34 protein-coding genes and 1 pseudogene (1 of these 35 cut by a window edge) are annotated in these 49,927 nt (G+C 66.7%); 25 read left to right on the top strand and 10 right to left on the bottom strand.

Annotation, left to right across the window (positions count from 1 at the left end; all coding sequences use genetic code 11):
* On the top strand, window positions 1-740 hold the 3' portion of the coding sequence (gene astE / locus ACPUER_RS03085; protein WP_425130335.1) for a succinylglutamate desuccinylase. Its footprint begins 289 nt before the window's first position; 740 of the gene's 1,029 nt are visible here — the last part of the coding sequence; the start codon falls outside the window, past its left edge; its stop codon occupies window positions 738-740.
* 292 nt (window positions 741-1,032) lie between these two features.
* Window positions 1,033-1,827: an ABC transporter substrate-binding protein gene (locus tag ACPUER_RS03090; protein WP_111017476.1), complete on the top strand. Its 795-nt coding sequence runs from the start codon at window positions 1,033-1,035 to the stop codon at window positions 1,825-1,827.
* 101 nt (window positions 1,828-1,928) lie between these two features.
* On the opposite strand, the gene ACPUER_RS03095 is transcribed toward ACPUER_RS03090, so the two are convergent.
* Both ACPUER_RS03095 and cdpA read right to left on the bottom strand, forming a co-directional pair.
* The gene (locus ACPUER_RS03095; RefSeq protein WP_425130320.1) at window positions 1,929-3,431 is read right to left on the bottom strand and encodes an HDOD domain-containing protein; all 1,503 of its coding nucleotides are present in this window, start codon (window positions 3,429-3,431) and stop codon (window positions 1,929-1,931) included.
* A gap of 27 nt (window positions 3,432-3,458) precedes the next feature.
* Complete coding sequence (gene cdpA / locus ACPUER_RS03100) at window positions 3,459-5,201, bottom strand: putative bifunctional diguanylate cyclase/phosphodiesterase (protein WP_204426344.1); 1,743 nt, start codon at window positions 5,199-5,201, stop codon at window positions 3,459-3,461.
* Between the two features lie 277 nt (window positions 5,202-5,478).
* Between cdpA and ACPUER_RS03105 the strand changes: the two genes are divergently transcribed.
* The gene (locus ACPUER_RS03105; RefSeq protein WP_425130321.1) at window positions 5,479-6,027 is read left to right on the top strand and encodes a peroxiredoxin; all 549 of its coding nucleotides are present in this window, start codon (window positions 5,479-5,481) and stop codon (window positions 6,025-6,027) included.
* An 89-nt stretch (window positions 6,028-6,116) separates the two neighbouring features.
* On the opposite strand, the gene ACPUER_RS03110 is transcribed toward ACPUER_RS03105, so the two are convergent.
* Window positions 6,117-6,746 (bottom strand): SDR family oxidoreductase, encoded by a 630-nt coding sequence (locus tag ACPUER_RS03110; RefSeq protein ID WP_034183153.1) that lies wholly within the window; start codon window positions 6,744-6,746, stop codon window positions 6,117-6,119.
* Window positions 6,747-7,023: 277 nt separating this feature from the next.
* Between ACPUER_RS03110 and ACPUER_RS03115 the strand changes: the two genes are divergently transcribed.
* Window positions 7,024-8,481, top strand: coding sequence for an NYN domain-containing protein (locus ACPUER_RS03115; protein ID WP_425130322.1), 1,458 nt, complete (start codon window positions 7,024-7,026; stop codon window positions 8,479-8,481).
* A 90-nt stretch (window positions 8,482-8,571) separates the two neighbouring features.
* On the opposite strand, the gene ACPUER_RS03120 is transcribed toward ACPUER_RS03115, so the two are convergent.
* From ACPUER_RS03120 to ACPUER_RS03140, 5 genes are all read right to left on the bottom strand, one after another.
* A complete protein-coding gene (locus ACPUER_RS03120) occupies window positions 8,572-8,955 on the bottom strand; it encodes a VOC family protein (RefSeq protein ID WP_175962346.1) in 384 nt (127 codons plus the stop codon).
* Window positions 8,956-9,060: 105 nt separating this feature from the next.
* Window positions 9,061-12,366, bottom strand: a complete 3,306-nt coding sequence (locus tag ACPUER_RS03125; protein ID WP_310136877.1) for an efflux RND transporter permease subunit — start codon at window positions 12,364-12,366, stop codon at window positions 9,061-9,063.
* Window positions 12,367-12,369: 3 nt separating this feature from the next.
* Window positions 12,370-15,483, bottom strand: a complete 3,114-nt coding sequence (locus tag ACPUER_RS03130; RefSeq protein ID WP_425130323.1) for an MdtB/MuxB family multidrug efflux RND transporter permease subunit — start codon at window positions 15,481-15,483, stop codon at window positions 12,370-12,372.
* Between the two features lie 15 nt (window positions 15,484-15,498).
* A complete protein-coding gene (locus tag ACPUER_RS03135) occupies window positions 15,499-16,857 on the bottom strand; it encodes an MdtA/MuxA family multidrug efflux RND transporter periplasmic adaptor subunit (protein ID WP_175962348.1) in 1,359 nt (452 codons plus the stop codon).
* A 255-nt stretch (window positions 16,858-17,112) separates the two neighbouring features.
* The gene (locus tag ACPUER_RS03140; RefSeq protein ID WP_425130324.1) at window positions 17,113-17,937 is read right to left on the bottom strand and encodes an IclR family transcriptional regulator; all 825 of its coding nucleotides are present in this window, start codon (window positions 17,935-17,937) and stop codon (window positions 17,113-17,115) included.
* Window positions 17,938-18,892: 955 nt separating this feature from the next.
* On the opposite strand from ACPUER_RS03140, the gene ACPUER_RS03145 reads away from it, so the two are divergent.
* The 11 genes from ACPUER_RS03145 to ACPUER_RS03195 all read left to right on the top strand — a co-directional run bounded on the left by ACPUER_RS03145 (window position 18,893) and on the right by ACPUER_RS03195 (window position 38,936).
* Window positions 18,893-20,461 carry a multicopper oxidase domain-containing protein gene (locus ACPUER_RS03145; protein WP_425130325.1) on the top strand — a complete coding sequence of 523 codons (1,569 nt, stop codon included), beginning with the start codon at window positions 18,893-18,895 and terminating at the stop codon, window positions 20,459-20,461.
* A gap of 85 nt (window positions 20,462-20,546) precedes the next feature.
* Window positions 20,547-22,079 carry a multicopper oxidase family protein gene (locus ACPUER_RS03150; protein ID WP_175962450.1) on the top strand — a complete coding sequence of 511 codons (1,533 nt, stop codon included), beginning with the start codon at window positions 20,547-20,549 and terminating at the stop codon, window positions 22,077-22,079.
* Window positions 22,080-22,096: 17 nt separating this feature from the next.
* Window positions 22,097-30,421: an Ig-like domain-containing protein gene (locus tag ACPUER_RS03155; protein WP_425130326.1), complete on the top strand. Its 8,325-nt coding sequence runs from the start codon at window positions 22,097-22,099 to the stop codon at window positions 30,419-30,421.
* A 13-nt stretch (window positions 30,422-30,434) separates the two neighbouring features.
* Window positions 30,435-30,941: a hypothetical protein gene (locus tag ACPUER_RS03160; protein ID WP_175962351.1), complete on the top strand. Its 507-nt coding sequence runs from the start codon at window positions 30,435-30,437 to the stop codon at window positions 30,939-30,941.
* A 42-nt stretch (window positions 30,942-30,983) separates the two neighbouring features.
* The gene (locus tag ACPUER_RS03165; protein WP_175962352.1) at window positions 30,984-31,808 is read left to right on the top strand and encodes an outer membrane lipoprotein-sorting protein; all 825 of its coding nucleotides are present in this window, start codon (window positions 30,984-30,986) and stop codon (window positions 31,806-31,808) included.
* A gap of 45 nt (window positions 31,809-31,853) precedes the next feature.
* Complete coding sequence (locus ACPUER_RS03170) at window positions 31,854-32,690, top strand: hypothetical protein (RefSeq protein WP_175962353.1); 837 nt, start codon at window positions 31,854-31,856, stop codon at window positions 32,688-32,690.
* The gene (locus ACPUER_RS03175) at window positions 32,687-34,387 is read left to right on the top strand and encodes a c-type cytochrome (RefSeq protein ID WP_425130327.1); all 1,701 of its coding nucleotides are present in this window, start codon (window positions 32,687-32,689) and stop codon (window positions 34,385-34,387) included. Before ACPUER_RS03170 ends, ACPUER_RS03175 begins: the two co-directional genes overlap by 4 nt.
* Window positions 34,388-34,543: 156 nt before the next feature.
* Entirely contained in the window at window positions 34,544-35,929 is a 1,386-nt protein-coding gene (locus ACPUER_RS03180) for a cytochrome C (RefSeq protein WP_425130328.1), read from the top strand.
* 156 nt (window positions 35,930-36,085) lie between these two features.
* A complete protein-coding gene (locus ACPUER_RS03185) occupies window positions 36,086-36,919 on the top strand; it encodes a c-type cytochrome (protein ID WP_425130329.1) in 834 nt (277 codons plus the stop codon).
* Between the two features lie 149 nt (window positions 36,920-37,068).
* Window positions 37,069-38,292: a c-type cytochrome biogenesis protein CcsB gene (ccsB, locus tag ACPUER_RS03190; RefSeq protein ID WP_425130330.1), complete on the top strand. Its 1,224-nt coding sequence runs from the start codon at window positions 37,069-37,071 to the stop codon at window positions 38,290-38,292.
* A gap of 134 nt (window positions 38,293-38,426) precedes the next feature.
* Window positions 38,427-38,936 carry a DUF1269 domain-containing protein gene (locus ACPUER_RS03195; protein ID WP_175962358.1) on the top strand — a complete coding sequence of 170 codons (510 nt, stop codon included), beginning with the start codon at window positions 38,427-38,429 and terminating at the stop codon, window positions 38,934-38,936.
* A gap of 57 nt (window positions 38,937-38,993) precedes the next feature.
* Here ACPUER_RS03195 and ACPUER_RS03200 read toward each other — a convergent pair whose 3' ends face one another.
* Window positions 38,994-39,623, bottom strand: coding sequence for a lytic transglycosylase domain-containing protein (locus ACPUER_RS03200; protein WP_310135186.1), 630 nt, complete (start codon window positions 39,621-39,623; stop codon window positions 38,994-38,996).
* A 539-nt stretch (window positions 39,624-40,162) separates the two neighbouring features.
* Here ACPUER_RS03200 and ACPUER_RS03205 point away from each other — a divergent pair.
* Window positions 40,163-40,948, top strand: coding sequence for a response regulator (locus tag ACPUER_RS03205; RefSeq protein WP_175962453.1), 786 nt, complete (start codon window positions 40,163-40,165; stop codon window positions 40,946-40,948).
* A gap of 39 nt (window positions 40,949-40,987) precedes the next feature.
* Here ACPUER_RS03205 and ACPUER_RS03210 read toward each other — a convergent pair whose 3' ends face one another.
* Window positions 40,988-42,898, bottom strand: coding sequence for a histidine kinase (locus ACPUER_RS03210; RefSeq protein ID WP_425130331.1), 1,911 nt, complete (start codon window positions 42,896-42,898; stop codon window positions 40,988-40,990).
* Between ACPUER_RS03210 and ACPUER_RS03215 the strand changes: the two genes are divergently transcribed.
* The 9 genes and pseudogenes from ACPUER_RS03215 to ACPUER_RS03255 form a co-directional block, all read left to right on the top strand.
* Entirely contained in the window at window positions 42,897-43,418 is a 522-nt protein-coding gene (locus ACPUER_RS03215) for an SCO family protein (RefSeq protein WP_425130332.1), read from the top strand. The genes ACPUER_RS03210 and ACPUER_RS03215 overlap by 2 nt on opposite strands.
* Before the next feature lie 30 nt (window positions 43,419-43,448).
* Window positions 43,449-44,123 (top strand): response regulator, encoded by a 675-nt coding sequence (locus ACPUER_RS03220; RefSeq protein WP_244137363.1) that lies wholly within the window; start codon window positions 43,449-43,451, stop codon window positions 44,121-44,123.
* Between the two features lie 182 nt (window positions 44,124-44,305).
* Complete coding sequence (gene gspG, locus ACPUER_RS03225) at window positions 44,306-44,755, top strand: type II secretion system major pseudopilin GspG (protein ID WP_279610721.1); 450 nt, start codon at window positions 44,306-44,308, stop codon at window positions 44,753-44,755.
* A gap of 55 nt (window positions 44,756-44,810) precedes the next feature.
* The gene (locus ACPUER_RS03230) at window positions 44,811-46,013 is read left to right on the top strand and encodes a type II secretion system F family protein (protein ID WP_047900254.1); all 1,203 of its coding nucleotides are present in this window, start codon (window positions 44,811-44,813) and stop codon (window positions 46,011-46,013) included.
* Window positions 46,014-46,031: 18 nt separating this feature from the next.
* Complete coding sequence (locus ACPUER_RS03235; RefSeq protein WP_175962360.1) at window positions 46,032-47,753, top strand: GspE/PulE family protein; 1,722 nt, start codon at window positions 46,032-46,034, stop codon at window positions 47,751-47,753.
* Entirely contained in the window at window positions 47,734-48,627 is an 894-nt protein-coding gene (locus ACPUER_RS03240; protein WP_425130333.1) for a hypothetical protein, read from the top strand. The genes ACPUER_RS03235 and ACPUER_RS03240 overlap by 20 nt, the downstream gene beginning before the upstream one ends.
* The gene (locus ACPUER_RS03245) at window positions 48,624-49,154 is read left to right on the top strand and encodes a hypothetical protein (protein WP_175962362.1); all 531 of its coding nucleotides are present in this window, start codon (window positions 48,624-48,626) and stop codon (window positions 49,152-49,154) included. The genes ACPUER_RS03240 and ACPUER_RS03245 overlap by 4 nt, the downstream gene beginning before the upstream one ends.
* Complete coding sequence (locus ACPUER_RS03250) at window positions 49,151-49,717, top strand: hypothetical protein (RefSeq protein WP_425130334.1); 567 nt, start codon at window positions 49,151-49,153, stop codon at window positions 49,715-49,717. The genes ACPUER_RS03245 and ACPUER_RS03250 overlap by 4 nt, the downstream gene beginning before the upstream one ends.
* Window positions 49,714-49,927 (top strand): annotated as a pseudogene (locus ACPUER_RS03255) (hypothetical protein); the annotation flags it as partial. The gene ACPUER_RS03250 and the pseudogene ACPUER_RS03255, both read left to right, overlap by 4 nt.

Raw genomic sequence — 49,927 nt, forward strand, 5'->3', positions numbered from 1 at the left:
GCAACGTGCCGGCGATGCGTGCCGGCGAGCGTTATCTCGACGACGACCTGAACCGCCTGTTCAGCGGCCGTCACGCGCAGGTGCCCGCGAGCCGCGAAGCGCCGCGCGCCGCGCAGCTCGAAGCGGCGGCTGCCGCGTTCTTCGCGGCGGCGCCGGCGGGCGGCGTGCGCTGGCACATCGACATGCATACGGCGATCCGCGCGTCGGTGTTCGAACAGTTCGCGCTGCTGCCGCATACCGGCACGCCGCCGACGCGCACGATGGTCGAATGGCTCGGCGACGCGCGTATCGCGGCCGTGCTGCTGCATACGGCGAAGGGCAACACGTATTCGCATTTCACGGCCGAGCACTGCGGCGCGCTCGCATGCACGCTGGAACTCGGCAAGGTGCGGCCGTTCGGCCAGAACGATCTGACGCGCTTCGCGCCGGCCGACCTGGCCGTGCGTCGACTCGTATCGGGTGCGCGGAGCGACGCCGGGGCCGCGTTGCCGCGCGTATTCACCGTGATCGACCAGATCACGAAGCAGAGCGACGCGCTCGAGCTGTTCGTCGCGGCCGACGTCGCGAACTTCACCGCGTTCGCGCGCGGCACGGTGCTCGCGCAGGACGGCGACTACCGCTACACGGTGACGCACGACGAGGAACGGATCGTGTTTCCGAACCCGACCGTGAAGCCGGGCCTGCGCGCGGGTCTGCTCGTCGTCGACACGACGCGCGAGACGCTCGCGGCACTTGTCTGAGCGCGTGTCCCGACCGATTGCGCGGCCGTGAAGGCCCCGGCCCCCGGCCTTGCATATTTGCGACATCGTCTTGCAAGTTCGGCGGCCGGCGCGGCCGGCGCCGCGCACGCACCGCAGCATCCCGCGCGGACGGCCGCTTTGCCGTATCGGGCCGCGCGGATTGGTACAATCGCGGCCTTGCGGCTGTTGCGCCGCATCACGGCGCGGCATCGACATTGTCGCGGCCATCCGGCCCTGCAATGATGCAAGCGCCCGTAGTTCCGGAACATTCGAGTATCGAGGAGAGCACCTGATGAAGTTGGATTGGCGTAAAGTGGCCGCGCACGCGGTGGTGGCGGCATCGGCCGTGGCGGCAGGCAGCGCGTTTGCCGCGGATCTGAAGGAGATCCGGTTCGGCGTCGAGGCCTCGTACGCACCGTTCGAATACAAGACGCCCGACGGCAAGCTGACCGGCTTCGACATCGATATCGGCAACGCGGTGTGCGCGAAGCTGAAGACGAAGTGCGTGTGGGTCGAGAACGACTTCGACGGCCTGATCCCCGCGCTGCAGGCGCGCAAGTTCGACGCGATCAACTCGGACATGACGATCACCGACCAGCGCAAGCACGCGATCGCGTTCACCGATCCGATCTACACGATTCCGAACCAACTGATCGCGAAGCAGGGCAGCGGCCTGCTGCCGACCCCGCAATCGCTGAAGGGCAAGCGCGTCGGCGTGCTGCAGGGCACGATCCAGGAAGCGTACGCGAAGAAGAAGTGGGCGCCGGCCGGCGTCGAAGTCGTGCCGTACCAGACGCAGGACCTGGCCTATGCCGACCTGAAGTCGGGCCGTCTCGACGCGACGTTCCAGGATTCGGAAGCCGGTTCGAAGGGCTTCCTGACCAAGCCGCAGGGCCAGGGCTTCGCGTTCGCGGGCGGCACGGTCAGCGACACCGAGATCCTCGGCTCGGGCGTCGGCTTCGGCCTGCGCAAGAACGACGCGGCGCTGAAGACCGCGCTCGATCAGGCGCTGAAGGACCTGAAGGCCGACGGCACGATCGACAACCTCGCGAAGAAGTACTTCAGCGTGCCCGTGACGCTCAAATAAGCGTTTCGTTCGATCGCACGATGCAAGCAAACCGGCCGCTTATGCGGCCGGTTTGCGTTCGGGAGGCTGGAAACGACGCGGGCAGGCCGCCGCTGGCCGCGCTACGCGGGAAAGAACCGGCCCAGTTCGCGCGCGAGCTCGTTGAGCACGCTCATCTCCTGCTGCGCGATCTTGCGCGCGGGCTGCGCACCTGCCCAGTCGCCGTACAGCAGCGCGACGGTCGTCGTGCCGACCCGCACGGGCAGCAGCACGAACGCGCGCGCGTCGTCAAACGCGTCCAGATACCACGCGGGCAGGCGCTTGAGCATCTTCGGTTCCTGCGCCTGCTCGATGAAGATGCCGACCGAATTCGTGATCGCGAGATGAAACACGTCCGGCTCGAAGCGTTCGTCGAAGCGCAGCCGGCGGAGCGCCGTATCGACGCCGGGGCCGAAGCCGAGGCGCGCGGCGAACGTGCCGTCGTCGTGACGCACGAACATCACGGTGCGCGTGAACGCGAGGCCGGCCAGCAGGCTTTCCGACGCGAGCGCGAGCACCGGCGTCAGCACATGCTCGGACGGCAGCGCGCGCAGGTCCGCGAGGCCGGCTTCGAGGCATGCCTCGGGCTCGGCCTGCGCGCGCGCGATCGCATCGGCGTTCGCGCGCAGCTCGACGATCTCGCGCATCACGGTGTCGCTCGCTTCCTCGCGCGCGAGCAGCTCGGCGATCTCGACGAGCGCGTCGGACTCCATGTCGAGCTCCGTGCCGTAGTGCTGCGCGAGCGTCGCAATGCGCGCGTCGCGCTGCGGGCTCGCGGGCATCATGAGCGCGCTCGCGACCTCGGTCGAGCAGCGGCTCACCGCGCGCAGCCAGCGTACGCGGTCGGCCGGGCCGTCGTCGGCCACATGGCCCGCGTTGCGGTCGTCGTCGTATTCGTAGTCGAACGCGTCGGCATGGGCCGCGTGATCGTCGTTGGCCATCCCCGCGCGAATCACGTCGGGCAGCCGCCAGCGCGCGGCCGCTTCGAGCCCGATCTCGTCGAAGCCGACGCCGAGCACGTCGATGCACGCGGCCGCTTCGTCGCCGTTCAGTTCGGCCGTGCGCCGGCGGATCCGGTCCCATTCGCTGTCGAGATAGCAGACCACCAGCAGCTTGCCGACCTGGCGCATCAGCGTGCAGACGACGGCTTCCTCGCCGCCGCGCAGCTCGGCGTGCTCGGTCAGCTTGCGCGCGACGCAGCCGGACAGCAGCGCGCGGTTCAGTTCGAGCTTCGCGTCGATGCGTCGCGGCGTGCTGTGGTGGAAATGGTCGACGAGCTTCAGCCCGACGACGAGATGGCCGACCGCGTCGAGGCCGAGCACCATCAGCGCGCGGGTGACGGTCGTGATGTTGCCGCCGAATGCCATGTACATCGCGGAGTTCGCGAGCCGCAGCACTTTCTGCGTGAGCGCGAAATCCGACAGCACGACGCGCACGAGCGCCGTGAAGTCGAGGTCGTCGTTCTTCATCGCGGCCATCGTCGCGCGCAGCGATTCCGACAGCAGCGGGAAGTCGCCCCGTTCGTTCATCCGGGCCCACAGCTTGTCGAGCAATGCGGTGCGGGGCAGGTGTTCGGTGATTGACATACGGATCTGTCCGGTTCGCCGCGCGCGTCAGGCGGCGGCGTGCAGGTGCAGTTGCTGCGCCTCGAAGCGCCGTGCGAGTTCCTCGGACGGCAGCGCCTGGCAGACGAGCCAGCCCTGGATGTGATTGCAGCCCATCTCCGTCAGCAGTTCGCGCTGCGCCTCGGTCTCGACGCCTTCGGCGACGAGCTCGAGATCGAGCGTCTGCGCGAGGCCGACCACCGCCGACACGATCGCGCGGTCGTTGCGCGACGTCAGCAGGTTCTCGACGAAGCTGCGGTCGATCTTCAGCTTCGCAAGCGGGAAGCGCTGCAGGTACGCGAGGCTCGAATAGCCGGTGCCGAAATCGTCGATCGCGAAACGGATGCCGAGATCGGTCAGCTCCTCGAGCAGCCCCTTCGCGTGCGCGGGGTCGTGCATCAGCAGGCTTTCGGTGATTTCGAGCACGATGCGGCGCGGGTCGATGCCCGTCAGCGCGATCGCCTCGCGCACGCTCTGCGTGAAGCGCGGGTCGCGGAACTGCTGCGGCGACACGTTGACCGCCACGTACTGCAGCGCGAGCCCCTGACGGTCCCATGCGACGAGCTGCATGCACGCGGCCTTGAGCACCCAGTTACCGAGATAGTTGATCAGGCCGATCGATTCGGCGAGCGGAATGAAGGTCGCCGGCGGCACGAGGCCGTGCACCGGATGGCGCCAGCGGATCAGCGCCTCGACGCCGACCACCGCGCACGACTGGCTGTGCGTGATCGGCTGGAAATGGAGCGAAAACTCGCCGTTGCGCACGCCGTCGTACAGATCGGCTTCGAGCTTCAGCCGTTCGGCGTCGGCCGGATCGTCGACAGGCGCATGGAACGCGAGCGCGTTGCCGCCCGATGCCTTCGCCTGCGCGAGCGCGTGATCGGCGCGGCGCAGCAGCGGGCTGTGGTGCTGCGCGCGATGCGGCGCGGCACGCTCGTCCGGATAGAGCGCGATGCCGATGCTGGCGGACAAGTGCACCGTCTGCCCCTGGTACACGTAGGGTTCGCGCACCGCGGCCTGCAGCCGGCGCGCGAGCGCGTCGGCGGCATGGCTCGCCTGCGCGCGGTCCGGCGCGCCGAGCACGATCGCGAACTTGTCGCTTGCGACGCGCGCGAGCCGTTCGTTCGGCGTGACGAGTGCCTTCAGCCGCTGCGCGGTTTCGCGCAGCAGCGTGTCGCCCGCGTCGTAGCCGAGCGCGCGGTTGATCCGCTGGTAGTCGTCGAGGTCGAGCAGCAGCAGCGCCGCGCAGGTGCCGTCCTCGTCGGCGGTCTGCTGCGCGCGCATCAGCGCGGGCACGAGCGCGGACAGGTTGTCGAGCCCCGTCATCGGATCGTGGTGCATTTCGTACGTGAGGCGCGCCTCGAGCGCTCGCCACGACGACACGTCGAACGCCGCGATCGCGAAGCCGTCGACCCCGAGGTGACGGCTCTTGAACGCGCGAATCTCGACGTCGAGCGGGTAGGTCAGCGACTTGACGATGCACATCGTCGCCTTCTCGACCTGGCCCGAATGCGCGGCGCGTGCAAGCAGGCCTTCGAGCGCCGCGGTATCCTGTTCGGCGATCAGGTCGCGCAGCGTCAGCGTGTGCAGGTAGTCGCGGTGGTAGCCGATGAAGCGCAGGCTCGCGTCGGACACGTACAGAAAGCGCAGCTCGCGGTCGACATGGGCGAGGAAATCCACCGTGCCGACCGTCTGTTCCAGCCAGTTGCGCACGGAGTCGTCGCGCCGCGGCGCGCCGGCGCGCGCGGGCATCAGCGCACCGCCCGACCAGGCGAAACGGCGCAGCGTATGCAAGGCGCTGCGCCAGGAGCCCTTGCGTGACGTCTGTTTCCTGTTGGCTTCCATGTTTCTCGCTGACGTGAAGGGCTGGAACCGGTTGTCCGGAAGGAATAACGGCAGACTGTGCGGAATCTTTAACGGGCCGGGCGCGGATGGCGCTGCCGCTGGACCGGATCATGCACGTGCGTTTGACAGGCGAACGCCAACGTGGCCTACATCGAGGCTGACTTTATAAGAAATGAGGACGCAGATGAAGCGAAAACTGTTGCTGGGCGCCGCGGCGGCGCTGGTGGCCTGCCATGCGCTGATGGCACAGGCGCAACTGAAGCCGGGCGCCGCGGCGCCGGACTTCACGACGCAGGCGTCGCTGGGCGGCAAGACTTACATGTACTCGCTCGCCGACGCGCTGAAGCATGGGCCGGTCGTGCTGTATTTCTACCCGGCCGCGTTCACGAAGGGCTGCACGATCGAGGCGCATGCGTTCGCGGATGCGGTCGACCGTTACAAGGCTTATGGCGCGACGGTGATCGGCGTATCGGCAGACAATATCGACACGCTGACGAAATTCTCGGTGAGCGAGTGCCGGAGCAAGTTCCCGGTCGCGGCCGACCCGGACGCGAAGATCATCCGCGAATACGACGCGAAGCTGCCGGCGCTCGACCGCGCGAACCGCGTGTCCTACGTGATTTCGCCGGAAGGGAAGATTCTGTACGAATACACGAGCCTGTCGCCCGACAAGCACGTCGAGAACACGCTGGCCGCCGTGAAGGCGTGGGCCGACGCGCATCCGAAGCAGTAAGCGGCAGGCCCACGCGTAAGCGGCCCGTCGTGCGGGCCGCGGGCACGGGAAAACGCGCCGCCTCGCGAGGCGGCGCGCGTGGAGCCGCGTTATGCGCGCAATGCCTGCTCGATCGGCACGCCGCCGCCGACGAAGCCGACGATCTTGCGCGAGATGCCGAGCTTGATCGCCTCGATCGCGGCCCAGGCGACATCCTGGCGCGATACCGGCGGCGCCGGCTCGACGCGCTCCTCGGTCAGCGCGATCTTGCCGACGCCCGGCGTGTCCGTGAGCGGGCCGGGGCGCAGGATCACGTAGTCGACGCCGGATGCGATCACGCGCTCGTCGCCTTCGCGCTTCATCTGCGAATAGTGGCGCAGCGCGTCGGGGCTCTGCTCGGGCCAGTACGCGGACAGCGAGCTGATCACGACGAGCTTCTGCACGTTGTACGCCAGCGCATACTCGGCCGCGCGGGCGACCGCGTCGCGGTCGATCTGCTCCTCTTCGGCCGCGCCTTCCGATTCGGCCGAGCCGGCCGTATAGATCACGTGCGTGATGCCCTGGAATGCGTGCGAGAAATCGTCCGTCAGATCGGCCTCGACGACCTTCGCGCCCGGCAGCGCATAGCCGTGCCGGCGCACCAGCGCCGTGACCTCGAACTCCGGCTGCTTGAGCAGCAGATCCGCGCAGGCCTGGCCGGTGCGGCCGGTCGCGCCAATCAGCAGTACCTTCGTCGTCATGAAACCGCTCCTTGCTCGATGCGTCGTCCTCCCAGATAGGGACGGACGACCGATAACTCAAGTGTAATGTCGAATCGCGGCGGCGGCGTACAGGTAATAAGGGGCGTACCGGCGCGGGCTTCCGGTGCGGATACGCGGTCCCCGGCGACATGGCGCACGTTCGGGCGGTCATTCATTCACCCGGATTCGGGAATGACGCGCCGACCGGCTATCATGTGCGCGATGCATTTTTCGACGCTACGTCCTATAACGCGTCGGCCAACCGGTTGGAGTACACATGGCATTACCCCTGGACAACGTCAGCATGGCCGTGTTCTGCGACTTCGAGAACGTCGCGCTCGGCGTGCGCGACGCGAAGTACGAGAAATTCGACATCCAGCCCGTGCTGGAGCGCTTGCTGCTGAAGGGCAGCATCGTCGTGAAGAAGGCCTATTGCGACTGGGATCGCTACAAGGGCTTCAAGGCGTCGATGCACGAGGCGAGCTTCGAGCTGATCGAGATTCCGCACGTGCGCCAGTCGGGCAAGAATTCGGCCGACATCCGGCTCGTCGTGGACGCGCTCGATCTCTGCTACACGAAGTCGCACGTCGATACGTTCGTGATCATCAGCGGCGACTCGGACTTTTCGCCGCTCGTGTCGAAGCTGCGCGAGAACGCGAAGAAGGTGATCGGCGTCGGCGTGAAGAAATCGACGTCGGACCTGCTGGTCGCGAACTGCGACGAATTCATCTTCTACGACGATCTGGTGCGCGAGCAGCAGCGCACGCTCGCGAAGCGCGAACAACAGCAGCGCGCCGGCAACGGCGGCGCGAAGCGGCCCGACGAGCCGTCGCGCAAGCACGACATGGACGCGCGCAAGGCCGAGGCGATCGCGCTGGCGGTCGAGACGTTCGACGCGCTCGCGTCGGAGCGCGACGACGTCGGCAAGATCTGGGCGTCGGTGCTCAAGAGCGCGATCAAGCGCCGCAAGCCGGATTTCAACGAGTCGTACTACGGGTTCCGCGCGTTCGGCAACCTGCTCGACGAGGCGCAGGCGCGCGGCCTGCTCGAAGTGGGGCGCGACGACAAGTCGGGCGCGTTCGTGTCGCGGGCACGCCAGCCGGCGGCTGCGGAGCACGTCGCGGCGGGCGGTGAAGGCGCCGCCGCGCACCACGGCACGCGCGCGGCGGAGCCGGCGCGGGCCGGGCGCGAATCGCGACGTCGCGGGCAGCGGGCGGAAGCGGTCGTGCACGAAAGCGTGCAGGTCGAAGCGCAGGAGGCGGTCGTTGCCGAAGTCGCCGACGCAGCGGCGGTCGCGCCTGCCGTCACGGCCGATGCGGCCGATACGCACGGCGACGCGAAGGACGGCCGCAAGCGCGCACGCAAGAGTGCGGCGAAGAAGACCGGCGCGAAGAAAACCGCCGCCGCGAAGAGCGCCGGCCGTCACGAGGCCGGGAAGCCGGACGACGCCGCGCATGGCGCGGCGCAGCACGGTGGCGACAAGCACGCGCACGGCAGGCATGCCGACGACGCACATCGCGATGCGGGGCAGGGCGACGACCGGCACGCCGCGGTGACGCATGCCGAGCCGGCGGCCGGCGATTTCGGCGGCGAGGTTGCCGCGGCGCAGCCGTCGCATGACGCCGCGCCGGTCGAATCGGCTGCCGAAGCACCGGCCGCTGCCAAGCCGAAGAAGCCGGCCCGCAAGGCGGCGCCGCGCGCGCGACGTCCGCGCAAGACGGCGGCTACCGAGTAAATAAACCGCAGCCGGGCCGGGATCGTCCGAAACAGGACGGCACCCGGCCCGCGCAATACCGGCCGGCGCAACGCCGGCCGGCCTGCCGAGCTAACCGTTCAGCACATACGGCCGCGTCATCACTTCGAGGAAATGGCCGTCCGGATCGTCGAAATACACGCCGCGGCCGCCGTTGTGGCGGTAGATGTCGCCGGGCTGCCGCTTTGCCGGATCGGCCCAGTGCGGCAGCCCGCGCTCGCGAATGCGCGCGAACACGCGGTCGAAGCCGGCTTCGTCGGTCAGGAACGCGTAATGCTGCGCCGCGATCTCCCCCGTCTTTTCGTAAAAATCGAGCGACACGCCGTTGTCGAGCGCGACGACCAGCATCGCGCCGAACGGCGTCGGCGGCGGCAGTTCCAGAAGCTCGGTGAGGAAGCGGCTCGACGCGTGCTTGTCTCGGCACCAGACGATCGTGTGGTTCAACTGGACGTTCATGGCGTGTTCCCGTGAAGGGCGCCGCGGTGGGCATGGAAACACGATAGCCGATTGCCGCCGGTGTTCAAGCGCGGAAAGCGGCCGCCTGACGGGCGGCCGCTGCCATCATTCCCCGGCGACCGCCGGCCCGCCCGGATTCCGGCGGTTGCGCCGCTTCTCGGCCCACACGCGCAGCCGGTCCATGTACAGATAGACGACCGGCGTCGTATAGAGCGTCAGCACCTGCGACACGACCAGGCCGCCGGCGATCGCGATCCCGAGCGGCGCGCGCAGCTCGGCGCCGTCGCCGCTGCCGAGCGCGAGCGGCAGCGCGCCGAGCAGTGCCGCCATCGTCGTCATCATGATCGGGCGGAAGCGCAGCAGGCACGCCTCGTGGATCGCGTCGAACGACGACTTCCGGTTGTTGCGCGTCTGGTCGATCGCGAAATCGACCATCATGATCGCGTTCTTCTTCACGATGCCGATCAGCAGGATCACGCCGATCAGCGCGATGATGCTGAACTCGGTCTTGAACAGCAGCAGCGCGAGCAGCGCGCCGACGCCGGCCGACGGCAGCGTCGACAGGATCGTGATCGGGTGGATGTAGCTCTCGTACAGGATCCCGAGCACGATATAGACGGCCAGCAGCGCGGCGAGGATCAGGATCGGCTGGTCGTTCAACGACTGCTGGAACGCCTGCGCGGTGCCCTGGAAGCTGCCGACGATCGTCGGCGGGACGCCGACCTGCGCCATCGTCTGGTAGATCACCTGCGTCGCCTGCGACAGCGACACGCCCGGCGGCAGGTTGAACGAGATCGTCGTCGCGACGAACAGCCCCTGGTGGTTGACCGACAGCGGTGTCGTGCTCGGCCCGAACGTCGCGATCGCCGACAGCGGGATCATCGTCGACTTCGACGTCGATACCGATGCGCCCGACGACGCGCTCGACTTGCCGCTGGCCGCGATCGAGTTGAGCGCCTGGTTGCGCGCGGAATCGGACGCGATCGCCGCGGCGCTCTGTGCGGCCGTGCCGGCGCTCGACGTGCCGGCCGACGTCGCGACGTAGGTGCCGGCCGCCGCGTTGGTGGTCTGCGAGCCGTTCGCGCTGCCGCCCGACGTGCTGATCCATACCTGGTTCAGCATCGCGGGGCTCTGCCAGTATTTCGGCGCGACTTCCATCACGACGTGGTACTGGTTCAGCGGGTTGTAGATCGTCGAGACCTGGCGCTGGCCGAACGCGTCGTACAGCGTGTTGTCGATCTGTGCGGGCTTGATGCCGAACCGCGCGGCCGTCGCGCGGTCGATCGTCACCATCGCCTCGAGGCCGCCTTGCTGCTGGTCGGAGTTCACGTCGGTCAGCTCGGGGCGCTTTTGCAGCGCCTCGGTCAGGATCGGCCCCCACTTGTACAGGTCGGCGCTCGAATCGCCGAGCAGCGTGAACTGGTACTGCGCGTTGCTTTGCCGGCCGCCAACGCGGATGTCCTGCGCGGCCTGCAGGAACGTGCGCGCGCCCGCGACGTCCGCCAGCGGCGGGCGCAGTTGCTGGATCACCTGGTCGGCCGACAGCTTGCGCTCGGTGCGGTCCTTCAGCGTGACGAACATGAAGCCCGAGTTGGTCTGCGTGCCGCCGGTGAAGCCCGCGACGCTCTTCACGTTCGGATTGCTCTGCACGATCCGCATCATTTCGGAGAACTTCAGCTTCATCGCCTGGAACGACGTCGACTGGTCGGCCTGGATGCCGCCGATCATCAGCCCGGTGTCCTGCTGCGGGAAGAAGCCCTTCGGCACGACGATGTACAGGTAGACGTTCAGCCCGATCGTGGCGAACAGGGTCATCAGGATCAGCAGCGGCCGGCGCAGCGCCCACGACAGCGAGCGCTCGTAGCCGCGCTGCATGCGCGTGAAGCCGCGCTCGAGGAAGCGCGCGAAGCGGCCTTCGCTTCGCGGGTCGTGCGACTCGGGCAAGAGGCGCGCGCACATCATCGGCGTGACGGTGAGCGACACCGCGAGCGACACGGCGATCGCGAGCGACAGCGTCAGCGCGAACTCGCGGAACAGGCGCCCGACGATGCCGCCCATCAGCAGGATCGGCAGGAACACGGCGACGAGCGAGATGCTCATCGACAGCACCGTGAAACCGACCTCGCGCGCGCCGTCGAATGCGGCCTGCATCCGCGATTTGCCGTTCTCGATGTGCCGCGAGATGTTCTCGAGCACGACGATCGCATCGTCGACGACGAAGCCGGTCGCGACGATCAGCGCCATCAGCGACAGGTTGTCGATCGAGAAGCCGAGCAGGTACATCGCGCCGAACGTGCCGATGATCGAGATCGGCACCGCGACGCTCGGGATCAGCGTCGCGCGCCAGTTGCGCAGGAACAGGAACACGACCATCACGACGAGGCTGACCGCGATCAGCAGCGTGTGCTCGGTGTCCTTCAGCGACGCGCGGATCGTCGTCGACCGGTCGAGCACGGGCGTGACCGTGATGTCGGCCGGCAGCGACGCGGTGAGCTGCGGCAGCGCCGCGTGCACGCGGTCGATCGTCTCGATGATGTTCGCGCCGGGCGAGCGGTACAGGATCACGAGCACCGCTCGCTTGCCGTTCGCGAGGCCCAGGTTGCGCAGGTCCTCGACCGAATCGACGACGTCGGACAGGTCGGACAGCCGCACGGCCGAGCCGTTGCGGTACGCGACGACGAGGTCGCGGTATTGCGACGCGTCGGAGGCCTGGTCGTTCGTATAGAGCTGGTAGCGCTGCGGGCCGAATTCGATCGCGCCCTTCGGTGCGTTCGCGTTCGCGGACGCGAGCGCCGCGCGCACGTCCTCGAGGCCGATCCCGTAGTGGAACAGCGCCTGCGGTTCGAGTTCGACGCGCACGGCCGGGTTGGCGGAGCCGCTGACCGACACCTGGCCGATCCCGTCGATCTGCGACAGCGACTGCTGCAGCACCGTCGACGCCGCGTCGTACAGCTTCGCCGGCGACGAGGTTTCGGACGTGAGCGACACGACCATGATCGGCGAATCGGCCGGGTTGACCTTGCGGTAGGTCGGGTTGCTCTTCAGCGAGGCGGGCAGGTCGGCGCGCGCCGCGTTGATCGCGGCCTGCACGTCGCGCGCGGCGCCGTCGATGTCGCGGTTCAGGCCGAACTGCAGGATGATCCGCGCGTTGCCGACCGTGCTCGTCGACGTCATTTCGGACACGTCGGCGATCGAGCCGAGGTGCCGCTCGAGCGGGCTCGTCACGCTGGTCGCGACGGTCTCGGGGCTCGCGCCGGGCAGCGACGCCTGCACCGAGATGGTCGGGAAGTCGACCTGCGGCAGCGGCGACACCGGCAGCTTGATGAACGCGAACAGGCCCGCGAGCGCGACGCCGAGCGCGAGCAGCGTCGTCGCGACGGGGCGGGTGATGAAGGGGCGCGACAGGTTCATGGCTTAGGCATCCGTGCGCGTGCCGGCAGCGGGGCCGTGGCGTTCGAACCAGCCGCGCACGCGGCGCGCGAGCGAGTCGAAGCCGAGATAGATCACGGGCGTCGTGAACAGCGTCAGCACCTGCGACACGATCAGGCCGCCGGCGATCGCGATCCCGAGCGGCTGGCGCAGCTCGGAGCCCGCGCCGGAGCCGACGATCAGCGGCACCGCGCCGAGCAGCGCGGCGAGCGTCGTCATCAGGATCGGCCGGAAGCGCAGCAGGCACGCCTGGAAGATCGCCTCGCGCGGCGGCTTGCCTTCGTTGCGTTCGGCGTCGAGCGCGAAGTCGATCATCATGATCGCGTTCTTCTTCACGATGCCGATCAGCAGCACGATGCCGATGATCCCGATGATGTCGAGGTCGTGCCCGGTGATCATCAGCGCGAGCAGCGCGCCGACGCCGGCCGACGGCAGCGTCGACAGGATCGTGATCGGGTGGATGTAGCTTTCGTACAGCACGCCGAGCACGATGTACATCGTGATGATTGCCGCGAGGATCAGGAAAACCTGATTCGACAGCGATGCCTGGAACGCGAGTGCCGCGCCCTGGAAGCGCGTCTGGAACGACGCGGGCAGCGCGATGTCCTTCTCGGCGGCCTCGATCGCCTTGACGGCCTCGCCGAGCGACGCGCCGGGCGCGAGGTTGAACGAGATCGTCGTCGACGGGAACTGCGACAGGTGCGCGACCAGCAGCGGCGACGGCCGCTCGTGGAACGACGCGATCGACGACAGCGGCACCTGGCCGCCGCCGGCCGACGGCAGGTAGATGTCGTTCAGCGATTTCGCGTAGTGCTGCTCCTTCGGTTCGGACTCGAGAATCACGCGGTACTGGTTCGACTGCGTGAAGATGGTCGACACGATGCGCTGGCCGAACGCGTCGTACAGCGCGTTGTCGACGGTCGCCGGCGTGATGCCGAAGCGCGCGGCGCTCGCGCGGTCGATCTCGATGTAGACGGACTGGCCGTTGCTCTGCAGGTCGGTCGCGACGTCGGCGAGCGACGGCTCCTGCTGCAGCCGTGCGACGAGCTTCGGCACCCAGGTCGCGAACTCGTCCGAATTCGGGCTCGTCAGCATGAACTGGTACTGCGTCGGGCTGACGGTCGAGTCGATCGTCAGGTCCTGCACCGACTGCATGAACAGCGAAATGCCTGTGATGCTCGCGACGCGGTGCTGCAGGTCGCGGATGATCTGCGCCGCCGTCTCGGAGCGCTCGTCGCGCGCCTTCAGGTTGATCAGCATCCGGCCGCTGTTCAGCGTGATGTTGCTGCCGTCGACGCCGATGAACGACGTGAGGCTTTCGACGTTCGGATCCTTCAGGATCTCGGCCGCGAGCGCCTGCTGGCGTTCGGCCATCGCGCCGTACGAAATCGACTGCGGCGCCTGCGTGATCGCCTGGATCACGCCGGTGTCCTGCGCGGGGAAGAAGCCCTTCGGTATGTATACGTAAAGCAGGCCGGTCAGCACGAGCGTCAGCAGCGCGACGACGAGCGTCGAGCGCTGGCGGTTCAGCACCCATTCGAGCGCGACCGCATAGCGCGCGATCACCCAGTCGATTGTCTGGTGCACGCGCGCCTCGAAGCGATGGCTTTCCGGCGGCGGCGAATGGCGCAGCAGCTTCGCGCACATCATCGGCACGAGCGTGAGCGACACGATCGCCGAGATCACGATCGTCACAGCGAGCGTGATCGCGAATTCGTGGAACAGGCGCCCGACCACGTCGCCCATGAACAGCAGCGGGATCAGCACCGCGATCAGCGACACCGTCAGCGAGATGATCGTGAAACCGATCTGCCGCGAGCCCTTCAGCGCGGCCTCGAGCCCCGATTCGCCTTCCTCGACGTAGCGCGCGATGTTCTCGATCATCACGATCGCGTCGTCGACGACGAAGCCGGTCGCGATGGTGAGCGCCATCAGCGACAGGTTGTTAAGCGAGAAGCCGGCCAGGTACATCACCGCGAGCGTGCCGATCAGCGACAGCGGCACCGACAGGCTCGGGATGATCGTCGCGTAGACGTTCGCGAGGAACAGGTACATCACCAGCACGACCAGCCCGACCGCGAGCAGCAGCTCGAATTGCACGTCGCGCACGGCCGCGCGGATCATCGTCGTGCGGTCGGTGACGATCTGCACGTCGAGCGCGGCCGGCAGCGTTTCCTGCAGCTTCGGCAACTGCGCCTTGATCGCGTCCACCGTCTGGATCACGTTCGCGCCGGGCTGGCGCTGCACGTTCAGGATGATCGCGGGCTCCGCATTCACCCACGCGCCGAGCTTGGTGTTCTCCGAGCCGGCGACGACCGTCGCGACGTCGGTGAGCATCACCGGGCGGCCGTTCTTGTACGCGACGACGGCGCTGTTGTACTGGTCGGCGCTCGTGAGCTGGTCGTTCGCGTTGATCGTGTAGGCGCGCGTCGGGCCGTCGAAGTTGCCCTTCGGCGTGTTCACGTTCAGGTTCGAGATCGTCGTGCGCAGGTCGTCGAGGTTCATCCCGTACTGCGCGAGCGCGGTCGGGTTCGCCTGGATCCGCACGGCCGGGCGGTTGCCGCCCGACAGGCTGACGAGGCCGACGCCCGCGATCTGCGAGATCTTCATCGCGAGGCGCGTGTCGGCCAGATCCTGCACCTGCGTGAGCGGCAGCGTCTTCGACTTGACGGCGAGCGTGATCACCGGCGCGTCGGCCGGGTTGACCTTCGCGTAGATCGGCGGGGCAGGGAGGTCGGACGGCAGCAGGTTGCCGGCCGCGTTGATCGCGGCCTGCACTTCCTGCTCGGCGATGTCGAGCGGCAGGTCGAGCGAGAACTGCAGCGTGATCACCGACGCGCCGGCCGAGCTTTGCGACGACATCTGGTTCAGCGACGGCATCTGCCCGAACTGCCGTTCGAGCGGCGCGGTGACCGACGAGGTCATCACCTCCGGGCTCGCGCCCGGGTAGAAGGTCTGCACCTGGATCGTCGGGTAGTCGACCTCGGGCAGCGCGGCGAGCGGCAGGAAGCGCAGCGCGACGAGGCCGGCCAGCATGATCGCCGCCATCAGGAGGGCGGTGCCGACCGGCCGGAGAATGAAGAGGCGGGATGGATTCATCGAGCGGCCCGCGCGTTATCGGGCCGCTGCTTGCGACGCGCCGTGCTGGTGTCCGCCGCGATGGCCGCCGGCGCCCGATGCGCCCGACGCCGCGCCGGCGCCGCGCGCGCCCGACGCGCCTTTCGGCTTGTCGGCCGGGATCGAGATCTTCGCGCCTTCGCGCAGGCGGTCGGAGCCGTCGGTCACCACGCGCTCGCCGAGCGCGATGCCGCTGACGATGCTCGTGCGCTCGCCGTCGACCGGGCCGGGCTTGACCTTGCGCACCGTCACCGTGTTGTCGGGTTTCACGACGTAGACGAACTGGCCGATCGAACCCGTCAGCACCGCGGACGTCGGCACGATCGTCGCATCGCGCATCACGTCGACGAGCAGCCGCGTGTTCACGAACTGATTCGGGAACAGCATGCCTTCCTTGTTATCGAAGTTCGCGCGCAGCTTGACCGTGCCCGTGCTCGTGTCGATCTGGTTGTCGAGCGTCGCGAGCGAGCCCGTCTCGAGCGGCACCGTGTTGTTGCGGTTGTACGCGGTGACCGACAGTTTCTGGCCCGCGTTCACCTGCTTGAGGATCTGCGGCAGGTTGTCTTCCGATGTCGTGAAGATCACGCTCATCGGCTGCAGCTGCGTGATCACGACGATGCCGGTGCTGTCGCCCGGCGTCACGTAGTTGCCGGGGTCGACCTGGCGCAGGCCGACGCGGCCCGACACGGGCGCCGTGATGCGCGCATACGTAAGGTTCAGCTTCGCGGAATCGATCGCGGCCTGGTCGGTCTTCACCGCGCCTTCGTATTGCTTGACGAGCGATTTCTGCGTATCGACGGTTTGCGACGCGATCGAGTCCTGCGACAGCAGCGTCTGGTAGCGCTTCAGGTCGAGGCGCGCCGTCGCGAGCAGTGCCGAGTCGCGCGCGAACGTGCCTTCGGCGTTCTCGAGCGACACCTGGTACGGGCGCGGGTCGATCTGCGCGAGCACGTCGCCTTTCTTGACGATCTGGCCTTCCTGGAACGACACCGACTGCAGATAGCCCGACAACTGCGTCTTCACCGTCACGTTCGCGAGCGGCGTCACGGTGCCGAGCGCGGACAGCACGATCGGCATCTCGCCCTGCGTCGCGGTCGCCACCTGCACGGGCTGCGGAACGTTCGCCATCGCGGCGGGGCCGCCGCGGCCGCGATGGCCGCCGGCGCCGCTCGCGCCCTGGGCCGCGCTGCCGGCACCCGGCGTGGCCGCCGACGTGCGATTCCACGGGTGCCACCACAGCAGGCCGCCGATGACGACGACCGCGAGCGTCCCGATCATCAGCGTGCGGCGCGGGCGCCGTGCGGCGGGAGAGGCGGGATCTTTCGAAGGGGGCGTGGGATTTTGTTCGTTATCCATCGTGTTCTGTCGGGAAGACGGCGCGGCGTGCCGGGAATCGGACTGCGCTTGGCCGCGCGTGGGCGAGCGGTGCCGGGAGGGGCAACCCGGCTCGGTCCGGTGCCCACCCGACCCGCGCGGGAAAAGAGCTGTGCGCACCGCGAATGCGGCGCGACGATGGGCATGATCCTACGTGCCGTCCCCGTTACAGTCCAGTCGTCTATCTTTCAACGGGTTACGGTCGTTACAGAACGCGTCGGCACGATGACGGAACGATTACACGCTGATGCGCCGGGCCGGCGCGCCGCCGATCTCGCGGGTGATTTTCGCGATGCATTCGTGCAGTGCGGGTACGACATGTTCCCGTAGCCATTCGGGCGGACACTGGTGCGACGCACCGCCGCAATTCACCGAATAGCGCTGGCCCGACGGGCCGACGAAACCGGCCGCGACCGCATTCAGGCCCTCGCGCCATTCGCCGATCGCGATCGCGTGGCCTTCGCGCATCGCTTCGTCGAGCGCGGGATTGAGTCTTGCGGACACATGCGGCCAGTCGTCGCCCGCCGTCGTGCGCAGCGAATCGAGCAGCTGGCGCCGCTCGTCGTCCTCGAGTGCCGCGAGATACGCGCGGCCGACGGCCGTGCGGGCGATGTCCATCCGCGAGCCGATTTCGAGGCGCGTGACGAGCACGGCCGAGCGCGGCCGGATCACGTCGATCGCGACCATGTCGAGCCGGTCGCGCACCGCAAGGTGCACGGACAGCGACGTGCGTTCGGCCAGCTCGATCATGAACGGCCGCGAACGCGCGCGGATGTCGAAGTTGCGCAGGAAGCCGTGGCTCAGTTCGAGCACCGACGCGGTGAGCACGAAGCGCTCGCTGTCGGGCAACTGGAACAGGAAGCCGGCGCTGACCAGCGTCGCGGTGATGCGCGACACGGTCGGCTTCGGGATGCCGGTCAGTTCGGTCAGCTCGCGGTTGCTGACGGGCGCGTCGGCAGCCGCGATGCGGCGCAGCACGGCAAGGCCGCGGGCGAGCGCGGTGATCTCGTCGGGCGACGATTCACGGTCCCGGGACGCGGAAGAGGTTACAGTTGTCGACACGAGGGATTCTCTCTATTTCCGAAACTCGATTTCAATTTTGTTGGTATTGTAGGATGATTGTCAAAGGATGCATGTTTCGCGGGTGAACTGGTCATTGGATGAGATTTTGCGGGTTCACCCTTGGTTTATTAGGAAAATGCTCAAAGGAGCATTGCCGGAAAGTGCATAAGCCGGTGCAAATACCGCTTGACTTGTCGGGCGGAAACGGAAAGAATGTCTCACGTTTTCGAAACATCGTTTCAGGAGTTTAACCGGCAACGGTGTTTCGCGCAGTCTCTCAGGTTCTAGCACGGCCCTCGGAATGGCTAGAACTTTTTTAGCGCCACGGTCTCCGTGGCGCTTTTTTTTGCCCGTTATCCGCTGACAGTCCAGTCGGCCGGGATCGAAAGAACACCGTTCCACGGTAGCAAAGTCCGCGCCTTTCGACGCGCCCGACATTGCCGGACCCATGATTTTAATTAATTTCGGCTATCGGGACGATTTCCACAATATGCCGTCGATCTTCCCGCGCCACGCGCCGGTACGTCGGCGGGCAGCGTGGACGACCGCTGTCGTGACGCCCCTCCATGTGCCGTCGCCCGCTGCCGTGACCCGGTCCGGGCGCTTGTCGCCCGATGATCCGTCGCGCGGCACGCACGCCGATCGCAGGTCGGCCAGATAGCCCCGATCCGTCCGGATCCGCCCGCTGCGCCGACGCACGACTCCGGTCCCGCGCAAGCCCGCTAGCGCCCGCCGGGCGCGACCAGCCGGCCTCGCACCCGCCGCCGTACCGAGCATGACGCCCCCGCTCGCCGGGGCCCCCCTACGCAAAAGTAGGGGGGTGCCCCATGCCGGGCCGATGCGTCCATCTGCAGAATCCAGATACGGGTCGGTGCGATGACGTCGCCAGCCCGCGTCCGCAGCAGAGCATGACGTCCAGCGCGTATCGCTGGTTGACCCCTAGGATGGAGGTCATATGTTCAGTACCCGCGCGTATTGCAGCAGTGTGGCGGCACTGTTGCTCCTCTTGTGCGCCGCTCCTTCGTTTGCCCAGTCGTTTCGTGTTCAATGCCCGTTCACCACGCCGTCCCATCCGACCGCGCTGCCGCCCGGTGCGGCGGAACCGGCCTATACCCGGCCGTCGTTCACCGGGCAAAACTCCGCGCCGACGGGCGTCGTCAACGGCGCCATCAAGTGCCAGCAGATCTCGGGCGGAGACGGGTATGCGACGATGGCCGACGGTACGCAGACGTATCTGTTTTCCTTCGGTCCGTTGTCCGGCATTGCCGACATCCAGGCGGGCCGCCCCGGTACGGAGTTCGCGGCAGTGTTCAACACGGTCGGCGATCCGAGAACGGACCCGACCTTCAATGGCGCGGTCGGGCTCGTGCCCGATCCGGAATCCTCGCCGCCGGGCCGGTTGACCGGCCACGTGGATCCGCGTCCGATCATGGATATCGGCGTGATGAACGGCAACATGCCGGCGCCCGCTATGGCGATCGACGAGGACGACGAGTTCTTCCTGACGCTCACGAACGTCGGCATGATCATGCGCCCCGACCTGTTCGAGCAGCATACGGTGCACTTCCACGGCTATCCGAATGCATCGGCGTTTTATGACGGCGTGCCGGATGCGTCGGTGGCGATCAACATCGGCGGCAGCTTTACCTACTACTATCTCGCGCCCGATGCCGGCACCTACTTCTGGCACTGTCACATCACGCCGCCCGAGCACCTGCAAATGGGCATGGTCGGCCAGATCTTCGTGCGGCCGCGCCAGAACCGGGTACCGGCCGGCAGGTCGCTGTACAACGCGCTGGTGACGCAGCAAGGCGATCTTCGTACCCGGTGCGGCAACGACATTCTGTGCTCGACCCCGCTGCCGCCTTCGAACACCGCGCTGCATGCCAACGACAAGAGCGGCAAGCCGACGCTGTACGCGTACAACGACGGCGACGGTTCGACCGCGTATGACGTCGAGTATCCGGTGCAGATACACGGCTTCGATCCGAACTTCCATTTCGTCGGGATGACGTTCAATCCGGAACCGTTCACCGACATGAAGGACAAGTACTTCATGCTGAACGGGCGCAGCTATCCGGACACCGTGACCAGCGGCGCGATGCAGACCCCGGTGGCCGACGGCACGCCGCATTATTCCCAGCCGTTGCCGACCATCATCAATATTCCGGCCGGCGGCCGCGCGCTGCTCAGGATTTCCGACCTCGACGTCACCGAATTCCAGACGCTCGCGTCGCTCGGCGTTCCGATGCACGTGATCGGCGTCAACGCCCGGTTGCTGCGCGACATGGCTGGCAACGACCTGACTTACTACGCGAACTCGATCACGCTCGGCGGTGGCGAATCCATTGACGTGATTCTCGATGCGAGCGACACGACGAAGTACGCGCCAGGTTCCGTCTATTACCTCTACACGCCGAACCTCGATCACCTGTCGAACGACGCCGAGAACTTCGGGGGCTTGATGACGGAAGTCCGCATCTGCTCGGGCGCGTTGGACCCGGCCACGAAGTCTTGCATCTAGGAGAAATATCGTGGGTCATTTCACTCATCACATCTGGATTGCAACGCGTACTGGCGTCGGACGGCTTGTGCGGCTAGCCGTGGCGATGCTTGCCGCGTTGCTCTGCCTGCCGGTGCAGGCCGCGGCGCCGGGCATCACCGGTACGCACTTCGAACTGAGCGCGGAGGTGGGGCGCATCAGCCAGCCGGACGGCACGAGCGTCTATTCATGGGGCTATGGCTGCCGCACGGCGCCGGCAGGATTCTCGCCGGCGGGAATCACGGGCGCGAACTGCCCGAGCATGCAGATTCCCGGGCCGACACTGATCGTGAAGCAGGGCGACGTGATTACGGTGACGCTCACGAACAATCTGCCAGCAGCGGCGGGCAACACGTCGATCCTCTTTCAGGGATTCCAGGTGTGCGCGGCGGTGCTTGACCAGAATGGCGCGTGTCCCGCCGCACTCACCGGCGTGCCCGGGCTGCTCACGCGCGAAGCGACTCACGGCAACACGGTTACCTACAGCTTCGTCGCGGCGACGCCCGGCACGCACACCTACTACAGCGGCACACGGGGCGACCTGCAGATCGAAATGGGCCTCTACGGCGCGATCATCGTCTTGCCGACGTCGGCGCCGGGCGTGCTTGCCGTGCCGCAGGGGTGCCGCACTGTCGCGGCGACGCTGCCCGACGGCCAGCCGGACTACCGCAACGCGGCAGCGGCGTACAACCACGGGTCGGCGTGCTACGACCGCGAGTATCTGTTTCAGTTCTCCGAAATGGATCCGCGCATCCATACGCAGGCCGAGCAGGAGGCCGCCAAGACGTGCGCGCAGCCGACGGGCTGCATGACCGTCGCGACCGAGCCCTATCACCCCGCGTATTTCATGATCAACGGCCGCTCGATGCCGGACGACATGGATCCCAACTATTCGTTCCAGTATCCGCATCAGCCCTACAACGGCAATCCGCACATGCACCCCGGCGAATTGGTGCTGTTGCGAATCGTCGGTACGGGCCGCTGGCAGCATCCGTTCCACGAACACGGCAATCACGTCCGCGTGCTTGCGCGCGACGGGAACCTGATTCTCTCCAAGTCGGACGCGACCAAGGTCGCGGGTCCGCTGCTGTTCACCACGACCACGACGCCGGGCGAAACCATGGACGGCATCTTCTACTGGACCGGCAAGGGCCTGAACTGGGACATCTACGGACACAAGCCGGGCGACGGCAGCGTGTGCATTCCCGATGCGAACGGCTACTACACGGCAGACCCGACGGCACCGAATTACTACGAATGGTGCGCGGACCACAACAAGGCGCTCGAAGCGCATCCGTTCGGCAACGTCGGCAGCGGCGGACCGGTCACGCTGCCCGACTCGCACATCCTGACGAACGGTGCGTGGTATGGCGGCAGCCCCTATCTCGGACCGGATGCGACGATTCGCGCGACGTCGCCGACAGGCACGACGCCGCCGAGCGGCACGATCGCGAATCCACCGGGAAGCGAAGCAGGCTTTGCATTCATGTGGCATTCGCACAATGAACGCGAGATCACCACGAACAACATCTTCCCTGGCGGAATGATGATGATGATGCTCGTTGATCCACAAGCCTTCGTGATCAACGAAGGCAACTAGAGGCGGGGAGAACGGCCATGAGATTCAACCAGTTCAAGGCGGTGCTCCTCCACCTGGTCAAGGTGGGTCTCGCTGCGTCCATGCTTCTGGCAGCGAGCGAGGCATCGCTCGCCCAGAGCGTAAGCCTGACGGCGAAGGCCACGACGGCCATGATGCCCGACGGCCAGATCGTGCCGATGTGGGGCTATACGTGCTCGGCGGCCGCCGTGGCGCCGGCCACCTGCGCGGCGGCCAATCCCGGCGCCGGGGCGAACTGGTCGCCGGTGGTCGTCACCGTGCCGTCCGGCGCGTCGCTGACGATCAACCTCACGAACAGTCTGCCGGCCTCCGTGCCGACATCGCTCGTGATCGTCGGCCAGCTCGGTGGCGGTCTCGGCAAGACGGCGACGTCGACTCCCAGCCCGGTGCATCCGACGCAGACCGCGACGACCTGGCCGATCGCCGGCACCGGCAGCGGCGCAACCTTCACGCCGCCCGCGCAAGGCCCCCGGGTCCAGTCGTTCTCGACGGAGGTGGCTCACGGCGCGACAACGGCGCTGACGTGGAACAATCTGCGGCCCGGCACCTATCTGATCGAGTCGGGCTCCCATCCATCGATCCAGGGGCCGATGGGCCTCTATGGCGTACTCGTGGTGCGGACACCGGCCTCCGCGACGTCGCGGGCGCTTGCCTATCCGGGCGTCGGCTACGATGCCGACGTCCCGCTCGTGCTGAGCGAAATCGATGCGGTGCAGAACGCCGCGGTCGCTGCAGCCGTGGCGACTGCCGGCTTCAGTGAAACCAAGGTGTGGTCGGGTCTGTCGGGAGGCTGCGGGGACTCGCATTCCGCATCGTTCGGCACCTGCTATCCGCCGGTGGTGAACTACGATCCGCGTTATTACCTGATCAACGGCGTCGCCTTCGATAGCACGCATCCGAACCTGTCGTCGTTCCCCGCGAGTGCGCCCGCATCGACCGGCCAGGTGCTCCTGCGCTTCGTGAACGCGGGCCTGCGGATGCACGTGCCGTCGGTGGTCGGTGCGCAGACCGGCAATCCAGCGGTTTCCGGGTTCGCGCTCGTCGCGGAGGACGGCAATCTGCTGCCCGGCAACCCGCGCGTGCAGTCCACCGTGTTCCTGGCGGCCGGCAAGACCTACGACGTGTTGATGAACGCGCCGGGGCTGAACGCAGCCGCGCTGCCGGTGTTCGACCGGCAATTGAGCCTGTCCACCAACAACCAGCGCGACGGCGGCATGCAGGCGTATCTCAGCGTCAATAACGGCGCGCTTCCGTCGGCGGGCGGCGGCGGCCAGAATGCCGTCGCCAATCCCGACAAGTACTTCCTCGTGGCGGGCAACACGCTGACCGTGGCGGACCCGGGGAAAGGGGTGATCGCCAACGACGTCGGCGTATATGGCGTGCAGATCAGGACCAAGCCGGCAAACGGCACGGTGACGCTGAACCCGGACGGCACATTCAGCTATGTGCCGAATGCCGGCACGACTTCGGACAGCTTCGTGTATCAGGCGAACGGCAATCCGTCGATCACCGCGACGGTGACGCTGGCTGCCTGCACGCAAGCTGCCGCCTGCCTGTCCGGCCCGCCGGTCGCCCACGACGACAGCTACACGAGCAATATCGCGTCGCGGCTGCAGATCGGCGCGCCGGGCGTGCTCGGCAACGACACGGACCCCAGTGGTCTGCCGCTCACCGCGGCAGTGGTGCCGGGCAGCGTCAGCGGCGGCACCGTTACGCTGAATGCGGACGGTTCGTTCGCCGTGACGCCGAACGCGCCGCCCGTCGGCGCCGCGACCGCAGGTGTGACCTTCAAGTATACGGCGGTCAACTCGCAGAACACGCCGAGCGCCGCCGCGAACGTTGCCGTCACGTTCAAGGGCGGCAGCGGGCTCGCAGTAAAGGTGCTGGACGGGCCGAGCACGGCGCCCGGCAAGACGCCCGTGCAACTCACCGACTATCGGTGGATCATCGAGGAAGACCGCACGTTCCAGATCGATCCGGCCTGCCAGGTGAACACGACGCCGCGCCCAGCGAACTGTCCGCCGCTGCCGGTGCCGAGTCTCGGCACGAGCTTCCATTCGAGCTATATGCCGGTGGTCGCGGCGGGTTGCGTCGGTACGGTGGCTTGCGAGTCGGGGCAGACGGTGTTCGATCCTGCAACCAACACGCACGTGCCCACGGTATGCGACATCGGCGATGGTGCGTGCCGTACGAATGCAACGCAACAGGTGGCGGTCAACCCGAGCCAGGTGTCGCTCGATCCGACCAAGCACTACTACATCTCGATCCTGCCGGGCGACGCGGGCAACAGTTTCTCGAACGGCGCAGGCGCCCCGCAGCCCGTCGACCCGAACAACCCCACCGGGCCGAAGCGGCAGTTCGACATCTCGAAGGATTGCCCGTCCGGTCCGGGCGGGGCGGATTTCGCGCCGGGCACGGGCGCTTGCGGCCACACGATGGGCGGCGCGCCGATCGCACCGGCCCAGAAGAGCGTCAACGTGCTCGTGCAGGAGACGCCGTTGCAGACCGCGAAGATCTCGGTATTCGTGTTCGAGGACGATGCGCCCGTCAACGGGGAAGTGGACGTGACCGGTGGCAACGATAATTTCGGCAGTGCGCATGAGCCGGGTCTCGGCGGATTCGAGATCAAGCTGTTCGACGACGCGGGCGGCACCGGCGACGCCACCGGGCAGATGACCTACGACATGTTCAACATGCCGCTGTCGAACTCGCTGCAGGGCACCATCGATCCTGCCACGGGCCTGAACGCATGCCCGATTTCGACGACGTCGAGCGACGGCCTCGTCGGCATGATCCCGACCTGCCCGAAATACGAGTCCGACGGCAAGACGCTGTCGCCCCTCGTCGGCCAGGCGGTCATCGCGAACATGATGCCGGGCCGCTATGGCGTCGTCGCGACGGCGGGCGCCGACCGGATCGGCCGTGGCGAGGAATGGCTGCAGACCAATACGCTTGATGGGCAGAAGGCCCACGACGCGTTCATCAAGGTCGGCGGTCCGTCGTACTTCCAGGAGTTCGGGCCCGCGGGCTTCCACGTGTCGATCGGCTTCGTGAATCCGAAGATCATCAACGCACGGCTGCCGCTGGTGTGCGCCGGTGCGACGTGCAACAACTCGGTCGCCGGCCGGATCACGAACCTGCACTACAGCCGCCCGCCGAACGAGAACCTGTACAGCTCGGGCTCGCGCGACTCGCTTGGCTTCACGCAGTGCTACGTGAGCATCGGCGACACCGACGGGGAGGACATCGCCTTTACCAAGTGCAATGCCGACGGCACGTTCAAGGTCAGCGGCCTGCCCGACGGCACGTTCCGCATCACGGTCTTCGACCAATGGAACGACCAGATCGTCGACGGACTGGCGACGGCGACGCAGTTGAAGGGCGGACAGTCCAAGGACCTCGGCGACATTCCCGTGCTCCAGTGGCATACGAACCTGTATACGCGGACCTTCTTCGACCGGAACAGCGACGGCGTCTCGCAGGATAGCGAGCCGGGGCTCACGCTCGTGCCGACCAACATCCGTTTCCGTGACGGGAGCTATTCGAATTTCAACAACACGGATCTGAACGGATTCGCCGGGTTCAACGAAGTGTTCCCGCTGTTCAACTGGTATGTGGTCGAAGCCGACACGACGCGCTTTAAACAGACGGGCGTGCACGTGGTCTATGACGCGGGCGGCCCGGTCGACGGCACGACCGGTGGAGGCAACTCGAACATTGCGGCGAACTTCGCCAACACGATCGAATCGTCGACCGCGCATCTGCCGGCGAACCTGCGCGTGCCGGGCGCCAGGTATTGCAACGACGCGGACTGCAACGACCAGTCCGGCACGACCCCGTCGACCGCGCGGATCGATCCGCCATGGGTGACGACCGAAGGCTGGCAGGGCTTCTCGGGCCAGAATTCGTTCATCGAGTTCGGCAAGGCGCCGTACCTCCCGACCGAGAACGGCGGGATCAAGGGCGAGGTGATCTACGCTTCGACGAGGCCGTTCGACGACCCCGCGCTGCTCATTCACACGAGCTGGACGCCGAACATCCCGAATGTGACGGTCAATCTGTACCAGGAGGGCACGGCTGCGGACGGCACGACGACGCTCGCGCTCGTCGATACGACGAAGACGAGCAGCTGGGACGACTGGGCGCAGGGTTTCCGCTCCGACGGCATTCCGAACATGAACTGCCCGGGGCAGGAGACGAGCGACCCGTTCTTCTACACGTTGAAGGACAGCACCCAGTGGCTCGACCCGACGCATCGCGCGTTGCCTGCGAATTCGCAGTTCAAGTGCTATGACGGCATGCACGCGTTCAACCAGGTGCAGCCGGCGCCATACGACGGGATGTACCAGTTCCCGAGCGTGACGGCGCGCAGCCCGTCGACGGGCAAGCCGACGGCCACGAATTGCACGATCTGCACGCCGAACCCGTCGGGCGACGGCACGCAGATGCTGCCGACCGGGAAATATGTGGTCGAAGTGGTGGTGCCGCCGGGCTACGAGCTCGTGAAGGAGGAGGACAAGAACATCCTGATCGGCGACAACTACATTGCCCCGGTGACGCAACAGTTCGGAGGCCTCGGCAATATCTTTATCCTGCCCGATCAGGCGGCGATGAATTCGACCTTCAACCCGAACAATGCGCAGAACCCGACGTCGGACCTCGGCTCGCTGCCGCGGCACGAAGGCGACACGGGCAGTGTCGAGACGTTCTGGCCGTGCGTCGGCGCGCTGCGTATCGTGCCGGACTACATCAGCCTGTTTCCGGGCTCGAAGGAGGTCGCGCCGTTCGCGGGCGCCTCGCGGCACCTGTGCGACCGCAAGGAGGTCACGCTCACGAACGAGATGTCGGCGCTCGCGAAGTTCTGGCTGTTCAGCTCGACGCATGTCGCCGCGCACTACACCGGCTTCATGCTCGACGACTTCTCCTCAGAGTTCGATCCGTACTCGCCGCAGTTCGGCGAGAAGTTCGCGGTGCCGAACGTGCCTGTCTCGTTGAAGGACTTCGCCGGCAATGAAGTGGCGCGCACGTATTCGGATTCGTGGGGCATCTTCAACGGGCTGAACTATTCGACGTGGCAGGTCAACCCGCCGAATCCGACCGGCTACGCGCCGACGATGATGGTCGCCTGCATGAACGATCCGGACATGCCCGACCCGGCGCATCCGGGCCAGACGATCCGCGATCCGTTGTACAACCCGGCATACAGCCAGTTCTGCTACGAGATTCCGTTCATGCCCGGCCAGACCCAGTACATGGACACGCCGGTGGTGCCGGTCCAGGCGTTTGCTTCCGGCTATAACCCGCCTGACTGTGCGTACCCGGACGGCACGCCCGCGATTGCCAGCGTGACCGGCGATTCGAGCGGCGGAGGGGCGGGCCCGTGGGTCAGCGCGGTCGGTCACCAACTGACGATCAAGGCGCTCGGCGATCAGGTCGTGCCGAACCATGCGTACGACGGACCAGCCGCGACCGCGGCGCCGTTCAACCAGAAATTCGTCAAGCGCCACTACGGCTTCGGCGCGACGCAAGGCAAGGTCACGATCGGCGGCCAGGTGGCGTCGGTGCAGTCGTGGACCGACTCGGAGATCCATGTCGTCGTGACGCCGCTGATCGGCTCGAGCTGCACGGTTCAGCAACGCGGCGTGTTGACGCCGACGTCCTGCGGCGAACTTGTGGTCACGACCGCAAACGGCAAGAACACGATCGACACGGTTACCGTGACGGTGGGCGGCAAGGCGCCGACGTTCGTGAACGGCGAGAACGCGACGAACAACGCGCTGCAGACCGCGATCGACAAGGCGACCCCGGGCGACCTGATCATCGTGGGGCCAGGCACCTACAACGAAATGGTCGTGATGTGGAAGCCGGTGCGGCTGCAGGGCGTCGGCGCCCCGTCGGTGGTGATCAACGCGAACACGCATCCGTCGGGCAAGATGGACGCGTGGCGCAGGGAGGTCGACTGCCTGTTCGGCGTCGCGATGAACGGCGCAATGATCTCGGCATCGAACCCGTTCGATCCGACCGGCACGTACACCTGTCCGACGGCGATGCAGCGCAAGGTCGATCCGATCCCGTTCGAGCCGACCGTGGGGTGGGACGCGAACCTGAACGGCAACCTCGGCGAAATGCTGCTCGAGCCGACGCTGATGGGCGCCTACGAAGGCGCAGGCATCACGGTGCTCGGCAAGGGCGTGAGGGACGTGCTGGTGGGCGGCGTGCCGCAGCCCGACCCGAACTGCACCGCGAACGGGATTTGCGTGCCGCTCACGGGCCCGACCCTGTTCCAGCCGAACCCGCCGGATTGCAGGAATAACCCGAGCAACTTCCTGTGCAATCCGTCGCGCATCGACGGCATCACGGTCACGAACAGCTCGCAAGGTGGCGGCGGGATCTTCCTGCACGGCTGGAACCATCTGATGGAGGTGTCGAACAACCGTGTGTTCGCGAACGCCGGCACGCTCACGGGCGGCATCTCGGTCGGCCAGGTCGAGGTGCCGGACGGCACGATCGCGGCCGATGGCGTGACCGAGCTTCCGTTCGGCTTCAATAAAGCCGTGAACGTGCACCACAACGCGGTGACGTCGAACGCGTCGTACGGCGACGAAATCAATTCGAGCACGCCGTCGTCGGCAGGAGGCGTCGTGTTCTGCACGGGCGCCGACAACTATCACTTCAACTACAACTGGGTGTGCGGCAACCTGAGCAGCGGCGATGGCGGAGGCGTCGCGCACTTCGGGTTCAGCTACGCCGGCGATATCTCGCACAACTGGGTGCTGTTCAACCAGAGCAACAACCCGACACTGCCCACCTACGGCGGCGGCATCATCGCACAGGGCGTGCCGCCGGATGGCACCTTCTGCGAAAACGCGACGGTCGACGTGGACTGCGCACCGCAACTGTCCGACGGTATCGGGCCGCGGCTCGTGATCGACGGCAACCTGATCATGGGCAACACGGCGGAGAGCGGCAAGGGCGGCGGGTTGCGGCTGCAGCAGGTGAACGGCACGGACGTGCAGCGCAGCCCCAACAACAGGGCGAATTGGTACACGGTTCGCGTCATCAACAACATCATTGCGAACAATGTCGCGGGCTGGGGCGGCGGCGGCGTGTCGTTGCAGGACGCGGTGGGCGTGAGTTTCGTCAACAACACCGTGATCTCGAACGACGCGACGGCGTCCGCCGGCGTGCTGTTCAACACGGATGCGGCCAGCCAGGCGAACGTCGGGCCGCCGAACTGCACCACGGTCGGCGCGCAAACGACGTGCAACCCGATCACGACGTCGACGTACCAGCCGGCCGGACTCGAGACCGCGCGGCATACGGCGAACTTCATCGCCGCGTTCACCGCACCCGGCGTCGCGTGTCCGGCAGGCCAGCCGAACTGCACGACGTTCTCGAATCCGATACTGACCAACAACGTGTTCTGGCAGAACCGCACGTTCTTCATCACGGTGTCCGGATCGAATCCGAATATCCCCGGACTGCAGAACACGGTTGCGCTGAACCCGACGTTGAACCAGGCCGGGCATGCGACGGGCTATTGCGATCCGAACGCGGTCTATTGGGACATCGGCGCGTATGGCGACACGGGCCCGGGCAACCATCAGTCGGGTCTCACGCTGCACCCGCAGTACTCGATCCTGACCGATGCGGGCGACTACCCGGGCGCGAACAACAGCGGGACCAATCCGTCGGTCGTGAGCCAGTACTGCAATGGGGCGCGCGTGCCGCCGGAAGGAGGCGGAAACGGGTTCGCGGTGCCGCCCGGCATCTCGGACACGGTCCTGCCGAACCCGTTGTTCAGTCTGCTGCCGTCGGCGGTGCCAGACGAGGGCAATCAGTGGATCAACATGTCGTACGGCCCGTTGTCGCTGTTCAACATGTCGATCACGTCAGGCAGCGCCGGTTACGGGGTGCTGCTCGGCAACTACTCGCCGCGCGCGGGTTCACCCGCGATCAATAACGGGACGCAAGCGGGCGCGCCGAATCACGATTTCTTCGGGACGACACGTCCGCAACAGGGGAGGTACGACATCGGTGCGGTCGAATTCTTGCCGTCCGGGCTCGTGGCTGGTCTGCCGATCGATCCGCTGGCGCTCGGCACGTTGCTGAACGTGCCGACCGGCGGCGTGGGCGGCCTGCCGATCAATCCGCTAGGGCTCCTCGGCACGGTGCCGAACCTGCCGACCGGCGTCGTGGGCGGCCCGCCGATCAATCCGCCAGGGCGCGGCACGGTGCCGAACCTGCGGAACGTGCCAACCGGCGTCGTGGGCGGCCTGCAGATCAATCCGCCGCGGCTCGGCACGGTGCTGAATCAACCTTGAAGGGGGGAGGGCCATGAACCGTTCACGTTTGCTGCGCAGGCGAGCGGCGCTTTACGCCGTCGCCGCCTGCCTTGCCGCCGCGGCCCTCGTAGAGCCGGCCGCGGCGCAGCAGGGCGCGCCGGCGGCGCCCGGCGCCGGTGCGAAGCATTCGCCGTACCGGCCGGACCTCCCGCGGCGCGCGAGAACCTACTACATGATGACGAGGGGGATCGACAACCTGAAGGTGCACCGCATCGCATCGGACAACCTGATCCGCTTCAGCTACCGCGTGACCGATCCCGTCGCCGCGAAGCGGCTCGCCGACAAGAGCGCGACGCCCTATCTGTACGGACAGACGAGTCACGCGCTGCTGGAGGTGCCGGTGATGGACAAGGTCGGCCAGCTGCGGCAAAGCGGCGGCATCGAGGCCGGCCGGGAATACTGGATGGTGTTCTCGAACAAGGGCAACGTCGTCAAGGCCGGCGAGCGCGTGAATGTGATCATAGGATCGTTGCATATCGACGGGCTGGTGGTCGAATGACAATGCGGCCGCGATTCGCGGCGCTGGGAGAGGAGAAGACTCATGACCCGGTTTCTTTCGATAGTGATTGGGGCGGCCTCGCTGGCCGGTTTGCTCGCGTCGGCCCCCGACGCGATCGCGGCCTCGGCGGCGGGGACCGCCCAGGCCAGGGCCGCATCGGCGGGGCGCATGAGCGCTGCGCAGATCGTCGAGCGCAACGTGGCGGCGCGCGGCGGGCTGCAAGCCTGGCGCACGGTCAATACGTTGACGATGTCGGGGCTGATGGAGGCGGGCGGCACGAAGAACACCGCGCTGCCGTTCGTGATGACGATGAAGCGCCCGCACAAGAGTCGCTTCGAAGTCCGCTTCAACGCGCAGACGGCGTTCCAGGTCTATGACGGCACGCAAGGCTGGAAAGTCCGGCCGTTTCTCGGCCGTAACGAAGTCGAGCCCTATACGCCAGCCGAGGCGAAATCGGCGGCGCAGTCCGCGGAACTGGACGGGCCGCTCGTCGATTACGCGAGCAAGGGCAGCACGGTCCAGCTGCTTGGCTCGGAAACGGTGGAGGGGCATCGCGCGTACGTGCTGAAGGTGACGACGAAAGAGCGGGCGGAGCGTCGCGTGTGGATCGATGCGGCCACGTTTCTCGAACTGAAGATCGACGGCGAGCCGCGCGTGCTCGACGGCAGGACGCACAGCGTCGCCATCTTCTATCGCGATTACAGGAAGGAGAACGGCGTCGTCGTGCCGCATACGCTCGAGACCGTCGTGAGCGGCGCCAAGCAGACGCGCAAGATCACGATCACGCATGTCGCGCTGAACGAGCCGGCCGACGATGCGATGTTCGGCAAGCCGCCGCTCACCATCGCGAAGGCTGCGAGCCATTAGCCGCCAGCCACTGGTCAGGCATCCGAACGGAGGGGGGAGGAGGCCATGAGACGAATCGAATCGTGGGTGTTCGCCGGCTGCGTGACGGCGGCCTTGTGTGCGTGCGAGCAAATGCCGGGGCATGGTTTGACGGCGGAGCAGATCGTCGAGAAGAACGTTGCGGCGCGAGGCGGAATCGATGCATGGCGCAAGATCCGGACGATGGTCTGGTCCGGCCATGTGGACAGCGTGAACGCGCCTGTGCGGGACATGCCGTTCATCCTCGCGATGAAACGGCCGAACAAGACGCGCTTCGAGATCACCGTGTTCGGCCAGAAGGGCGTGCGTGCATTCGATGGCCATGAAGGCTGGAAGCTCGGCGCGAACGCAGGCGGCAGCGCGAGCGTGCGGCCTTACACGATGGACGAGCTGGTGTCCGCGCGCGACGAGCAGGTGATCGACGGGCCGCTGATCGACCATGATGCGAAGGGTGTCGGCGTGGCGCTCGACGGCGTCGACCGGATCGACGGGCGTAATGCGTATCGCCTGGCGGTGAAGCTGTCATCCGGCGCGCTACGCCATGTGTGGATCGACGCGGAGACGTTCCTGGACGCGAAGGTCGACCGCGAGGTGCGCGGGCCGCGCGGCGCGGTGACCGTCGACGTGAGCTACAGCGACTACCGGACCATCGACGGCTTGCGGATCCCGCTCAGGATCGTCACCGGAACCGCGTCGTCGCCGAACAAGGACACGCTGGTCATCGACAAGGTGTCGCTGAACCCGCCGCTCGACGATGCGATCTTCGCCAGGCCGGCCTCGACGGACCGGCGCCGTCCGGTTTCGATCGATGCCGATGTGACGCCGCCGCAGTCGCGCACCAGCCAGCTGACGACACGGCCATGAGCGGCATCCGGGGGCGACTGCGCGCCCTCGCGGCGGCGCGCCAGCCGGCCTTGCGCCGGCGGCTGGCGCGGTGGGTGGTGCTGGCGGTGTTGTGCGCAAGCGCGGGCCACGCGATCGGCGACGAGGCCGCGGTGCCCGTCGTGCCGGCGGACGCGGGAGAAGCGATCTTCCAGCGCGGCATCCTCGGTTCGGGCGCACCGCTCGAAGCGGTGCATCAGGACGGCGTGCGCCTGCAAGGCGCGGCCGCCGCCTGCATCAATTGCCATCGGCGCAGCGGGCTGGGCTCGAAGGAGGGCAACAACACCATCCCGCCGATCACGTGGCGCTACCTGGTGCATCCGCGCGCGCAGACCGCCGAGGATCTCGACATCCCGTACGTTCCCGGCATGCGCACCGACCGCGAGCCGTACACGGAAGAACGGCTCGCGCGCGCCGTGCGCGACGGGATCGACCCGGAAGGCAGGCAGTTCGGCAGGCTGATGCCGCAATACGCGCTCGGTGACGCCGACATGGCCGCGCTGACCGGCTATCTGAAGCGTCTCGATCGCCGCAAGCCGTCGGGCGTGACGGACACGGTGCTGCATTTCGCGACGATCGTCACGCCGGACGCGGACCCGGTGAAGCGGGCGGGCATGCTCGACGTCCTGCAGCACTACTTCGCCGACAAGAACGCGTTTCCATTCGGCACGACGCCGCCGCTGCGTTCCACGCGAAAAATGATGTTCATGGTCAATCGTCGCTGGGAACTGCATGTGTGGGAACTGAAGGGGCCGCCGGACACGTGGCGGGCGCAATTGACGCAGTTTCTTTCCCGGCAGCCGGTGCTGGCCGTGGTGTCGGGGCTCGGCGGCAGGAACTGGGCGCCTGTCCACGACTTCTGCGAGGCGGAGGCCGTGCCTTGCCTCTTTCCGAACGTCGAGGTGCCGGTCGAAACCGACCGCGATTTCTACTCCGTGTACTTCTCGCGCGGCGTGCTGCTCGAGTCGGACCTGATCGCGACGCGCATCCTGGACGAAGCCGGTGCGCGGTCGGCGCCGCAAGCGGTGAAGACGGTCTGGCAGGTCTATCGCGCCGGCGACAACGGCGAGCGCGGCGCACGCGCGCTGGCTGCCGCGCTGAAGGCGCACGGCATCGCCGTGTCGAATCGCGCGCTCGCGTCCGGCGACAGCGTCGCGCGCGCATTGCGCCGGCTGCCGCGCGACGACGTACTCGTGCTGTGGCTGCGGCCGCCGGACCTCGCATCGCTCGCTCACGTGCCGCCCGCGTCGGACACGGTATTCATGTCGGGGCTGCTCGGCGGGCTCGACAATACGCCGCTGCCGACGAGCTGGCGCGGCGTGACGCGCATCGCCTATCCGTTCGACCTGCCCGAAGGGCGGCGCGTGCGCGTCGACTATGCGTTCGGCTGGTTCTCGATCCGGCGGATTCCGATGGTCGCGCCGCAGGTGCAGGCGGACACGTATCTCGCATGCGGCCTGCTCGCCGAGACGCTCAGCCATATGGTCGATGCGTTCGTGCGCGAGTATCTCGTCGAGCGCATCCAGGACATGCTCGAGCGCCGCATCCTGACCGGTTACTACCCGCGCCTGACGCTCGCGCCAGGACAGCGCTTCGCGTCGAAGGGCGGTTATATCGTCCGCTTCGCCGGGCCGGATCGCCTGAAGCTCTCCGCCGACGGGAGCTGGATCGTCCCGTGAGCGGCCGCGCGCGCCGAGATGGAGTAGGGATCAGACCGTGTAAAGAGGGAGTCGCCCCATGTCGGTTTTCATCGGTGCTTCGCACAATGAAGACATCGTCCGACGTGCGCATATCGCGTCGGAATGGGGCGACACACGGCATGGGGGGAAACAGCCATGACAACGTTCCTAGTCGGCCAGCGCGCGCGTCCTCGCTGGAGACATTGCGGCTGGATGGCCGTGCTCGCGACGCTCGCGTTGCTGCAGGTGTCGGCCGCGCGGGCGCTGCCGATCTTCGCGCGCCAGACCGGGCAGAGCTGCGTCGCGTGTCATGCCGGCGGGCAGTTTCCTGAACTCACGCCGTACGGGCGCATGTTCAAGCTGAACGGCTATACGTTGGGCGAGCGCACGATTCCGCTCGCGGCGATGGCCGTCGGCGACCTGAGCAAGACGAGAGCCAACAGCGACGCCAGCGGCAATCCGGTCACGCCGAAGAACGGCCTGCCGATCTTCGACTTCGCGAGCGTGTTCCTCGCCGGGAAGATCACCGACCATCTCGGCGGGTTCGCGCAATTCACCTATGCGAACTACGATCATCAGGATGCCGATGGAAAATGGAAGAGCTGGTGGGCATCGGACAACACCGACTTCCGCTTCGTCGACCGGATCATCTCTCCCGCCAACGATCTGATCCTCGGCCTGACGCTGCACAACAACCCGACCGTGCAGGATGTCTTCAATACCGCGCCGGCCTGGAGCTATCCGTACATCGGCTCGGCGATCAGCCCGGTTGCCGGCGTACCGGTCACGCCGATGATCGAGGGCGGTCTCGCGATGCAGGTCGTCGGCATGGGCGGGTACCTGTACTGGAACAAGATGGTCTATGCGGAACTGACCGCCTACAGCACGGCCGACGGCATCTGGTCGTTCCTGAGCAAGGGCAACCACGCGGGCAACCCGGACCACCCGCAGGTCTATCTGCGCGGCTACAACCCGTATGCGCGCATCGCGCTGACGCGCGAATGGGGCCCGCATAACATCATGGTCGGCGCGTTCGGGATGAGCGTGGACATCTATCCCAACGACCCGAACAGCTTTCCGATCTTCGGCACGGGCGTGACGCGCTTTCGCGACTACGGTTTCGACACGCAGTATCAGTACCTGCTGGAGCCGCACACGATCACCGCACAGGCGCGCTACGTGCGCGAAAACATTCACGATCCGAACAACTTCGTCTTGAGCGACAACACGGCGGCGAACCTGAATTCGTTGCGGCTCAAGGCATCGTATATCTACCAGGCCAAGTATGGCGTCAGCCTGTCGTTCTTCAACACGACGGGCACCGCGGACAGCGCCGCCTATGCGGCAAGCGCGAACTTCCATCCGAATACGCAGGGTTGGACGCCGGAAATATTCTGGATACCCGATCAGCACATTCGCATCGGCCTGCAGTACACGCACTTCACCAAGTTCCTCGGCGCGAAGACCAACTACGACGGCATGGGGCGCAACGCGAGGGACAACGATACGTTGTTTCTCTATCTATGGCTCGCTTCCTTCTGACCTCCCGTCCGGCCTTTCCCGCGCATCCGGCCGACTGGACCACGCGCAACGGGAGAGGGGCGCGCATCTCGCATCGCGTGTCGATGCGCATGCTGGTCGGCGCCAAACGGGATCGCATCGGAAGGCGGCAGAAAATGTGGCAGGGAGGTCAGTGACATGAACAAGGTGGCCCATCTCGTCTCGCTCGCGATGATGCTGGCCGGGGCAGGTTGCCACGACCTGGAGCGGTCGCGGCAAGTCGACAACCCGGCCGTGGCGGGCAAGACCATCGCGTTGCAGGTGTGCTCGAACTGCCATGGCGCGACCGGCGTATCGGTGTCGCCGCAGTTTCCGAAGCTCGCCGGGCAGCGCAAGGAATACCTCGTCGATCAGTTGACCGACTTCAAAAGCCACGCGCGTGCCGATCCGAACGCGAAGCGGTACATGTGGGGCTTCACGCATCTGACCGACAAGCAGATCGACGAGCTCGCCGCCTATTTTTCAGGCCAGGCGGCGGTGCCGGGCGAAGCCGGCGATCGCGCGCTGCTCGACGCGGGCAAGGCGATTTTCGTGGCGGGCCTGCCGGACAAGGGCGTTGCGGCCTGTATCGGGTGCCACGGCCAGCATGGCGAGGGCATGGACCGGTTTCCTCGTCTCGCCGGTCAGCATGCGGACTACGTGGTGAAGCAGCTCAGGATTTTCCGCGAAACCGATACTCGGCCACGCGGCGCGATCATGAAGTCGGTGTGCGCGAACATGACGGAGCAGGACATGCGCGCCGTCGCGGTCTATGTCGAGGCTTTTCCCGCGGAAGCCGGCGTATCGGTGAAGCCGCCGGAAGCCGGTGCATCGGCGAACCCGCCGGAAGCCGACGTATCGGTGGGCCCGCCGGAAGCCGGTGCATCGGCGAGCCCGGCGGAAACCGGCATATCGACGAACCCGCCGGAGGCCGGTGCACCGACGAACTCGCCGGAAACCGGTACATCGACGAGCCCGCCGTCCGACCACTGAGCATGCGTCGCCGAATCGGAGTCGCATGCGGCACGTGCCGCGCGGCGGGCAGGCGACCGGTGCCGGCAGTGATCATTTAGGTGTCTCGTCTTCCCCGGGACGGGGCGCCTCTTTTTCCAACCCTGCTCGGTTCCAATCCGGTGAATGTCATGAAAGCGATGCAATCCTCTCGCGGCAGTGCGGCGTCGGTCGCCAGGCTGCCGAATCGGCGACAACGCGCGTCCGCCGCGGTGCGTGCGTGCGAGCCGGTCGACGACCGTCCGTTCCTCGCACGCCTGTCGCTGATCGACTGGCTGTTCGCACTGGCGCTCGTGGTGGGCGCGGGCTATGCGCTCGTGCACTACAACGCGCACATGGATTACTACGACAAGGCGGTGATGATCGGCACCGTGCCGGCGCTCATCGCGCTCGGCTGGCGCTGGAAGCCCGCGCGGCTGATGATGGCGTCGATCGCCGTGCTGTCGCTGCTGTCGATCCAGGTCTACCAGGGCGATCTCGCGCGCGCCGATGCGGCGTTCTTCCTCAAGTACTTCCTGTCGAGCCAGACGGCGATCCTGTGGATGAGCGCGCTGTTCGTGCTCGCGACGGTCTTCTACTGGATCGGCTTGCTCGCGCGCTCGGAAACGGGCGCCGCGATCGGCCAGAAGCTCACGTGGGCCGCCGTGCTAATGGGCTTCACGGGGCTGATGGTGCGCTGGTACGAGTCCTACCTGATCGGCGCCGACGTCGGGCATATCCCCGTGTCGAACCTCTACGAGGTGTTCGTCCTGTTCAGCCTGATCACCGCGCTGCTCTATCTGTACTACGAAGGCCACTACGGCACGCGCTCGCTCGGCGCGTTCGTGCTGCTGGTCATCAGCGCGGCGGTCGGCTTTCTGATGTGGTACTCGGTCGCGCGCGATGCGCAGCAGATCCAGCCGCTGGTGCCTGCGCTGCAGAGCTGGTGGATGAAGATCCACGTGCCGGCGAACTTCATCGGCTACGGCAGCTTCGCGTTGTCGGCGATGGTGTCGGTCGCGTACCTGATGAAGGAGCGCGGCGTGCTCGCCGATCGCCTGCCGACGCTCGAGGTGCTCGACGACGTGATGTACAAGTCGATCGCGGTCGGTTTCGCGTTCTTCACGATCGCGACGATCCTCGGCGCGATGTGGGCGGCCGAGGCATGGGGCGGCTACTGGAGCTGGGACCCGAAGGAAACCTGGGCGCTGATCGTGTGGCTGAACTACGCGGCGTGGCTGCACATGCGGCAGATGAAGGGCCTGCGCGGCGCGATTGCCGCCTGGTGGGCACTCACGGGCCTGCTCGTGACGACGTTCGCGTTCCTCGGCGTCAACATGTTCCTGTCGGGGCTGCACAGCTACGGAAGACTTTGACGCGCACGCATGATGTCCTACCGTTTTCTACCCATGTGTTTCGGTGGGCATCCCCACTTCAAGCAGGTTGCGCGCCGGACAAGAATGTCGTCAGAGGGGCCGCTGCATGCCTGACGTGAGGTGGGGGAGTCGCCATGAGACGCATCTATTTTCTGTTGCCGACGCCGCAATGCGCGCAGTCGATCGTCACCGAACTGCTGTTGCTGCATGTCGAGTGGCGGCATATTCATTTCATCGCGAATCACAGCGTCGTGCACGATGGTTTGCAGGAGGCCACGCTGACGCAACGCAGCGACTTGCTGCCGTCGCTTGCACGCGGCACGGTGGTCGGTTGCGCGACCGGCGCGCTGATGGGGCTGATCGCCCTGGTGTTCCCGCCCGCGGGCTTGCCGATCGCCGGTGGCGCGTTCGTGACGATCACGTTGTCCGGCGCCGGCTTCGGTGCCTGGGCGGCATCGATGATCGGCGTCAACGTGCCGAGTACACGCCTGAGGCGTTTCGAAGAAGGCATCGAGCGCGGCGAGCTGCTGATGATCGTCGACGTTCCGAAGGACCGGGTCCACGAGATCGAGCACTTGATCACGCTTCACCATGCGGACGCGCATCTCGAAGGCGAAGATCCGACCGTTCCCGCCTTTCCCTGAACCGTCGGCCGGCCGGGATGGGGCGGCACGTATTGCCGGAAACATCGGCCGGACACATCAACTCGAATCGAGGAGCCGTTTGTAGCGCGCGAGCACGCGCGGGACATACACGCGCGTTTGCGGAGACGACGGAATGCGATAGCCGGCGCGAATCACGGCATTTTCTCCGGCGTTGTAGGCGGCCAGCGTGAGTTCGACGTTGTCCTTGAACATGTCGAGCAGGAAGCGCAGATAGCGCGCGCCGGCCAGCACGTTGTCGCGCGGATTGAACATGTCTCCGTTCGAAAAACGCCGTGCGGTGTCGGGCATCAACTGCATGAGCCCTTGGGCGCCCTTGTATGAGACCGCCTTCGGGTTGTATCCCGATTCGACGTCGATCACCGCGCGCAGCAGTTCGGGGGGAACGCGAAACGCGCGGCTCGCTTCCTCGATCACGTCGGCGAACGAGGACAGCGCGCCGCTGGCCAGCTTCGATGCAGCGTGCTTCATGTCGGATGGGGCCGGCGCGTCGCTCGCGACGATCACCTTCAGGCCGGTCGTGCCGGGGTCGTTGGTGAGGACGATTGCGCCAGTGCTGGTGACCGTGCCGAATATTTGCGCGTTCGCGGCGCACGTCCACGCCGAGCCGAGTGCCACGCATACGGCAGCGATCGCGATTCCCAATCCGGATAAAGGTCGGTGGTGCATCTTCGAGGTCTCCTGCACCTGGATTGTCGGCGATGGGAAATCGGACCGGCAATGGGTCACCTCCCTACACTTCGACGCCACAACGGCGACCGCGAAAAATGGTGCAAAGTTGTTACCCCTGTAACGCCAGGTAATGGGAAGTAACCAAAGAAGATTAACAATCCTTACTGCGCGTCGTTGATTTCTTCTCGATTCGGCATCGCCGCGGCGGGAATGTTTTGATTCATGCTGAAACGCGAGTGGCATTCCCGCCATCGGTATTCACACTGACGCGCTGAAAAACATGAAATCGATACGGTTTTGAAACATTTCATGAGGGCGGCGTGGTTGCGCTGCGAACAGGCGGAATCCGGATCGCCGCCGCCGCAGGTTCGGGGCGCAGTGGCGCGATCCTTGCTTTAGCGACTCGCATGGCTGTCGGTTTCCGCGAACTTCAATCATTAATCCGGGTAGGGAAATCACGCAGCGAGCGTTTCCGGAACTGTGCAGGATGTGCCGATACGGCACGCCGCGCAGGAATGGAGGAACGGGGGATAGTCGTGAATACCAAATGTCGCGTTGTAATTGCAGAGGACCATGACCTGCTGAGAAATGGCCTCCGGTCGATGCTTTGCGCGCAAGGCGATTACGAGGTCGTCGGCGAGGCAAGGGACGGCAAGGAGGCGTGTCATCAGGCGCTGGCGCTGGCTCCCGATCTGATCCTGATGGATCTGTCGATGCGCGGGATGAACGGTATCGATGCGAGCGCAACGATCAAGCGGCGAACGCCGACGGTCCGGATCATCGCGCTCACGGTTCATCAGAGCGAGGAGTATGTGCGGGAGGCGCTGCGGGCGGGGGTCGACGGTTACGTGCTCAAGGACGTTTCGTTTGACGAATTGCTGCTCGCGATGCGCATGGTCATGCAGGGGAAGAAGCATCTGAGCGCGGACGTGTACGGCTACATGGTCGACTCGTTCGTGACCGGCCGTGAAATGCCTGCGCCGAGAAAGGCCTGGGACATCCTCACCGCGCGCGAGCGCAGCGTGCTGAAGCTGATTGCCGAAGGGCGCACCAACCGGCAGGTCGGTCAATACCTGAATCTGAGCCCGAAGACGATCGAGAAGTATCGGGCGAGCATGATGCACAAGCTCCATCTCGCGAACCTGACGGAACTGGTGCTGGTCGCGATGAGCATGGGCCTGCTGACCACGCTCGCGGCGAAGTGCGCGGAGCCGGATGCCGACGACGTGCCGACTCACTCGATCGACGACGTCGGGCCGCGGGAAGACGCCGACGCGCATGCGAGACTGGACGATTATCCGCTCGGCGGCATGCAGGATTGACGGCGGGATTGACGACGGGACCGACCGCGATCGCGCGCGTCAGCAGGCCCAGCTCGCCGAGATGAGCGTGCCGGTGGTGGCCGACGACTGGATCGAGAACGTGCCGCCCTGCGACTCGACGCGGTGCTGCATGCCGATCAGGCCGAGCCCGGCCGTGTACGCGTCTTCCGTCGTCAGCGGGCGATGCTCGTAGCCGATGCCGTTGTCGCGAATCGTCAGCAGCAGGCCGCCGGCGTCGTGGCGCAAGCCGAGTACGATCTCGGTGGCTTCCGCATGCTTGACGATGTTGTTGAGCGCCTCCTGCGCGACCCTGAACATGTCCGCCTTCAGATGGTCGGGTATGTCGTCTTCGTTGGCATCGCAATTGAACTCGACCATCAGCGTGTTCACGTCACGCTCGATGCGCCGGCACAGCGATGCAAGGGCCGCCGACAGACCGAGCTTGTCGAGCATCGGCGGCCGCAATTCGCCGCATATTTGGCGTACTTCGCCGATCGTCTCGCGGATCCGGAGCACCGTCGAATCGAGCAGATTCGCCGCCTCGTCGATTTCGCCGCGACGAATGCGCATCAGCGCGTCCTCATTCATCAGCTTGATGAGCGTCAACGCCTGACCGAGCCCATCGTGCAATTCCGCGGCAAGCCGGTAGCGCTCCTTCTGCTGGCCCATCAGCAGATAGGCGTGGCGGGCAGGCGCGCCCGCGTAGCGCGCCGCGGCCGCATCGTGCGGCTCGGGCTCGGGGGCCGGCGGTTCCTCGAACAGCGTCAGCAGCAGGCGCTCGCTGGTTGCCGTGGCGGGAAGCGTCTGCTGGTGCACCATGAACTGCGCGGGATGGCCGGTTCGCCCGCTGAGCATCGTGGTGAACGAATGACTGGGAAGGGCGGCGCCTCTGGACAATTCGTCTGCCAATTCGGCGTGGGCATCGTCGCGCGCCATGTCGAACAGATGCTTGCCGACGAGCTCGGCGCTCGAATAGCCGAACAGCGCCGCGGCGCTGCGATTGGCCGAGACGAAGATTCCGTCGGCCGTGAGAATCGCAAGGGCGGCGCCGCGTGCATCGGTGACGATGCCGGCGTCGCGGTCGCCCGCGCGCACCGCACCGCGAAGCTTGCGCATCGCATCGATCAGATCGAGCAGCCTGATTTGTGGCCTGGTGGGCTGGCGTTCGATCATGGGAGCTCCCGATGCGCAGTTTTCAGGAAATCGTAAGATTGCTGCCATTCTAGGATGCGACCGCCGCGTGTCGCAACAAGGGGAATACGGGGAGAGCGTGGGGATATTCCGGCAGTAGCGGGCGGGTATTCCAGCAAGCGGACATACCCTACCGGCCTTTGGGGGCGTCATCCCATGACGCTCGCGACCAAATTCAAGACACTGCGCTGACGAGGCACGGAAATCGCCATTGCCTTGTTTATCGTCAGGGGAGGTCGGTATGAAACGGATTGCCAGATCGACGATGGGGGCATTCGTGGTGGCGGGTGTCACGATCGCCGCGACCGCCGCGTGGTGCGCGCCCGTCGCAAGCGTCACCGAGCGCGCGGGCGAGAACGTCAGCGAGCACATCGGCGAACATTCCGCCGCGAGTGCCAATGAAAATGCGATGCCAGCGATGCCGGATGCTGCCACGAGCGCCGACGACAACGCGATGCAGGGCATTGCGACGAGTGCCGGCGAGAACGCGATGCCGGGCACTGCGACGAGTGCCGGCGAGAACGCGATGCAGGGCGCTGCCACGAGTGCCGGCGAGAACGCGATGCCGGACGCCGTCGGGCACGTCATGGAGCACGACGCGCAGGGCGCTGCCGGGAGCGCGGTCAAGCAAGCTGATGAAAGCACAACCGAAAGCGCACCCGGAAAAGCCGCGGAAAGCAGCACCGGGGACGCCGCCGGACCCGCCACGGAAAACACCGCGCCAAACACCGCCGGGACCGCGACCGAAGCGGCCGGCATGCACATGCATCACGTCGTGATGCCGGGCACGGTGCACACGACGGCCCAATACACGCTGCCGTCGGTCGACCTCGTGCGTGACGACGGCAAGACCGTGTCGCTGGTCAAGGAAGTGGACGACGGCAGGCCGGTGATCCTGACGTTCATCTACACCACCTGCACGACCATCTGTCCGATGATCAGCCAGACGCTCGAGCGGCTGCAGGGCGAGCTGGGCGCCGACCGCGACAAGGTGCACATCGTGTCGATCTCGATCGATCCGGAGCAGGACACGCCGGCGCGGCTCAAGGCCTATGCCGCGCATTTCGAAGCCGGACCCGAATGGCAGCACTACACGGGCACGGTCGAGGCGAGCATCGCGGCGCAGCGCGCGTTCAATGTCTTTCGCGGCGACAAGATGAATCACACGCCGGTGACGTTCATGCGGGCCGCGCCCGGCCAGCCGTGGCTGCGCATCGACGGTTTCGCGACGCCGACCGAACTGCTCGCGGCCTATCGCGACGTGGTCGCTTCCAACTAGGTGCAACGCGTCCGACAGGGAGCGTCGAAATTGGAAAAGAAGCATCGCGTGCTGATCGTCGAGGATCAGCATCTGCTGCGGCTCGGCCTCAGCCACATGGTGTCCGAGCTGGACGACTACTGCATTGTCGGCGAGGCGAGCGGCGGGGGCGAGGCCTGCCGTCTCGCCGCGCAGACGCTGCCCGACCTGATCCTGATGGATCTGTCGATGCCGGGCGGCAGCGGCTTCGAAGCGATCGCCACGATCAAGCGCGATGCGCCGCGTACGCGGATCATCGTCCTCACCGTCCATCGCAGCGAAGACAACGTCAGGGAGGCGTTTGCGTCCGGCGCGGACGGCTACGTGGTCAAGGATTCGTCGTTCGCCGATCTGGTCCGCGAGATGCGCTTCGTGATGCAGGGCAAGTGCGTGATCAGCCTGGACGCGTATCGGGCCCGCGCCGGCCTGCAGGGGCTGCGCGAGGCGAGCGCGCACAAGGCGCGCCTGTGGAGTTCGCTGACGAACCGCGAGCGCACGGTGCTGCGTCTCGTCGTCGAGGGGCACACGAGCCGGCAGGTCGGCGAGTGTCTGCAGCTCAGCCCGAAAACGGTGGAAAAGCATCGTGCGAACCTGATGCGCAAGCTCGGTCTCGTGAACCTGACCGGCCTCGTCCACTTCGCGATCGACATCGGCGTGCTCGCGCTGACCGACGACGATCGTGTGTGAAAACCCTCCATCGCGCCATGGCGCAACTGGGGGGGATCTACCCATGTCGATGGACGGCCCTCCCTACTTCTGACGCGTATCGCCCTGAACAAGAATGCAATCAATGGCTTCGGCGGTGCCGAAGCGGCGGGCGATACAGGGAGAAAGCCGTGCGCGACGAATTGTCCTCGATCCGCCCCGGCATGCCGGGGCATCTGCGGCAGGGCGAGGGGCTCGCTCGCCGCATGCGTGCGAGCCGCGGCTTCACGCTGCTCGAGCTGCTCGTCGTGATGGTCATCATCGGGCTGCTGGCGGGGCTCGTTGCGCCACGGTATTTCGAACAGGTCGGCAAGTCGAACGTGAAGATCGCGCGCGCGCAGATCGTGTCGCTCGGCCAGGCCCTCGACCAGTACCGGCTCGACGTCGGGGTCTATCCGACGACCGAGGAAGGACTGGACGCGCTCGTCAACAAGCCGCAGAGCGCGCCGCGCTGGAGCGGCCCGTATCTGCAGAAGGCTGTTCCCGTGGATCCGTGGGACCGCCCGTACCAGTACCGCTCGCCCGGCGAGCACGGCGACTACGACCTGTATTCGCTCGGCAAGGACGGGCGCGGCGGCGGAACAGGCGAGAACGTGACGATCTCGTCGTGGTAGGGACGCGCGGCCCGGCGGCCGAGCTTGTCGTGAGCAGTCAGCAAGGAGAGTCGACGTGAAGTTCGTGCTGCGTGTCTTCGATACGAATGGCTCGGTCCAGACGCTTCGCCTCGACAGCGATTCGCCGGCAACCGCGGCGGCGCTCGCACGCTCGCGCGGCCTGCGGGTCGTGTCGGTGAGCACGGACGCGCGGCGGCAGCGGCGCGGCGCGCGCCGGTTCGGAATGCCGGGCGCGCGGTTCGACGTTGCGATGTTCGCGCGCGAGCTCGCGGCGCTGCTCGACGCGGGCGTCGGCGTGGTCGACGCATTGCGCACGCTCGGCGGCAACGTGCGGCGCGAAGCGTCCGCGCAGGTGTATCGCGACCTGCTGCGGCAACTGGAGGAGGGGCAGTCGCTGTCGGCGGCGCTCGAGCACGCGAGCCCGATCTTTCCGCCGGTGCTGGTCGCATGCGTGAAGGCGAGCGAGCAGACCGGCGGCCTCGCCGCGAGCCTCACCCGTTACTCGCGCAATAGCGCGACGCTCCATGAGCTACGCGCGCGCGTGGTGTCGGCGGCGATCTATCCGACGGTGCTGCTGTTCGTCGGCGCGGCCGTCGTGCTGTTTCTGCTCGGCTTCGTCGTGCCGCGGTTCGCGTCGCTCCTCGAACACAGCGGCCGCGAACTGCCGCTGATGTCGCGCCTGCTGATGGCGTGGGGCGGCATGGTGCACGCGCACGGCGCCGGGCTGGCGGCCGCGCTTGCGGTGCTGGCCGTGGCAACCGGCGTTGCGCTGCGCCGGCCGGCGCTGCGGATCTGGATCGCCGATCGCCTGCTGGCGCTGCCCGGCATCGGGCAGCATTTCCGCGTGTTTCGCCAGTCCCAGTTCTATCGCACGACGGCGATGCTGGTCGACGGCGGCATTCCCGCCGTGCGCGCATTCGATCTGGCGCGCGGCCTGGTAGGCCGCGCGGACCAGGCCGCGCTCGCGGGCGCGCTGCAGCAGGTCCGCAATGGCGCGAGGATCTCCGACGCGTTCCAGCAGGCCGGCCTCGCGAACGCGATCGGCTACCGCCTGCTGACGGTCGCCGAAAAAACCGGCGGCCTCGGGCCCGTGCTCGACCGGATCGCCGCGTTCCAGGAAGCGCAGGTGTCGCGCACGATCGATCTGATCTCGCGGCTGATCGAGCCCGCGATGATGATCGTGATCGGCGTGGTGATCGGCGGCATCGTCGTGCTGATGTACCTGCCGATCTTCGAGATCGCGTCGAGCATTCAGTAGGCTGCCCTGGAGACACGCGTGGATACCGTCACCCCCTCACCGGAACCCCTCCCCGACGCGGGCGCCGCGTTGCGCGACGTCCTGCGCGCGCTCGGCAGGCAGCACGGTTCCGGCATTCGCGCGCTCGAGGCGCTGATGGCGCAGACGGCGCTCAGCGCGGACGAGATGCGCACGCAGCTCGCCGCGCAATTCCGGATGAAGCCGATCGGGATGCGCGAGCTGGGCCGCCTCGAGCCGGATTTCGACACGGTGCCGTTCGTCGACGCGACGGCGCGCATGTGCGTGTGCTTCCGCGATCCCGAGGGCGGCGACGCGCGGTTGTTCGCGATTGCCGATCCGCTCGATGCACGCACGCGCGGCTGGATCGAACACCGGATGCGTGCGCGGCCGGCGGTGCCGTACGGCTGGGCGCTCGCGAGCGCCGGGGATCTCAACGCGTATCTGACCGTGCGCGAGAAGGATATCCGCGCGCTGGACTCGCTCGCGTTCGACGATCCGATCCAGAACGCGCCCGATCCGGCGTCGCTCGCGCTGACGCTGCAGGGCATCAGCAACGACGACAGTCCGGTGGTGCGCCTGCTCAATTCGACGATCTACGATGCGCTCAAGATGCTCGCGAGCGACATCCACCTGGAATGCCGCACGAACGGCCTGATGATCAAGTGCCGTGTCGACGGCGTGCTCACCGTGGTGGGCCGCGTCGAGGGCCGGGAGGTTGCCGACCAGGTCCTGTCCCGCGTGAAGGTGATCTCCGAGCTCGACATCGCGGAGCGCCGCGTTCCGCAGGACGGACGCTTCAAGGCGATGTACGCCGGGCGCGAGATCGATTTCCGCGTGTCGATCATGCCGAACCAGTTCGGCGAGGACGCGGTGTTGCGGATTCTCGACCGCTACCAGCTGTCCCAGGCCGCGGGCGGCCTGACGCTCGAGGCATTGGGCTTCCAGCCGGGCGACACGCGCTTCATGCGCTCGGTCGCGTCGATGCCGTACGGGATGCTGCTCGTCACGGGGCCGACCGGCAGCGGCAAGACCACGACGCTTTACGCGATCCTCACCGAGATCAACAACGGTCTCGAGAAGATCGTGACGATCGAGGATCCGGTCGAATACCAGCTCGGCGAAATCCTGCAGATTCCGGTCAACGAGGCGAAGGGCCTGACCTTCGCGCGCGGGCTGCGGTCGATCCTGCGGCACGACCCGGACAAGATCATGGTCGGCGAGATCCGCGATCCGGAAACCGCGCAGATCGCCGTGCAGGCCGCGCTGACCGGTCACCAGGTGTTCACGACCGTGCACGCGAACAACGTGTTCGACGTGATCGGCCGCTTCACGAACATGGAGGTCGATCCGTACAGCTTCGTCTCCGCGCTCAACGGCGTGATCGCGCAGCGGCTGCTGCGCCAGTGCTGCCCGGATTGCCTGGCCGAGGACGAGGTGGGCGCGGATGCGCTCGCCCGCTCGGGCATCGACCCGGATACGGCCGGCAGCTACCTGTTTCGGCGCGGCGCGGGGTGCGCGATGTGCCGCGGCAGCGGCTATCGCGGCCGGCGTGCGATCGCGGAGGCGCTGCGCATGAACGACGAGCTGAGGCAACTGCTGTCGGAGCGCGCGCCGCTCGGGCACATCAAGGCGGCGGCGCTGCGCCACGGGATGACGACGTTGCGATCGGCGGCCATCGAACTGGTGCGGCGCGGCGAGACGACGCTCGAGGAGATCAATCGTGTCACGATGGTTGAATAACCCGCTTGCGATCGGCGTCGGGACGCGCGAGATCGTCGTCGGCGTCCGTTCGCCCGCACTGTGGCGACCGCGCAAGCGCGCATTCGCCGCCGATCCGGTCAGCGTCGCGATTCCCGACGCGCAGTTCGGCAGCGAGACGGGCGTGCTCGACGCGCTGCGCGCCGCGCTGGCCGCGGCACCCGGCGGCGCGGCCGATGCCGCCGCCGCGCAGCGGCAGGCGCGTGGCTCAAGGTCGTCGACGGGCGACGCGCACGTCGTGCTCGACGATTTCTGGTGCCACCACGCGATACTGCGCGGCGACTTCCGCGCGTTGCGCATGCGCGAACTCGAAGAAGTCGTGCTCGCCCATTTCTCCGACACGTACGGGATCGACGGTGCATCGCTGGTCGTGCGCTTCTGCGTGCAGCACGGTGGCCGCGCGCTCTTCGCCGCCGCGCTGTCGCGCACGCTGCACGACGGCTTCCATGACGCGGGGGCATCGGCCGGGGTCCGCATCCGCAGCCTGAGATCGGGGCTTCCGGAGACGCTGAATCGCATCGCGGTGAAAGCCGGCGACGATGCGCTGCTGATTGTCGTCGCCGATGCGTTGATGCAGGCGGTCATGATCGAGCGCGGCGGCTGGGCTGCCTACGATGCGCAACGCCTCTTTCCCGGCGAGTCCGGCGACGCGTCGCGGCTGGCCGAACTCGCGGAGCAGTCGTTCGAACGTTCGGCAACGCGGGCCGGGCTGAAGCGCGAGGACTGCCCGGTCTATCTGACCGGGATCGACACGGACTTCGCGCCGTTCGACGCGCGTTTCGCGGCCGCGGTACGGCTGCCGGTGCCGGCGCTCGACGCCTCGCCCGCGCGCCGGCTGATGGAGTACGCGCCATGATGCCGATGCTCGATATCGACTTTTGCCGGCGCCATGCCCGCACCGGGACGAGCGGGGTGATCCTGCTGGGTGTCGCAGTGCTGCTGTGGGCCGCGTGCGGCGCATGGCTGTGGCATGCGTATGCGCAGAACGGCCGCGCGCGGGCGAACGTGGAGGCTGCCGAGCATCGCACGCTCGCGCAGCGGCACGTCGTGAAGCCGCCGCCGACGGCGGCCGCGAAGCTCGCGGAAAAGCAGAGCCAGGCGGTGCTGCGCGAACTGACCGTGCCGTGGCAGACGCTGTTCGCGCTCGTCGAGGACTATCCCGACCATGACGTCGCGCTGATCGGCATCGACCAGAACCCGGCGCAAGGCCAGATTCGCATCACGGCCGAAGCGAAGAATCCGGACGCGATGATCGCGTACCTGAAGTATCTGCAGACGAGCGTCGTGCTGCGCGAAGCGGTGCTCAACGGTCATCTCGTCGAGGACAACGTGCCGGGCAAGCCGGTGCGTTTCCAGATCACGGCCGTCTGGAGGACGTCATGAAAACCGGTCGGTTGACGGACCGCCTGGCCACGCTGCGTTTCGAGTTGCGGCGCGCATTCGGTCTGCCGGGACTCGTCGGACTGCTGATGATCGGCGCGGCAGCCGTCGCGGTCGCGGCGATCTCCGGCCTGGAAGCCGATACGCGCGCGATGCAGGCGCCGGTCGGGCTCGTGCGATCGGCGCACGGCCATCGTCCGGTCGCGGCGCGCGGCGCGCCGGCGGACGCGGTGGCGCTCGATACGTTGCCCGAACTGTTCCCGCGCTTCTCGCACAGCGCGGACGACATCGCGTCGATCTTCGCGCAGGCGCGCGACAGCCATCTGACGCTCGGTTCCGCCGAGTACCAGGTGACGACCGAGTCGGGTGCGCGCTTCGCGCGCTATCAGGTGCTGCTGCCGGTCAAGGATCAGTACGGCGCGATCCGGCAATTTCTGGCGTCGGTGCTCAACAACGTGCCGAACGCGGCGCTGCAGGAAATCCACGTCGAGCGCCCCGCGGTGGGCAGCAACATCCTCGATGCGCGCGTGCGCTTCGAGCTCATCTACCGGAGCGCCCAGCCATGATTTCCGCCGTCATGAAGCCCGCGTCGCACCGGCGCATCGCGCTGGCGCTGTGCTGCGTCCTCGTTGCCGGCGCCGGGTATCGCGTGCTGGTCGCGGCGATGCAGCAGCCGGCGCCGGTCCCGGCATTTGGCGGCCTGCATCGCGACGGCGGGCATACGCCGCCGGCACGGACCGCCGCGCATGCGGCGGCCGCGCACGCCGCGGTGCCCG

The sequence above is a fragment of the Burkholderia sp. DN3021 genome (assembly GCF_049805555.1).
Taxonomy (GTDB): Bacteria; Pseudomonadota; Gammaproteobacteria; order Burkholderiales; family Burkholderiaceae; genus Burkholderia; species Burkholderia pyrrocinia_C.

Coding starts and splice junctions, on each gene's coding strand:
- ACPUER_RS03145 (WP_425130325.1), top strand. CDS start 18,893: ATGTTCAGTACCCGCGCGTATTGCAGCAGTGTGGCGGCACTGTTGCTC.
- ccsB (WP_425130330.1), top strand. CDS start 37,069: ATGAAAGCGATGCAATCCTCTCGCGGCAGTGCGGCGTCGGTCGCCAGG.
- ACPUER_RS03135 (WP_175962348.1), bottom strand. CDS start 16,857: ATGGATAACGAACAAAATCCCACGCCCCCTTCGAAAGATCCCGCCTCT.
- ACPUER_RS03160 (WP_175962351.1), top strand. CDS start 30,435: ATGAACCGTTCACGTTTGCTGCGCAGGCGAGCGGCGCTTTACGCCGTC.
- ACPUER_RS03175 (WP_425130327.1), top strand. CDS start 32,687: ATGAGCGGCATCCGGGGGCGACTGCGCGCCCTCGCGGCGGCGCGCCAG.
- ACPUER_RS03215 (WP_425130332.1), top strand. CDS start 42,897: ATGCACATGCATCACGTCGTGATGCCGGGCACGGTGCACACGACGGCC.
- ACPUER_RS03130 (WP_425130323.1), bottom strand. CDS start 15,483: ATGAATCCATCCCGCCTCTTCATTCTCCGGCCGGTCGGCACCGCCCTC.
- ACPUER_RS03150 (WP_175962450.1), top strand. CDS start 20,547: ATGCTTGCCGCGTTGCTCTGCCTGCCGGTGCAGGCCGCGGCGCCGGGC.
- gspG (WP_279610721.1), top strand. CDS start 44,306: ATGCCGGGGCATCTGCGGCAGGGCGAGGGGCTCGCTCGCCGCATGCGT.
- cdpA (WP_204426344.1), bottom strand. CDS start 5,201: ATGCCCGCGCGCGCCGGCGCGCCGCGGCGCGACGACTCCGTGCGCAAC.
- ACPUER_RS03200 (WP_310135186.1), bottom strand. CDS start 39,623: ATGCACCACCGACCTTTATCCGGATTGGGAATCGCGATCGCTGCCGTA.
- ACPUER_RS03115 (WP_425130322.1), top strand. CDS start 7,024: ATGGCATTACCCCTGGACAACGTCAGCATGGCCGTGTTCTGCGACTTC.
- ACPUER_RS03245 (WP_175962362.1), top strand. CDS start 48,624: ATGATGCCGATGCTCGATATCGACTTTTGCCGGCGCCATGCCCGCACC.
- ACPUER_RS03110 (WP_034183153.1), bottom strand. CDS start 6,746: ATGACGACGAAGGTACTGCTGATTGGCGCGACCGGCCGCACCGGCCAG.
- ACPUER_RS03095 (WP_425130320.1), bottom strand. CDS start 3,431: ATGTCAATCACCGAACACCTGCCCCGCACCGCATTGCTCGACAAGCTG.
- ACPUER_RS03180 (WP_425130328.1), top strand. CDS start 34,544: ATGACAACGTTCCTAGTCGGCCAGCGCGCGCGTCCTCGCTGGAGACAT.
- ACPUER_RS03165 (WP_175962352.1), top strand. CDS start 30,984: ATGACCCGGTTTCTTTCGATAGTGATTGGGGCGGCCTCGCTGGCCGGT.
- ACPUER_RS03125 (WP_310136877.1), bottom strand. CDS start 12,366: ATGAACCTGTCGCGCCCCTTCATCACCCGCCCCGTCGCGACGACGCTG.
- ACPUER_RS03185 (WP_425130329.1), top strand. CDS start 36,086: ATGAACAAGGTGGCCCATCTCGTCTCGCTCGCGATGATGCTGGCCGGG.
- ACPUER_RS03090 (WP_111017476.1), top strand. CDS start 1,033: ATGAAGTTGGATTGGCGTAAAGTGGCCGCGCACGCGGTGGTGGCGGCA.
- ACPUER_RS03155 (WP_425130326.1), top strand. CDS start 22,097: ATGAGATTCAACCAGTTCAAGGCGGTGCTCCTCCACCTGGTCAAGGTG.
- ACPUER_RS03120 (WP_175962346.1), bottom strand. CDS start 8,955: ATGAACGTCCAGTTGAACCACACGATCGTCTGGTGCCGAGACAAGCAC.
- ACPUER_RS03195 (WP_175962358.1), top strand. CDS start 38,427: ATGAGACGCATCTATTTTCTGTTGCCGACGCCGCAATGCGCGCAGTCG.
- ACPUER_RS03210 (WP_425130331.1), bottom strand. CDS start 42,898: ATGCCGGCCGCTTCGGTCGCGGTCCCGGCGGTGTTTGGCGCGGTGTTT.
- ACPUER_RS03250 (WP_425130334.1), top strand. CDS start 49,151: ATGAAAACCGGTCGGTTGACGGACCGCCTGGCCACGCTGCGTTTCGAG.
- ACPUER_RS03170 (WP_175962353.1), top strand. CDS start 31,854: ATGAGACGAATCGAATCGTGGGTGTTCGCCGGCTGCGTGACGGCGGCC.
- ACPUER_RS03105 (WP_425130321.1), top strand. CDS start 5,479: ATGAAGCGAAAACTGTTGCTGGGCGCCGCGGCGGCGCTGGTGGCCTGC.